The following is a 56,165-nucleotide window of genomic DNA, read 5'->3' as shown; positions in this document are numbered from 1 at the left end:
ACTGCGACCTCAAGGAATTCCAGAAGGTCGGTCTGACCGTCGGCTCCTGAGACCCCGCCGCCTGCTCGAGCGTCACGCCAGAGTGGCGCACAGCGCCGAGCGTCACGCCAGAGTGGCAACGGCGGAATGGTCGCTCGGTCATACTGATGTGGTGGAACCGGATTACGACGTTCTCATCATCGGTTCGGGGTTCGGCGGCAGCGTCACCGCGCTGCGGTTGACCGAAAAGGGCTACCGGGTCGGCGTGCTGGAGGCGGGTCGTCGCTTCGCCGACCAGGATTTCGCCAAGACCTCGTGGAACCTGCGCAAATTCCTGTGGGCGCCGAAGCTGGGCTGCTATGGCATACAGCGCATCCACTTGCTGAACAACGTGATGGTGCTGGCCGGCGCCGGCGTCGGGGGCGGATCGCTGAACTACGCCAACACGTTGTACGTGCCGCCGGAGCCGTTCTTCGCCGACCGGCAGTGGAGCCACATCACCGACTGGCGTTCTGAGCTGATGCCGCATTACGACCAGGCGCAGCGGATGCTCGGAGTGGTCAAGAACCCGACGTTCACCGATGCCGACCGCATCGTCAAAGAAGTCGCCGACGAGATGGGCGTGGGCGACACGTTCGTGCCCACTCCGGTCGGGGTGTTCTTCGGCCCGGACGGGCAAAAAGCCCCGGGCAAGACGGTGCCGGACCCGTATTTCGGCGGGGCGGGCCCGGCCCGCGCGGGTTGCCTGGAAGTCGGGGAATGCATGACCGGCTGCCGCCACAACGCCAAGAACACACTGGTCAAGAACTATCTGTATCTGGCGGAATCCGCTGGCGCGCAAGTACATCCGATGACAACCGTCACCGGCTTCGACCAGCGGGCCGACGGTCTGTGGCAGGTCCATACGGCCCGCACCGGCCGCTGGTTGCGCAGAGACAAGCGCACCTTCACTGCGGCGCATCTGGTGCTGGCGGCCGGCACGTTCAATACCCAGAAGCTGCTGTTCAAGATGCGTGACACCGGCAAGCTGCCGCGGCTGTCCGAGCGGTTGGGGGTGTTGACCCGCACCAACTCCGAGTCGATCGTCGGCGCCGGCCGCCTGGAAGTCAGCTCCGACCTGGATCTGACCCATGGGGTTGCGATCACGTCGTCGATTCATCCGACGTCGGACACTCATGTCGAACCGGTCCGCTACGGCAAGGGCTCCAACGCGATGGGCTTGCTGCAGACCTTGATGACCGATGGCCCCGGCCCGGACGGCACCGACACCCCGCGGTGGCGACAGCTGCTGGATCAAGCCCGCGAAGACCCGCGTGGCATTATGCGGCTGCTCAATCCGCGGCGGTGGAGCGAGCGCACGGTGATCGCCCTGGTCATGCAGCACCTGGACAACTCGATCACCACGTTCACCAAGCGCGGGCGGTTCGGCATCCGGCGCTACTCCAGCAAGCAGGGGCACGGCGAACCCAATCCGAGTTGGATTCCGGTGGGCAACGAGGTCACTCGGCGCATCGCCGCCAAGATCGACGGCGTGGCCGGCGGAACCTGGGGAGAACTGTTCAACATCCCGCTGACCGCGCACTTCCTGGGCGGCGCGGTGATCGGCGACAACCCCGAACACGGCGTCATCGACCCGTATCACCGGGTGTACGGCTACCCGACGCTGTTAGTGACCGACGGCGCCGCCATCTCGGCCAACCTGGGCGTCAACCCGTCGCTGTCCATCACCGCGCAAGCCGAGCGCGCCGCGTCGCTGTGGCCGAACAAGGGCGAGAACGATCTGCGTCCGCGCCAGGGCGAGCCGTACCGCCGACTGGACCCGATCGCCCCGCAGCACCCCGTTGTGCCTGCCGGCGCGCCGGGTGCGCTGCGGCAGCTGCCGATCGAGCCGATCAGCTCTGCGGGCTGAGCTAACCCGCGACGGCCTCCAGCGGGGCGCCGCTGATCACCCGGCTCCGTTGCCCCATCACGTCGACCGGTATATCGCCCATCAAGGTGACTCGGTGCATCAGCCGGCGCTGACCGTCGTAATCGTCGACGGCCCGGTGCTGGGTGGCCCGGTTGTCCCACATGGCGACGTCGCCAGGCTCCCAGTTCCACCGGATTGTGTTTTCCGGCACCGTGATCCGTCGCTGCAGCAAGTCGAACAGCACTCGTGACTCGTGCTCGTCGAGCCCGACGAACCCACGGACGAAATCTCCGGCCACCAGCGTGCGTTCGCCGGTTTCCGGGTGTACCCGCACCACCGGGTGCTCGGTGCGGAAGTCCGGCTTCTCGAACGCCTCTCGCAGCGCCCGCTGCTCGTCGGTCAAGGTGGCGGCCGCGGCATAGTCGTATCGGTTGCTGTGCAGCGCCCACAGGCTGTCGGCGAGGTGTCGCAGCGGTTCGGGTAGCGACGTGTAGCCAGCCGCGGTCGAGGCCCACAGTGTCGATCCGCCATAACTTGGCAGGGTGACTGCCCGCAGGATCGATGCGGCCGGGTAATTCGGGACGAACGTGACGTCGGTGTGCCAGCGGTTGGCCTTGCCGTAGTCGGAGTCGATGGGCGTGATGGTCGGTGCGTCGTCGTACTTGATCGCCGGGTGGCCGACCGGAGTGCCCAGCAGCTTGGCGAAGGCCAGCTGTTGGGCGTCGTCGAGGTGGTGTTGGCCGCGGAAAAAGATCACTTTGTGGGTCACGAGCGCCCGGTGAATCTCCTCGATCGTCGCCGCGTCGAGGTCGCCGCCGAGTTGTACCCCGTCGATGCGCGCGCCGATGCGGCTGCCGAGCTTGGTCACGGCCACAGCCGAGGGAATGGTCATCTCGATTGTCCTCGAATCGCAGTAAGAAAGTCGCTGTAGTCAGCTGACTACACAAGTTAGTGTAGTCATATGACTACGCGAGTGGCAAGACCCCGGCGCAATCAGATGCCGGTAGGGCGGGAGGAGGTGGTGGCGGCGATCCTGGCCGCCGCGGCCGACCTGTTCGCCGACGGCGGTCCGGCCGCGACGTCCATCCGTGACATCGCCGCCCGGTCGAAGGTCAATCACGGGCTGGTGCATCGCCACTTCGGCAGCAAGGAGAATTTGGTCGGCGCGGTTCTCGACCACCTGGGCGCAACCACCACGGCGCTACTGCAGACCGGCGCACCGGCGCCGGAGGTGGAGCGAGCCTTCGATCGGCACATCCGGGTGCTTGCCCGGGCATTGCTCGACGGCTATCAGGTGGGGCAGTTGCAGACTCGGTTTCCAGGCGTGTCGCAGCTGCTGGACGGGGTCCGGTCGCGACACGACAGCGAACTCGACGCACGGGTGGCCGTCGCCAATGCTGTTGCCTTGCAGCTTGGTTGGCGGTTGTTTGAGCCTTTCCTGCGCTCGGCGGCCGGCATCGTCGAGATGACCGACGCGGACTTGCAGCAGGCCATCAGCGCCCAGGTGGCGCGACTCGTTGAACCGCATTGACCAGTCGTGACGTTTGAAGCCGGCACATCCGGGGCAACGCTGAGTGAACAGTCCTCGCCAATGAAGGAGGGACAGTGCTCTGGCTGGCCGTGGTGTGCGTCATCATCGGCGCCGTGATGTTTGTCGTCGGGCTCGTGCTTTTCACCAACGGCGCGGGGGTGGCACCACACCGTCGTACCGCCGACGATCCCACCGGCGCCAAGCGGGCGGCATCGCGCGTGCAATGGGGCGAAGTGTTTCGCCGGATACCTCGAAGCGTCGGCGTCATGACGGGGCGAGACGCCGAACGCAGCGACAAGTTGATGGCGGTTGGTTCGCTGTGTGTGCTGGCCGCCCTCGTCGCCTGGTTTGCCGCCGTGCTGGCCTTCATCACCGCGTTCCTCTGAGCGCTTGTCAAGTCGTGGGACTGACGGTGCGTCCCGCAGACCTGATCATGCGCCGATGCGTGGGCTCCCGGTTCGGCGGCTGGTGCGGCGTGGGCAACAGCGGCTCCCGGCGCCGGATGCCAATCGTCGACGGCTCGTTGGTAGACAACTCGAGATCTTCACCGGCGTGCCGGATCGTCAGCTCACCGTCGGGCCCGTCGCGCAGGGTGTAGATGACCTCGTCGTGCGATACGCAGACGGTGAGCCGAAAACCTTTCCACCGCAACCGGAATCGCAGACACGAGATGCCGTCGGGCAGCGCGGGGTCCAGCGAGAGAATACCCTCGTCGTCGCGCAGCCCGCCGAATCCCGCGACCAGCGCAGTCCACGCCCCGGCCAGCGACGCCATGTGCAGACCGTCGCGGCTGTTGTGGTGCAGATCCCGCAGGTCGATGAGCCCTGCCTCGAAGGCGTAGTCGTGGGCCAAGTCCAGATGCCCCACCTCGGCACACATCACCGCCTGGATGCACGCCGACAGTGACGAATCGCGCACGGTGCGCCGTTCGTAGTAGTCGACATTGCGGGCCTTCTCCTCCGGGGTGAATGCATGGCTTTGCCACTGCATTGCCAACACCAGATCGGCCTGCTTGATGACCTGCGATGGATACAGCCGCACATAGGGTTCGTGCAGCAACAACGGGTACGTGTTGTTTGCTTCGAAGTCCCACTCGGCGAAGGTGGTGAAGCCTTCGCACTGCTGGTGCACGCCCAGGTCGTCGTCGTAGGGGATGTGCGCGGCGTCGGCGGCATCGCGCCAGGCGGCCATCTCTTCGGTACTGACACCTTGCGCCTGCGCCGCCTCGACATGGCGGGCACACGCATCGGCCGCAGTGCGCAGGTTGTGCGACGCCATCAAATTCGTGAACACGTTGTCGCGGACGATCGCCGTGTACTCGTCGGGGCCGGTGACCCCGTCGAGATGCCACACGCCATGCCGGTCGTGGTGTCCCAGCGAGCGCCACAGCCGGGCGGTTTCGATCAGCACCGCCAACCCGCAGTCCTCTTCCAGCGACTGGTCGCCGGTGACGACGCGATACCGCTCGAACGCCATCGCGATGGCGGCGTTGATGTGAAAAGCCGCAGTGCCGGCCGGCCAGTAGCCCGAGCATTCCTGGCCGCGGATCGTCCGCCAGGGAAAGGCCGCGCCGTCGAGGCCGAGCTCGTCTGCCCGCTCCTTGGCGAGGTCCAGCGTCGACGCTCGCCATCGCAGCGCATCGGCTGCGGCGTGAGGTGCGGTGTAGGTCAAAACTGGCAGAACGAATCCCTCGGTGTCCCAAAAGGCGTGGCCGTCGTAGCCGGTGCCGGTCAGTCCCTTGCTGGGGATCGCACGCTGTTCGGCGCGGGCACTGGCCTGCAGGATGTGGAACAGCCCGAACCGCACCGCCTGTTGGCTGTCGGCGTCGCCTTCGACCTCCACGTCGGCGCTGTCCCAGAAGTCGTCGAGATATTTACGCTGGGCATCTAGCAGCCCCTGCCAGCCGACATAGCGGGCGCCGGTGATCGCGCCCGCCGCTTGGTCACGCAAGGCCGGCCGCGAGCGCAGACTCGACCAGCCGTAGGCCAGATATTTGACGATGCGCAGTTTCTGGCCCGCGCGCAGCCCACAGATGATCGTCGTCCTGGCCAGGTCGGGACGCGCTTCAGTGCTGACCTCGACGCGGCCCGGGACCTCGATCTCGTGGTCCATCACCGCGGCCATCATCAGTCCACTGCCCCTGGTGCGGTGCATCAGCATTGCCCGGTGGTCGGTGGTGCTTTCGTGGTCGACGGCCTCAAGCGGTTCGTCCAGCACGGCGGACACCCGCGGATCGGCTGATGTTTGCGGCTGGTCCTCGTTGGCGACGAGTTCGGATTGCACTGTCACGCGGACAAATTCGTCGAGTGCCTCGACGACATATTCGATCGCCGCCACGCTGCGCTGGTCCAGTGACACCAGTCGGGTGGACACCACCTTCACCTGCTTGCCCGCCGGCGAGCGCCAATGCGCGTGGCGGGTCAGCGTTCCGGCCCTCAGGTCGAGAATCCGCTCGTGGGCGAGCAGTTCGCCGTAACGGACGTCGAACAACTCGTCGTCGACCATCAGGCGCAGGATCTTGCCGTTGGTGACGTCGACGACCGTCTGGCCGGCCTCCGGATACCCGAAGCCGGCCTCCGCGTACGGCAGCGGCCGTATTTCGTAGAACGAGTTCAAGTAGGTGCCCGGCAGGCCATGGGGTTCGCCTTCGTCGAGATTGCCGCGTAACCCGATGTGGCCGTTGGACAGCGCGAACAAGGATTCCGATTGGGCCAGCACGTTCAGGTCGAGCCGGGTTTCGCGCACCTGCCAGGGCTCGACGGGGAAGTCCTCGTCGGTGATCATGACAGCAACTCGGCAAGGTCGGTGACGACGACGTCGGCGCCGTCACGGCGCAACTCCTCGGCCTGTCCCACTCGGTCGACGCCGACTACGAAGCCGAAGTTCCCGGCGCGACCGGCCGCCACACCGGACAGCGCGTCCTCGAACACCGCGGCCGCGTCGGCGTCCACCTGCAGCAGCTCGGCCGCCCGCAGAAACGAGTCCGGGGCCGGCTTGCCCGCGATGTGCTCTTCGCGCAGAGTCACCCCGTCGACACGCTGCTGGACGAACCGCTCCAGGCCGGTGACTTCGAGCACCTCGCGGGTATTGGCACTGGACGACACCACCGCCACCGCCAGGCCCGCGGAGGCGACCGCTTCCAGGTAGCGGCGCGACCCGTCGAACACCTCGACACCGTCATCGTGCAGGGTCTGCTGGAACGCCTCGTTTTTGCGGTTGCCCAGGCCGTGCACGGTCTCGGCGTCGCCGGGGTCGTCGGGCCCGCCCTCAGGCAATTCGATGCCGCGACTGTCCAGAAAGGACCGGACACCGTCCTCGCGTTTCTTGCCGTCCACGTACTGCCGATAGTCGGTGGCCGGGTCGAATGGGACGAATTCCTCACCGGTGCGCTCGGACCGCCGGCGAAGGTAGTCGTCGAACATGGTCTTCCAGGCTTTGGTGTGCACACTGGCGGTATCGGTGAGTACACCGTCGAGATCGAACAGACACGCATGCACCTTTTCCGGCAGACCCAGCACAGCAGATCTCTCCTTTCAGTTGGGGCACTACCACTTCACCATGCCGGTGATCGACAGGCAGCGTTTCCGGGCGGGCCGCTCATTAGACTGGGCCGGTGCAGTCAGCATCGCCTCGTCCTGTGTTGGTCGTCGACTTCGGCGCGCAGTATGCCCAGTTGATCGCCCGCCGGGTGCGCGAGGCCCGGGTGTTCTCCGAAGTCGTTCCGCATACCGCCTCGGTCGAGGAGATCAAGGCCCGCGACCCGCAGGCGCTGGTGCTCTCCGGCGGGCCGGCCAGCGTCTACGCCGAACAGGCGCCGCAACTCGATCCGGCGCTGTTCGAGCTGGGGCTGCCGGTATTCGGGATCTGCTACGGGTTCCAGGCCATGGCCCAGGCGCTCGGCGGCACCGTTGCGCCCACCGGGACCAGTGAATACGGCCGGACCCAACTGAAAGTCCTTGGCGGCGAATTGCATTCGGACCTGCCGGATAACCAGCCGGTTTGGATGAGTCATCGTGACGCCGTCACCGCCGCACCGGATGGATTCGAGGTGGTGGCCACCAGCGCCAGTTCGCCGGTCGCCGGCTTCGAGGACCGGGCCCGGCGGCTGGCCGGCGTGCAGTACCACCCCGAAGTGATGCACACCCCGCACGGGCAGCAGGTGCTCAGCCGCTTCCTGCACGACTTCGCCGGCATCGGTGCGGACTGGACGCCGGCCAACATCGCCAGTGCGCTGGTCGAGCAGGTGGCCGAGCAGATCGGCGACGGCCATGCGATCTGCGGGCTGTCCGGCGGGGTCGATTCGGCGGTAGCCGCGGCCTTGGTGCAGCGCGCCATCGGTGACCGGCTGACCTGTGTCTTCGTCGACCACGGGCTGCTGCGTGCCGGCGAGCGCGCGCAAGTACAGCGCGACTTCGTGGCCGCCACCGGCGCCAACCTGGTCACCGTCGACGCGGCGCAGACCTTCCTCGAGGCGCTGGCGGGAGTGACCAATCCCGAAGGCAAGCGCAAGATCATCGGCCGCCAGTTCATCCGGGCCTTCGAAGGTGCGGTGCGGGATGTCATGGGGGACACCGAGATTGACTTCCTGGTGCAAGGCACGCTGTATCCGGACGTGGTGGAGTCCGGTGGCGGCACCGGCGCCGCGAACATCAAAAGCCACCACAATGTCGGCGGGTTGCCCGACGATTTGAAGTTCAAACTCGTCGAGCCGTTGCGGCTGCTGTTCAAAGACGAGGTGCGCGCGGTCGGACGGGAGTTGGGACTGCCGGAGGAAATCGTTGCGCGCCAACCCTTTCCGGGGCCGGGGCTGGGGATTCGGATCGTCGGCGAGGTCACTGCGGCGCGGCTGGAGACGCTGCGGCGCGCTGATGCGATCGCGCGCGAGGAGTTGACTGCGGCTGGCCTGGATCAGCAGATCTGGCAGTGCCCGGTGGTGCTGCTGGCCGACGTCCGCTCGGTGGGCGTGCAGGGCGATGGCCGCACCTACGGGCACCCGATCGTGCTGCGACCGGTGTCCAGCGAGGACGCCATGACCGCCGACTGGACGCGGGTGCCCTACGAGGTGCTGGAGCGCATCTCCACCCGGATCACCAACGAGGTCGTCGAGGTCAACCGGGTAGTGCTCGATGTCACCAGTAAGCCGCCCGGCACCATCGAGTGGGAGTAGCCGGCTTCGGCGGCCCGAGTCGCGAGAGTGCAACTACCGACGCCTCTTCTCGGGCGATGCGTCGGCAGTCGCACTTTCGCGGGATATCGAAAGCACCATTTGCCCCACCTGTATCCACCGCATAAAGCAGCCCCTTGCGTTGCTTGACGGTTGTCGGTGGGCAGGTGTTGACTCATCGGTATCGAACATACATTCGAGAACGTGAGGGATTTATGCCGACCGCTGCAGTTGATGACCGCGCTGAGCAGCTGAAACTGCTGCGCCGGCAGATGGCGGCGGTGTCGGGGAAGGTCGGCTCCGGGCGGCCGGCGGAGTCGGAGGCCCGGCTGCCGGTCCCGCCGTTGCTGGCCGATGTGCTGCCCGACGCGTTGCCCCGGGGAACGGTGGCGGTGCTGTCGGGGGCGCGGTCGCTGCCGCTGAGCATGGTGGCTGCGGTGACGGCCGACGGCGGCAACGCGGCGATCGTCGGCCAGCCGGATATCGGACTGCTGGCCGCCGTGGAGATGGGGGCGGACCTGAGCCGGCTCGCGGTGATACCGGATGCCGGAACCGATCCGGTCGAGGTGGCCGCGGTGCTGATGGACGGGATGGATCTGGTGGTCCTCGGACTGGGTGGACGCACGGTGCCGTTGACCCGGGCGCGGGCGGTGGTGGCCCGCGCGCATCAGAAGGGCTGCACGCTACTGGTCACCGACGGCGATTGGCAGGGAGCGTCGATGCGGCTGGCGGCTCGAGTCTGCGGTTATGAGACCGGCGTACCAGGTTTTGGCCGGATCGGGCAGGTGCGGCTCCAGGTCAGCCGGGTAGGCGGGCGGGGGCGAATGGTTGGGCGGATACGGGCGGGATAGTTCGATGGCCTCCCGGGTGCTGGCGATCTGGTGTATGGATTGGCCGGCGGTGGCCGCGGCGGCCGCCGTCGGCCTGCCCGCGACGGCGCCGGTCGCGGTCACCCTGGCCAACCGGGTGATCGCCTGTTCGTCGGCCGCCCGCGGGGCGGGGGTGCGACGCGCGCTGCGGCGACGGGAAGCGGCTGCGCGCTGCCCGCAACTGCACGTGGTGGCCGCCGATGCCGATCGCGACGCCCGCTTCTTCGAAGGCATCGTCGCCGCGATCGACGATTTGGTGCCGCGCGCCGAGGTGCTGCGGCCCGGGCTGGTGGTGGTGCCGGTGCGCGGGGCGGCCCGCTTCTTCGGGTCCGAACAGGCTGCAGCCGAGCGGCTGATCGACGCGGTGGCCGCCGCCGGCGCCGAATGTCAGGCCGGAATCGCCGACCAGTTGTCCACCGCGGTCTTTGCTGCCCGTGCGGGTCGAGTCGTGCAACCCGGACACGACGCGCGGTTCCTGTCGGTGTTGTCGATCCGCCAGCTCGCCACCGAGCCCAGCCTGTCCGGTCCCGGCCGCGACGACCTGGCGGACCTGTTGTGGCGGATGGGGATTCGCACGATTGGGCAGTTCGCCGCCTTGTCCCGTACCGACGTGGCGTCGAGGTTCGGTACCGACGCGGTGATCGCGCACCGGTTCGCCCGCGGCGAGCCGGAGCGTGGACCATCCGGGCGGGAGTTACCGCAGGAATTCGATGCCGTACTGCACTGCGACCCGCCGATCGATCGGGTCGACGCCGCGGCCTTCGCCGGCCGTTCGTTGGCCGGCACGCTGCATCAGACGTTGATGGGCGCCGGGGTGGGATGCACCAAGCTGGCCATTCACGCCGTCACCGCCAACGGCGAAGAGCTGCAACGGGTATGGCGTTGCGCCGAGCCGTTGACCGAGGACGCCACCGCCGACCGGGTGCGTTGGCAGCTGGACGGGTGGTTGAACAAGCGGACCGCCGACGAGCGCCCCACCGCGCCGGTGGCGCTGCTGCAGCTGCAGGCGGTGGAGGTGATCTCGGCTGGGGCGCTGCAGTTGCCGTTATGGGGTGGACTCGGCGACGACGACCGGTTGCGGGCCCGCCGGGCGCTGGTCCGGGTACAGGGACTGCTCGGGCCGGAGGCGGTGCAGGTGCCGGTGCTGTCCGGCGGACGCGGGCCGGCCGAACGCATCACCTTCACGCCGCTGGGCGACGAGCCGGTGCCGCAAGCCGACCCGCGTCAGCCATGGCCGGGTCAGCTGCCGGAGCCCTCGCCGACGGTGTTGCTCGACGACCCAGTGGAATTGCTTGACACGCACGGTAATCCGGTACGGGTGACCAGCCGCGGGCTGTTCTCCGCCGACCCGGCACGACTGACCGCCCGCGGCCGCGACAACCGGCTGTGCTGGTGGTCCGGTCCCTGGCCGGTCGACGAACGCTGGTGGGATCCGCAGCGGGCCAAGGGCCGCACCGCCCGGGCGCAGGTCCTGCTCGACGGCGACCCCGGTAGGGCGCTGCTGCTGTGCTACCGCCGGCGACGCTGGTATCTGGAGGGAATCTACGAGTAGCCGCCCTTTGCGCCGAGCGTGAAGCTGCTGCGAAAAAATCGCAGAAATCTCGCAACAGTTTCACGCTCGGCGTGTCAAAGAGCGCACGAGTAGTGCCCTTTGCGCCGAGGCTGCGGTGAGGGCGGGTTTTCTGCGAGGCGAAATCTTCGCCCTCGTCCCAGTTTCGACGCCAACGTTTCAGTCTCGATGGTAGGCGGGCCCCGCTGCCGATGGGCGAGCCGGTCTCACCGTCAACCTGACCGCTCGCTTGCCGAAGCGAACCGGCTTATCAGCAAGTCGACCCGGGCCACGTGTTGCTCCGGGCGTAACCGGCCGCCGCGGAAGAGCGTGACCAGTCCGTGCAGCGCCGCCCACAGCACCTCGGTGAGGGTGTCGACATCCTGGGCGCCCGCGATTCCTGTGACTGCTTGGCGGAGCTCGGCGAAGCCTTTTACCAACTCGGGCGGGGTATCTGCATCAGCGAATCGCAATGTGGTGGCGCGGGTGAACATTGCGTCGTAGAGCGCTGGGTTCTTTTCGGCGAACTCGATATAGGCATGCGCGATTCGTTTCAGCGTCGCCTCGGGGCCTCGTCGCCCACGGCGGGCACGGGACAGCACCTCGGCAAGTTCGTCGAACCCGTCGATTGCCACAGCCTCGGCGATACTGTCCATCCCCGAAAAGTGCTTGTATAACACCGGCTGGCTGTATTCGATCTCCTCGGAGAGCCGACGCGTGGTAACAGCCTCCCAGCCCTCGGCTTCAGCCAATCCGCGGGCCGCACTGATGATGAGGCGACGACGTGCGGCTTGCTCGCGCGCTCGTCGCTCGTTGATGGCCATACCTGATCATAGCATTGCTAGAAAATCTAGCGGCGCTATTGACGTAAGCCTTCGCCAGCGCTAGCATTGCTAACCTTACGACTGAGAGTGAGGCGCGACATGATCGAACTCGCCGAGGTGCTGGCGATGATCGCGGTGTTGGGTACTGCGGTTGTGTACGGCACCGACGTATTCTGCGCGGTTGTTCAGCGACCGGCATTGGCCGCCGTTGACGATGGTGCCCTGGTGGCCGTGATGGGCAGCGTGCATCACTACGGTGACCGGCGCATGCCCGTGCCCGGTGTTCTCGGCGGCGTGGCCGCCATCGCCAGTGCTGCGCTGTTCGCGGTCGCCGGTCAATGGGCCCAGAGCATTACGGCATTCTGCGCGGTAGTGCTGCTGCTGCTCTGGATCCTGCTTTATGCGCGGGTCAGCGCGCCGATCAACCGCCAGCTCACCCAGGCCGCTAGCAGCCGCCAGGTCCCGCCGAACGCGCGTGTGCTGCAGTCCGGTTGGGACCGCATCATCAACGTTCGTGCCGCTTTGCAGGGACTGGCGCTCGCAGCGCTGTGCCTCACGATGATCGTCTGACCCGCAATGTCCACACCGGAAAGGAGGTCGTAATCGTGCGACCGCAAACACTTGGCCGACTCGTGATGCGCGCGGCACCGCTTTTCAACGCGCCGGTGGCCGCGGTGGCCAACTCGCCACGCTTCGGCGGGCTGGTGAACCGCAACATCGCCATGCTCAGCTATACCGGACGGCGGTCCGGACGTAGGTTCAGTATCCCGGTGGGATACCGCCGCAGCGGTGACGAGGTCATCATCGGTGTCAACATGCCCGAGGCGAAGACGTGGTGGCGCAACTTTCTCGGCGACGGAGGCCCACTGACGTTGCGGCTCGACGGCAGCGAACGCGCCGGGCATGCGGTCGCCACGCGTGACCAGAAGGGGCGCGTCACCATCACCGTGCGACTGGCCAACTGAGCACCGTTGCGTGACCCGGGGCGCGGGCGTCAAAGTTAGCCCAGCCGCTGCGCGAAGGGCCCGACCCGCTCGGTGAACCGGTCGAAGAACGCTACCGGGTCGACGTCAACCCCGATGAGCGCGTTGGGTTCTCGACCCCAGCGCCCCGACCAGTCGGTCACCGTCATGCCGCGGGTCAGGCTGCCCGCCAGTTCGACGTCCACCGTCGCCGGTCGGGTCGCCACCAACTGCGGGTCCAACGCGACCGCGGCGGCCAGCGGATCGTGCAGGTGTGCCAGATACCCGTAGCCGGCGTTGTCGTGGGCCTCGAAGTAGAACCGCATCGCGTCTTCGATGAACCGGATCAACAGGTTCGGTGTCGTCGTCCTCAACCGCGACAAGTGCTCCGGTGTCATCGCGATGTGCTGGGTCAGGTCCAGCCCGCACAGAATCGGAAGACATTCGTCGCCAACCCAGCTTCCGAAGACTTCCGCCGCCGCCTCGGGGTCCACGCTGATGTTCCATTCGGCCACCGGATTGGTGTTGCCGCGGTAGTCGTAGGCGCCGCCCATGATCACCAGCCGATTCAGCAGGGTGGGCAATGTGGGCTCGGCGCGCAACGCCAACGCCAGGTTGGTCAGCGGCCCGGTGGCCACGCCGATCAACTCTCCGGGATATGCGCGCGCAGCCCGGACCCACGCGCTCGCCGCGTCGTAGTCGGTGAGCGAGCGATCAGACGGCGGCAGCTCGGCATACCCTAAACCGTTGGGCCCATGGGCTTTTCCGGGAGGACACATCGGACAGCTCAGTGGCTGCGCGGCGCCCCTGGATACCGGGATCTCGCCCGCCTGGCACAGGTCGAGCAACCCCAGGTTGTTCATGCAAACCTGGTCCACTCCAACGTTCCCCCCGGTCGAGGCGATGCCGACCAGTTCGACCTGCGGGCTGGCCAGTAGATACACCAGCGCCAGCGCATCGTCGACACCGGTATCGACGTCGGCGAAAATCGGTGATGTGTTCACGCAAACGTGATTACCAGAACGTCGCGCATTGCAGGCGCCGACTCGTCAACTGGCCGGATCGGCGAGACGCAATGCACGGTACGGCGATCGTCGCCCAGCAACAGCGTCCCGGGCTCGGCAAGGGTGGCAGCCAGCAGTGGCCGACCGGTCGTATCGAAGACGGTGCTCTGGCCACCGACAGCATTGCTGCGATTGATCAGCAGCGAGGTGACCAGCGTGACGCCATCGCGGTGCAACCCCTCCGGGGTGGGTTGACCCCCGCCGTCCGCGGACGCCACCACCCGAAACGGATGCACCTTGACGGTCCACTCCGCTACGTCGTCGAGGGCGCCGGCGAGTTGATCCAACAATGTCAGGATCCGTTGCAGCAGCGGATCGCCGGCGAACGTGTCGGTCAATGGCTCGAAGTGGCGATCCCGCTCGAGGTAAAGGGGGTTGGAGTCCTGCGGTTGTACGAACGCGCCGGTGGGCATCGGCGTAGCGACGCCGTCTGCAAACGTGTAATGGCCGTAGCGGCGCAGCCGTTGAATACCGAGCTCGGCTGCGTAGGGATCCGGCGCCAGCTCCTCCCAGTGCGCAGCGAACCGGGTCCACACGGTCTCGTCGACGCCGAGACTGCGCGCCACCTCGACGGGGGGCATCAGGCACACGCCCGTCGCGGCGAGGGCGTCGGCGTTCACGTCGGCGGAATACCTACCAGCCGAGCCGGCTAAACGCGCGGAATCACCAGTGCACGCCGGGCACCAACCGCACCGCGCGTTTGACCGGACCGGGCACCCGCACCCGAGTGACCGACCGAACCGGGCGCTTCGGCTTACGCCGCGACGACGGCTGGGCGGCAACGGGTTCAACCGGTTCGATTCCCAGCGCTGCCGCGGAGTCGGGGTACCCGAGATAGATCTGATGCAGGATCCGTCGCGACAGCTTCGGGGTGAAGTAATTGCCGACGTCGGCGAGGGTCCCCAACGGGGTGTCGATCCGCGCCGGCTTCTCGACCAGGCCGCGCACCACCATCGCCGCCGCGTGCTCGGGGCTGATCGCGCGCATCGGGTTGAGCCGCCGCGACGGCGCAATCATCGGGGTGGCCACCAACGGCATATGGATGTTGGTGAAGGTGATGTGATCCGACAGCGTCTCCGACGACACCACCTCGGCGAACGCGTCCAACGCCGCCTTACTGGGCAGATACGAGCTGTACTTGGGGCTGCGGGCCTGCACCCCGGCACTGGACACGTTGACGACGTGACCGAACCGTCGCTCACGCCAGTGCGGTAGCAGCGCAAGCATCATTCGCACCGCGCCGAAATAATTGACCGCCATCACCCGCTCGTAATCGTGCAGTCGCTCAGTGGAATTGACGACCGAGCGGCGAATCGAGCGGCCTGCGTTGTTGACCAGGTAGTCGACGTGGTCGAACCGGCCCAGGATGTCCTTGATGGTGTGCTCGACCGAGGCCGAGTCGGTGACGTCACAGGTGAACGCGTAGGCCCGGCCACCGGCCGCACGGATTTCGGCGACCAGGTCGTCGAGCGCCTCGCCGTTGCGGGCCAGCGCGAACACCGTCGCACCCCGCTCGGCGACCGCAATGGCCGCCGCGCGGCCGATGCCGCTGGACGCACCGGTGATGATGACGTGCCGACCGACCAACGGGCCGGCCGGGTCGTTGCGACGGGCGCGGTCGGGGTCCAGATGCTGCGCCCAGTACCGCCACAGCGCCGGTGCATAGTCGGCGAACTCGGGCACGCTGATCCCGGTGCCGCGCAACGCCTGCTGCGTCTGGTCGGAGGTGAAAGTGGGCGCCAAATCGACGACGTCGAGAACCTCGGCGGGAATACCGAGTTGGGTGGCCGCCATATTGCGCCATACCTTGGCCCGGCCCCGCACCTTGAGCACCGGTGCGGCCACCGAGCGGGGCAGTGAGCCGCGCAGCGCCGGCAGACCGGCTTCGGCGGCGATGCCGCGGTAAATACCGCGCAGGCCAATGGTTTTCGTCGCAGTCAGGTGGAACGCCTGTCCATCTCGGCCGTCGGCGTGCATCAGCGACACCAGCGCATTGACGACGTAGTCGACCGGGACGATGTTGGTGCGCCCGGTGTCGGGCAACATGATCGGGGTGAAGCGGGGAAGCACAGCCAACTTCGTCAATAGTGGAAAGAAGTAATACAGCCCGTCGACCTTGTCCATCTCGCCGGTGCGCGAATCACCCACTACTACCGCCGGCCGGTAGATGCGGTAGCGCAGCCCGGGCATCGAGCGCACCAATGACTCGGCTTCGAACTTGGTCTGGTGGTAGGGCGTCGGCAGCTGCTGCCCGACGTCGAAATCGGCCTCGGTGTACTCCCCGCGGAAGTCGCCGGCCACCGCGATCGACGACACGTGATGCAGCGTCGCATCGAGCCGACGTGCCAGCTCGATCACGGCGCGGGTGCCGTCCACATTGGCGGCGCGTTGCTCGGCATCCGAAGCGGTGATGTCATAAATCGCCGCACAGTGCACCACATGGTCGATGTCACCCAGATCGGCGATGGCCTCGCCGGTCAACCCGAGATCGACCGCCGTCAGGTCACCGACCAGCGGTTTTACCCGATCGCCCCAGTCACGGGCCAGCCGTTCGAACCGGCCCAGCGTCGGCCGGCGGACCAATACCACCACCTCGGCGCCGGGCTGGGTCGCCAGTAGACGGGAAACCACTCGTCGCCCGATGAACCCGGTACCGCCGGTAACGACATACCGCATGCAAGCCATCGTGACGGCTGACATCGCGCGCGTCAACGCACTGTGACGGGATCGTCGCTAGAACAACTGCGCGGGCCTAGTAGCTGAAGTCGCGGATGCCGTCCCAATCCACCAGCGTCCACCCCATCGCAGGGCTGCCTTTGATGACGACGCGCCCAGTGTTGGGCAGCGGATGGCTTTTCGCCAGGCTGTCCTTGGGGTTCTTCACGTTCATCAATGTCCAGTACATGATTGAGGTGCTGTGCGAAAACGCGATCGGTTTGCTGTTGCCGCTGTCGTAAATCTTTTGGACGGCGGCGCCGAATTGGTCGTTGAACTTACTTCCGCTGATGGACCCGGGGATGGCGTCCTGGTGATCGCCGTTCAGCCAATCCGCGGGCGCGAGCAGATAGGTCAAGCTGGCCCGGTCTGATCGCGTGTTGTCATACCAGCCGGCGTCGACTTCGCGCAGACCGGGCAGGATCTGAACCTGCTCGTTGAGTTCCTTGGCCAGCGGAGCGGCGGTCTGCTGCGTGCGGACCATGGTCGAGGCGTACACGCCGTCGTAGTCGTTGCGGGCAAGCTGGTGAGCGATCTGCTCGGCCTGCCCCTCACCTTCCTCGGTGAGGCCCGGACCGGGCACCTCGGTGTTGATCATGCCCGCGGCGTTGCTCTCGGACTCGGCATGCCGCACGAAGGTCAGCGTGATGGTGCGCACGTGCGGCGATCCCGAGCAGGCGCCGACAATGACGGCCGCGGCAAGCGCGGCCGCCGCCTTCCAGATAATGGTGCGGTTGAGCATGCCGATAGCCTGCCTTGTCAAGGGCGTCGGTGTGAAGCATTTGCCCGGGTTGGGACGAAGAAGTGTCGCGGCAGCACACGCTGCCGAGTGAATCTGATCGAGAGGAGACCCGCATGGCGATCGACCCGAAGGCCGTCGGTGCGACGACGGAGCCGATGCTGTTCGAGTGGACCGACCGCGACACCATGCTGTATGCGCTCGGTGTCGGCGCCGGGACCGACGAGCTGTCGTTCACCACTGAGAACAGCCACGACATCAGCCAGCAGGTATTGCCCACCTATGCCGTCATCTGCTGCATAGGGTTCGCGGCCGCGGCCAAGGTCGGCCAGTTCGACTTCAGCCGGCTGCTGCACGGGTCGCAGGAGATTCGGTTGTTCGCCCCGCTGCCGCCGGCCGGCCGCCTCAGCGTGGTCTCCGAGGTGGCCGACATCCAGGACAAAGGCGAGGGCAAAAACGCGATCGTCATGTTGCGCGCCCGCGGCACCGACCCGGCCACGCAGGAGGTCGTCGCCGAAACCCTGACCACGGCCGTCATCCGCGGCGCCGGCGGATTCGGCGGAGAGCCCGGTCAGCGGCCGGCTGCACCGGAGATCCCGGACCGCGAACCCGACTCCCAAATCACCTACGCCACCCGCGAGGACCAGGCCCTGCTCTATCGGCTTTCCGGTGACCGCAACCCGCTGCACAGCGATCCGTGGTTTGCCCAGACCCTGGCGGGCTTTCCCAAGCCGATCCTGCACGGGTTGTGCACCTACGGGTTCGCCGGGCGCGCGCTCGTCGCCGAGCTCGGCAGCGGGGATGCCACCAAGATCACCAGCATCGCCGCGCGTTTCACCTCGCCGGTGTTTCCCGGCGAAACGCTGACCACCTCGATTTGGCGCACTGAGTCCGGCCGGGCGGTGTTCCGTACCGAGGCGTCCGCGCCCGACGGCGGCGACGCGCGCTTGGTGCTCGAGGACGGCGCAGTCGAATATGCGGCCGAGTAATTTGCCTTACTCGGTTTACCAGGGGCGTTCTTGTGGCACTTTGCGACTATGGCGTTCAAACTCACCTACAGCGACGGGCAAGAGACCGACTACGACGACGACACCAAATGGGAAGTCGAAAACGGCGTCCTGAAAATGGGACGGGAGTCGGGTAAGTGGACGGTGTTCATTTCCCCGAGTCATTGGGCCACCCTTGAGATAACCCAGGCCAAGGATGGCGGCAAAGACAAAGACGGCGAGAAAGACAAAGACAAGGACGGCGAAGACCGCGACGACGACGAAGACGACGACGGTAAAGAGAAGGACAGCTGAGCTATCGTCCCGGCGGTGGCGCGTCGTTGGGTGCGAGTTCGGCGCCGATCTTGCGGAACAGCGTCTCGGCCTCGTTGCGGTAGTTGCCCTGGGCGTCGAATGCCTCGGGTTGGTAGGTGACCGCGACCGCGATCGCCGTCTTCTGGGACGGGAGGTAGGCCTCGACGGCGGCCTCACCGGCGAACATCGGATTCTGCAGCAACCAGTTCCCGGCGATCACGATCCCGAGCCCGTAGGTGTAGTCGTCGTTGTGCGTTCGACAGGTGTCGCAGCCCGGCAACGCGGTGGTGTGGCCGCGTAGCTCGGTAGACACCATCGCCCGATACGACTCGGGCGAGAGCAGCTTGCCCGAGCCAATACCGACCGCGGTGGCCTCCATGTCGTAGATGTTGGTGGTCTGAATCGCACCGTGGGTGATCGTCCAGGACGGGTTCCAAAAAGTCGAGTCCTCATAAAACGGCGTGCCGGCCGGGATCTTGAGCGCTGCGCGGCGTTCCGAGGTGAAAGCATGCAGGGTCGGCACCGGGATTTGTGGCGTGAACGAGTTGGCGGTGTTGAACAACGCCAGCGGCTGGAGCACCTTGTCCTGCAACAGTTTCGGCATCGCCACGCTGGTGGCCTTCTCCAGTGCCAGGCCGAGTAGCAGGTAGTTGGTGTGGGCGTAGTTCCAGTTGGTGCCGGGCTCGTAGAGCAGCGGTTTGTGCACCGCGTAGTTGAGCAACTCCTGCGGTGTCCACTGCCGGAACGGATCGGCGACCTGGGCAGCATCGAAGTCGGCGTTGCCCAGCACGTAGTCGGGATAGCCCGATGTCATCTGGGCGAGCTGCCGCAGGGTGACCCGGTCGGAGCTGGGAACATCGGGAAGCCACGTCGACAGCTTGTCGTCGAGCCCCACCTTCTTCTCGTCAACGAGCTTGAGTAGCAACGTCGCCACATAGGAGATCGCCACCGCGCCGTTGCGAAAGAACATGCTGGGAGTGGCGGGCACACCGGTCATCGAATCGCCGACGGCCTGCGTGACGATTTCCTTGCCGTCGACGGTGACGCGGACGATCGCCGCCTTGAGGTGAGCCTGCGACATCGTGTCGCCGACGATCTTCATCACCGCTTGAGCCTTGGCCGGGTCGGCGGACGAGAACAAGGGCGGACGTTGATAGGTCGAGGTGCACCCCGCCGAAAGTAGGGCAACGACACACACCAAAGGCCCCAGTCGCCGGAAGATCGCCATAGTTGATCTTTGCAGTTGCGCCCGAGCGCTGAGCAACCAGACGTCGTCGCACCCAAACGGTTGAACGCCGGTGAATGCGGGCACCCCGAGGAAGTGCCAAATCAGTCGTCGTTCGACCTGATTGCTCGCAGTGTCGTCCCCGAATCCTCGGAAACACCACTGCTGCTGCTGGACCCGGCGCTGCGGATCCGGGGGGTGAACAGCGCGTATGAGCGCGCGACCCTGCGTCAGCGCAGCGAGCTGATCGGTGAGATGTTGTTCGACGCGTTCCCGGACAACCCCGACGACCCTGAGGCGTGCGGCACCCACAACTTGGGCGTGTCGCTGGAGACCGTGCTGCGCACCGGCCGTAACCACGATATGTGGGTTCAGCGCTACGACGTCGCTGATCCGGCGCATCCGGGACAATTCCTGCCGAAGGTGTGGGGTCCGTGCAATTCGCCGGTGTACGACCATGGCGAGTTGGTCGGCATCGTGCATCAGGTCGAAGAACTGACCGATCTAGAAAGCACGCTGTCGGCGATGGCACACGCGCTCGAAGTCGATGACACGTTAGCTCCGGTCGAGCAGCTGCACGTGCTGGCGGTTTTTGCGGCCGAGCTGCCGGGTCAGCAGAAACGGCTACGCGCGTTGGCGGCAGAAAACGAGCAGTTGCGCCAAGCGGTGGAGACCCGCGACATCATCGGCCAGGCCAAGGGCATGCTGATGGAGCGCTACGGCCTCGACGCCGCCGGCGCTTTTCGGTTGCTGGTCAGACTGTCACAACAAAGCAACACCCGCGTCGTCGAGATCGCGCGCAGGCTGGTGGAAATCGACCAACCGCGCGACACGACCCGCTAAGAAGCGGCGCCGCCGATCTGGCGTGCCAGCCGTTGGATGAATTCAACGACGCGGTCCGGACTATCCAATGCGTACCGCGCGGCGGTGGCGCGATCGCCGTCGTCGCTGTGGCGCACCACGATTCCGGCGCCGTCGTCGCGGATCGCGTCAAAGGCGTCCTCGTCGGTGATGTCGTCACCGAGATAGATCGGCAGCAGCCGGGCGGAGTCGGCATCCTGGATGTAGTCGAGCACCCAGTGCAGCGTCTTTCCCTTGTCCCAGTCGACGTTTGGCCGCAACTCGATGACCTCACGTCCGGTGGTCACCCGCAGCTCACTGCGCCGGCCCGCGGCACGCACTGCAGCCGAGACTTCCCCAACCCGATCACGTTCGGCATTCCGGTAATGCACGGCGACGCCAAATCGCTTGTGCTCCACGACAACACCGTTGACCGCAGCGAGCTGGTCGCGCAACTCGGCAGCCGCGTTTTCGAGCACCGGGACGCTGGCGGCAGCCTCCTCATTTTGGTGGTGTCCACCGTCGGCACCGGTCAGCTCGAAACCATGGCTGCCCGCATACCAGATGCCGGGTAGCCCGATCCGCTGCCGCACGTCGGCCAGATCGCGGCCGGATAGCACCGCGACCGGGCACCGCGTGGTCAACAGCGTCAACGCCTCGGCAGCGCCGTCGGCCAGCCGCGCGGTGTCGGGATCGTCGACGATCTCGGACAGTGTGCCGTCGAAGTCGAAGAACACCGCCGGGCGCCGGGTGGCCAGCTTTTCGGCGGCTTGCAGACCGTCGGCCAGCTCCGACATCCGCCGATCGCCGGTCCGCACGGCGACCTCACCGAGGCCGGCGACCACCGCGTCGGCGCCTCGGTCGTCCAGTCCCTCGGCGGATCCCGTCGCAACAGCGATGACCAATGCGAATCCAGCGTCCCGCGCGGCCGCCGCCCCCTGCGGTGTTGCGGTGACGACAGCACACCGGCCGGGCCGGGCCGACAGCCGGTTTGCCGCCGCGACGAAGTCAGCTGCGTCGGCCGTCGCGGTGGAGACACCGGCGTCGCGCAATCGCTCGATCAATGGGGGGTCGGCCGGCAGGTCGAACAGCACCGCGTCGTGTCGGCGCGGGTCGATGATGACCGACATACCCATGACAGTAGGTGCGCCGCCGATTTAGCGTGGTAGCAGGTAAGGAGGAGCATCATGTCGGCCCCGGTATCGCACAGCGGAATTCTGGTCGGTGTGGATGGATCACCGTCGTCGAAAGTGGCGGTGAAGTGGGCGGCACACGATGCGCTCATGCGTGGCGTTCCGCTGACATTGATCCATGTGCTCGCGCCGCCCGTGGTGATGACGTTTCCCGAGACCCCGATGCCGCCCGGTTACATGGAATGGCAAGAGGAGCAGGGGCAGCGCCATCTCCACGAAGCGTTGACGCTCACCGAGCAGGCCGGCCTGGCGCACGTCGACACGGAATCCATCGTCGGTTCGACGGTTCCCACCCTGGTGGATCTGACGAAAGAAGCGGCGATGGTCGTGGTGGGATGCCGCGGGCACGGATGGTTGCGGCGCAGCCTGCTGGGCTCGGTCAGTTCCAACCTCGTCCGGCATGCGCACTGCCCGGTGGCCGTCATCCACGACGAAGAACCATCGGCCCATCCTGTCGGAGCGCCGGTGGTTGTCGGTGTCGACGGTTCCCAGGTCTCGGAGGCGGCGACGGCGATGGCTTTCGAGGAGGCGTCGTTGCGGGGCGTCGAACTTGTCGCTGTGTATGCCTGGCACGACGCCAACGTCTTCGAGTTCGCCGGTATCGACCTCGCCACCATGCAGGCAGAAGGCGAGCGGGTACTTGCCGAGGCGCTGGCGGGCTGGCAAGAGCGCTATCCCGACGTCACGGTGCGCCGCGTTGTGGTGAGCGATCGGCCCGCCGATCAGTTGATCGAGCAATCGCACTCTGCCCAACTGGTCGTTGTCGGCAGTCATGGTCGGGGCGGTTTCGCGGGGATGTTGTTGGGTTCGGTCAGCGTGGCCGTCGTGCAGGCGGCACGCACGCCGGTGATCGTGGTCCGCGGGACCTAGCCAGCTCTATCGAACATACATTCGATATACTGGCGGGGTGGGCTGGGGCAATGGTCCGCCGACCTGGGCGGAGATGGAGCGGGTGCTCGACGGCAAGCCCCGCGGCGATCGCAAGCCACTTGCGGCTGAGCCGCCCGACGAGGGTCCCCGATCACGCAAGCGCGGAAGTTATCAGCCGCCGGAGGGCAACCGGGCAATTCGTTCGTCGGTCGCCTATGCCGAGTTGCACGCGCATTCGGCGTTCAGCTTCCTCGACGGGGCCGGCACGCCGGAGGAGTTGGTCGAGGAGGCCGTCCGACTGGATCTACGCGCCGTCGCGCTGACTGATCACAACGGCCTGTACGGCGCGGTGCGCTTCGCCGAAGCCGCCGCGGAACTGGACATGGCGACCGTCTTCGGCGCCGAACTGTCTTTGGCGTCCGGTGCCCGCACCGACGAGTCGGACCCGCCCGGGCCGCACCTGCTGGTGTTGGCCCGCGGTGCGGAAGGCTATCGACGGCTGTCCCGGCAGCTGGCCGCCGCGCATCTGGCCGGCGGTGAAAAAGGCAAGCCGCGCTTTGATTTCGATGCGCTGACCGAGGCGGCCGGCGGGCATTGGCACATCCTGACCGGCTGCCGCAAAGGCCATGTCCGACAAGCACTTTGCAGCGGAGGTCCGGCGGCGGCCGCGGTGGCGTTGGCCGATCTGGTGGACCGGTTCGGCGCCGAGCGAGTCAGTGTCGAACTCACCCATCACGGCCAACCATGCGACGACCAACGCAACGCCGAATTAGCCGAGCTGGCAACCCGATTCGGACTCGGTGTCGTCGTCACCACTGGCGCCCACTTCGCTGCGCCCTCACGAAGGCGGCTGGCAATGGCGATGGGCGCGATACGGGCCCGCCAGTCCCTGGACGAGGCCGCCGGCTGGCTGGCCCCGCTGGGCGGCTCACACCTGCGCTCTGGTGAGGAGATGGCGCGGCTGTTTGCTTGGCGTCCCGAGGCGGTGACCGCCGCGGCCGAGCTCGGCGAGCAGTGCGCCTTCGGGCTGGCGTTGATCGCCCCCCAGCTGCCGCCGTTCGACGTGCCGGCCGGGCATACCGAAGACAGCTGGTTGCGCGAGCTGACGATGACCGGTGCGGCTAACCGCTACGGCCCGCCCGGGCAGGCGCCGAAGGCCTACGCGCAGATCGACCATGAACTGAACGTCATTGAGCAGCTGAAGTTTCCGGGCTATTTCCTGGTGGTTCATGACATCACCCGGTTCTGCCGGGAGAACAACATCCTGTGCCAGGGCAGGGGATCGGCAGCCAACTCCGCGGTCTGTTATGCGCTCGGCGTTACCGCGGTCGATCCGGTGGCCAACGAGCTGCTGTTCGAACGCTTCTTGTCGCCGGTTCGCGACGGGCCGCCCGACATCGACATCGACATCGAGTCGGATCAGCGGGAAAAGGTCATCCAGTACGTCTATGACAAATATGGCCGCGACTATGCCGCCCAAGTCGCCAACGTCATCACCTACCGCGGCCGGATTGCGGTGCGGGACATGGCCCGTGCGCTGGGTTTCTCGCAGGGGCAGCAGGACGCGTGGAGTAAACAGATCAGCAGCTGGAACGGGCTGGCCAACAGTCCCGATGTCGAGGGCATCCCCGAGCAGGTGATCGACCTGGCGACGCAAATCCAGAACTTGCCACGGCATATGGGCATCCACTCCGGCGGCATGGTGATCTGTGACCGCCCGATCGCCGACGTGTGCCCGGTGGAATGGGCGCGGATGGAAAACCGCAGTGTTCTGCAGTGGGACAAAGATGACTGCGCAGCAATCGGTTTGGTCAAATTCGATCTGCTCGGGCTAGGCATGCTCTCGGCCCTGCACTATGCCGTCGACTTGGTGGCCGAGCACAAGGGCATCGAGGTAGACCTGGCCAAGCTGGACCTCTCCGAACCGGCGGTCTATGAGATGCTGGCCCGCGCCGATTCGGTCGGGGTGTTTCAGGTGGAGTCGCGCGCACAGATGGCCACTCTGCCCAGGCTGCGGCCACGCGAATTCTATGACCTGGTGGTTGAGGTCGCGCTGATCCGTCCCGGCCCCATCCAGGGCGGCTCGGTGCATCCTTACATCCGGCGACGCAATGGCGTCGATCCAGCTGTCTACGACCACCCATCGATGGAATCCGCGCTGCGGAAAACCCTTGGGGTGCCGTTGTTTCAGGAGCAGTTGATGCAGCTCGCGGTCGACTGCGCCGGGTTTTCCGCGGCCGAGGCCGACCAGTTGCGGCGAGCCATGGGGTCCAAGCGCTCAGCCGAGCGGATGCGACGGCTGCGTGGCCGGTTCTACGACGGCATGCGCCAGTTGCACGGCGCTCCCGACGAAGTGATCGAGAGGGTGTACGAAAAGCTGGAAGCGTTCGCCAATTTCGGGTTCCCGGAAAGCCACGCGCTGAGTTTCGCGTCGCTGGTGTTCTACTCGTCGTGGTTCAAGCTGCACCATCCGGCGGCGTTTTGTGCAGCGCTGCTGCGTGCCCAGCCGATGGGCTTCTACTCGCCGCAGTCGCTGGTGGCCGACGCCCGCCGGCACGGGGTGATCGTGCACGGCACCGACGTCAACGCCAGCCTCGCGTACGCCACCCTGGAGAACGCCGGGATGCAGGTGCGGTTGGGGCTGGGCAGTGTGCGTCATATCGGCGATGATCTGGCCGAGAAACTGGTGGAGGAGCGAAAAGCCAACGGCCCGTTCGTTTCTCTGCTGGATTTGACGATGCGGGTGCAGTTGGGCGTGCCGCAGACCGAAGCGCTGGCCACTGCCGGAGCGCTGAGTTGCTTCACGATGTCCCGGCGGGAGGCGCTGTGGGCGGCGGGGGCGGCCGCCACCCAACGGTCCGACCGGCTACCCGGAGTGGGCTCGTCGTCGCACATCCCGGCGTTACCGGGGATGAGCGAGCTGGAGCTGGCCGCCGCCGACGTGTGGGCCACCGGCATCTCCCCGGACAGCTATCCGACCCAGTTCCTGCGCTCGGATCTGGATGCGATGGGGGTATTGCCCGCCGAGACATTGTTGTCGGTGCCCGACGGCGATCGGGTGTTGATCGCCGGCGCGGTGACTCATCGGCAACGGCCGGGGTCCGCCCAGGGGGTGACGTTTCTCAACCTCGAGGATGAGACCGGGATGGTCAACGTGCTCTGCACGCCGGGCGTGTGGGCGCGACACCGCAAGCTGGCGCAGACCGCGTCGGCGCTGCTGGTCCGCGGCCAGATCCAAAACGCCAGCGGCGCAGTCACTGTCGTCGCCGAGCGGTTGGCCAAGCTGACCTTGAGAATGGGGTCGAAGTCCCGCGACTTCCGCTGATGCTTGGCGCGACTCCTGCGCGAGCGTGCGTGTCCCCGGTCCTCAGCCCGGCGTGTCGGACGGGAACACGCACGCTCGCGCCGCAATGTCCGTTCATCGCCTGAGGACCCATCGGATCAGCTCGATGCCGCCTGCCACGGCCAGCGCCACGCCGATGGACAGCGCGAAGGCGGCGATCGGGTGGTCGGCGAACGCGCGGCCACCCAGGTGGCCGATCATCGTGTTGATCGTCGCCCACAGCACGGCGCCGACCACGTCGAACGCCAGGAACTGGCGATAGGGAAAGTGCAGCACCCCACAGGCGATGGTTGTCGCCGTGCGACCGCCCGGGAGGAACCGTGCCACGATCACGACCGGTCCGCCATGCCGGTCCAAGTTTCGATGCGCCCATTCCATGCTGCGCTTGCCCTTTTCGCTGCGAGTGATCCAGCGGCGGGCCCGGACCTCGGCCGAGCGGCCGATCCAGTAAGCGAGGTTGTCACCGAGGAACGCACCGATAGCCGCCATGGCGATCACCCACCCGAGCAGCATTGCGTCGTGGGCTGCGAGGATTCCTCCCGTGATCAACGCCGTCTCGCTTGGCAATAGGGGGATGATGGCGTCCAGCGTGCACGTAATCAGAATCAGTGGATACGCCCACCAGGCGTGGCCAAGCGCGTTCAGCAGAGAGTCGAACACCTGAGAGCGGTGCCCGGCCCGGCCCAGACCGAAACCCGGCGCTACGCCCTCGCGTTCAGGAGGTCAGCCCCTTGCGGGTGAAGTCCTGGGCCTGACCGCGGTCGACGGCTTGGTCATGTTTGGCGGCGGCGCGGTCGAGCAATTCCATCAGGGCCGGCTCGTCGCGGACCATCTGGCGGTACTTCGGGCCGAGGGCAAGGATCTGATCCCGCTCACTGAGCAGCATCCCGAAGATGCGTTCGCGTTCGGCGGCGTTGTGGGTGTATTCCGAGTCGAGGTAGGCCATGGCGTGGCGCCGGGCATTGGCGATCGCGGTCTGTGCCTTGCCTCTGCGGCTGAGCAATGAGGCGGCCACGGTGACAATCAGCGCGCCGATGATCACCAACAGGGACAGGCCTGTGCTGATTTCGACGACGGCAACCGGCTCGCCTTCATTGATCAGCGGGACGTTGTTTTCGTGCAACGCATGCAGGATCAGCTTCACGCCGATAAACCCGAGGATTGCGGCCAAGCCGTAGGAGAGGTAGATGAGTCGGTCTAGCAAGCCGTCGATGAGGAAGTAGAGCTGCCGCAGACCCACCAGGGAGAACACCGTCGCTGTGACGACGATGTAGACGTTTTGGGTGAGTCCGAAGATCGCCGGGATCGAGTCGAGTGCGAAAAGAATGTCGGTGCCGCCAATTGCGGCCATGACCAACAGCATCGGCGTCATCGCCCGCTTGCCGTCGACCATCGTGAACAGCTTGTCGCCGTCATAGTGCTCGGTGGTGTGAATGACGCGCTTCGCTATTCGGATGATGAAGTTGTCGGCTTTGTGGGAATCCTCGCCGCCCGCCGGCTTGAGCATGTTGCCCGCGGTGAGCAACAGAATCAATCCGAAAAAGTAAAAGACCCAGGCGAAGCTGTTGATCAGCGCGGCGCCGAGAAAGATAAAGCCGGTGCGAGCGATCAGGGCCAAGACGATCCCGAACAGCAGTGCCTTCTGTTGATCCTCGCGGGGAACCCGAAAGCTTGCCATGATAATCAGGAAAACGAACAGGTTGTCGACCGACAACGCCTTCTCGGTGACATAGCCGGCGAAGTACTCTGAGCCAGCCTCAGAGCCGCCGAGTACAAACACGCCGACGCCGAACAGCACTGCGGTGCCGACATAGACGGTCGACCAGAGTGCGGCCTCCCGCAGCGTCGGGACGTGCGCCTTGCGGACGTGGAAGATGAAGTCGAAGGCCAGTAGCCCGACAATGCCAACAATCGTTAGGCCCCACACCGATCCGGGGACATCCATGCGCTACCTGCCGCTGATCGTTTTCACTTTCGGCGCTTCAGCGCCTGTCTAGCACCGACAGTAGCGGCGCAGTTTTCAGTCAGTTGATCGGTGTAGGTGTTTACGGATTGTCCATTGCCTGCTCGAAATCTCTTGCGCCAGTGCGACGGCCGAACGGTCAAATCCTGCGCGAGCGTGCGCGTCCCCGGTCCTCAGCCCGGCGTGTCGTCCGGGGACGCGCACGCTCGCGCAAGGGCCAGGGGGATAGTCTGCGCAGATGACCTTGAATCTGTCGTTCGACGAAGTCCTCACCACCACTCGCTCGGTGCGCAAACGCCTCGACCTCGACAAGCCGGTGTCCCGCGACGTGCTCAACGAATGTCTCGAGTTGGCGCTGCAGGCGCCCACCGGTTCCAACGCGCAGGGCTGGCAGTGGGTGTTCGTTGAGGACGCCGACAAGAAGAAGGCTCTGGCCGATATCTATCGCGCCAACGCCACCCCGTACCTCGACCAGCCGAAGCCGGAGTACGGCGACAGCCGAGACGAACGCAGACCGCATGTCTACAGCTCGGCCAAATACCTCAACGAGCACTTCCACGAGGTGCCGGTAATGCTGATCCCGTGCCTGGAGGGCCGCCCGGACGGGGCGCCGGCCGGGATGAGCGCGTCCTTTTGGGGATCGCTGCTGCCCGCGGTATGGAGCCTGATGCTCGCGTTGCGCTCGCGTGGCCTGGGCTCGGCGTGGACGACGCTGCACCTGCTCGGCGACGGCGAGAAGCAGGCCGCCGAACTGCTCGGCATCCCCTACGAGAAATACAGCCAGGGCGGGCTGTTCCCGATCGCCTACACCAAGGGCACCGACTTCAAACCCGCCAAGCGGTTGCCCGCCGAGACCGTCACCCACTGGAACAGCTGGTAATCCCTTCGCCGAATGGCCAGTTATGTCACGGTTCCAGGCGATTCGCGTGCATTAAGTGGCCACTCGGCGGTCAAATCCCGCTGAATCCCTGTTGACGCCATGCCTCATACACCGCCACTGCCGCAGCGTTGGACAGGTTCAGCGACCGTCGCCCGGTCAGCATCGGAATGCGGACCGCTTCGGTGATGTGCGCGTCGGCCAGGGTGGCCGCGTCCAGCCCGGTGGGCTCCGGCCCGAACATCAACACGTCGCCGGGCTGATATCCGACCTCGGTGAACAGCGTGCTCGCATGCGCGGTGAACGCGAAGACTCGCTCCGCCGACAGCGTCTGCCAGGCCGCATCAAGCGACGGGTGCACGGTGACTGACGCCAGGTCGTGGTAGTCCAGCCCGGCCCGGCGCAGCTTGGGTTCAGACAGGTCGAAACCCAACGGCTCGACCAAATGCAGCTCACAGCCAGTGGCGGCCGCAGTGCGGATCGCGTTCCCGGTATTGGGCGCAATCCGGGGCGAGTAGAACAGCATCTTGAACACAACACGCCATCCTCCCTGTCGGTGGATGCTTGCCGGCTACGGACGCCCGTCCTGCTCTGGGGATAATTGCTCGTATGGTCGAGCAGAGCATCTGGATGCAGAAGGTCGCGGCCGATCCTGGCCATTCGCACTGGTACATCGAGCGTTTCCGGGCCATGGCGCGCGCCGGTGAGGATCTGGCCGGCGAGGCTCGCTTGGTGGACGCGATGGCGCCCCGCGGCGCCCGCATCCTCGATGCCGGCTGCGGTCCCGGCCGGCTGGGCGGGTATCTGGCCGCGGCCGGTCACCACGTGGTCGGCGTCGACGTCGACCCGACGCTCATCGAGGCAGCCGAGCAGGACCATCCCGGATTGCGCTGGCTCGTCGATGACCTCGCCGAGCTGGACTTGCCCGCGCGCGGCATCACCGAACCGTTCGACCTCATCGTGTCGGCGGGCAATGTCATGACCTTCCTTGCCCCAAGCACCCGAGTCCAGGTGCTGGGCCGGCTGCGCGCCCACTTGGCGGGCGACGGTCGAGCGGTGATCGGCTTCGGCGCCGGCCGCGACTACGACTTCGCGGAGTTTCTCGATGACGTCGCAGATGCCGGGTTCGCGCCGGATCTGTTGCTGTCCACCTGGGATCTGCGACCGTTCACCGATGACTCCGATTTCCTGGTCGCGATCCTTCGACTGGCGTAGGCCTTTCCGGTTTGCTCAGCTATCGTTTCGGCAGTCTGAGGCGCGGCGGCGAACTCTGTCTGTTCAGTAAGAATTATGGTCACCGTGGCCGCAGGCTGTCATACTCGTCGGATTGCCAGGCGTATATATCGCTCGCCCGTCTGCCTGGGGCGGGTGCAATTGAGCAGGAAGTCCTATGAACGACGCGCGAACACACAGCCGTGGTTCGGGCCCCATGTTCGCCCGTCCGGCCGAAGTGGTCGAGCCGGCTGATCCAGAGACCCCCGGCACGGAACTCGCAGCGTCGCAACGACCGCCGACATGGTCGCTGCGCAATTGGCCGGTCCGCTGGAAAGTCGTCGCAATCGTCGTGGTGCCGTTGGCGCTGGCGATGGTGTTCGGTGGATTGCGGATCGCCGGTGCCGTGAGCGATGCCAACGATCTGCGCCGCGCCGCCGACCGCGCCGAAGTCGTTCCGGCCATCACCAAATACATGTCGGCACTCGACGTGGCGTTGCTGGCGACGTCCAACGGGGGCGACGTCGAGGGCGCCAAGAAGAACTACGAGGCGCGCAAACACGAACTGCAGGCGCGGCTGGACGACACCGACGCCGTCCCCGACGTCCGGGCCGGTGTCAACACCATGCTGAACGGCGGCCAGGCCTTACTGGACCGGGTGGCGTCGAACAGCATCGGTTTGCGGGAGCGGGTCACCACGTACGCGCCGATCCTGCTGACCGCCGAGAACGCCGTCGACGGGTCGGTACGGGTCGACAACGAGAAGATCCGGGCCGCGGCGCAAGGCCTGAGCCGCGCGATCGGGGCCCGCGGCCAGATGATGATGCAGCAACTGCTGGTCACCCGCGGCGGGGATCTGCCCGAGCCGGAGTTGCGCACCTCGATGATCACGTTGGCCGGCACCGAGCCGTCGACGCTGTTCGGGATGGCCGAGGTGCTCGGCGTCGGATCACCGGACGCCAAGAAGCTGCAACAGCAGATGGTGACCCGGATGGCGATCATGTCCGACCCGTCCAGCGTGCTGGTCGACAACCCGGCGCTGCTGCGCTCGATCCAGACCACCGACTCGGTTGCGGCGGAGCTGATCAGGGACACCACTGCCGCGGTGACGAAGTCGGTGGAGGATCGGGCCAACGATCGCCGCGACGCCGCGATCCGGGACACCGTGCTGGTGCTGGCCGCCATCGTGGCCGCATTGGTGATCGTGTTGCTGGTGGCGCGCTCGCTGATCCAGCCGCTGCGGGTATTGCGCGACGGCGCGCTGAAGGTCGCCCACGAGGACCTCGAGCGTGAGATCGCCCGGGTACGGTCCGGCGACGAGCGCGCCCCCGAGCCGCTGCCGGTCTACACCACCGAGGAGATCGGGCAGGTCGCCCACGCCGTCGACGAACTGCATACCCAGGCGTTGCTGCTGGCCGGTGACGAGGCGCGGTTACGGCTGCTGGTCAACGACATGTTCGAGACCATGTCCCGGCGCAACCGGTCCCTGGTCGACCAGCAGCTCTCACTGATCGACCGGCTGGAGCGCAACGAGGAGAATCCCGATCGCCTCGAGAGTCTGTTCCGCCTGGACCACCTTGCCGCCCGGATGCGCCGCAACGGCGCCAATCTGCTGGTGCTGGCCGGTGCGCAAGGTTCGCGGGGAGACCAGCGCGAATCGGTGCCGCTGGCGGCGGTGATCAACGCGGCCACCTCCGAGGTCGAGGACTATCGCCGGGTGGAGACCCCGGCGGTGCCCGATTGCGCCATCGCGGGCGCCGCCGCCGGCGACGTCATCCATCTGCTCGCCGAGTTGATCGACAACGCGCTGCGCTACTCACCGCCGACCGCACCGGTCCGGGTTGCGGCCGCGCGGCGCGACGACGGCGGAGTCCACCTCGAGGTCGTCGACGCCGGTCTGGGCATGACCGATGCCGACCGGCGCATCGCCAACATGCGGCTGCGCGCCGGTGGTGAGGTCACCCCCGACAATGCCCGCCACATGGGTCTGTTCGTCGTGGGCCGGCTGGCCGGCCGGCACGGCATCCGAGTGCGGCTGCGCGGTCCTTCGCGCGACGACCGCCGTTCGGGCACCACCGCCGAGCTGTATCTGCCGGTATCGGTGCTGGCCGGCGCCGAGCAGAACGGCACGCCGGCCGTGACGCCGACGCGCGCAGTCGACGACGCCGTCTCGGCGGCGGACTACGCCGAGTCCGCCGAGTTCGCCGCTGAGACTGAACTGGCGGAGCGCAACGGATCGCATTCGCCTGACTCGCCGTTCAGCCTGCTGCCGCGGCGCACCCCCGGGTCCAGCGGCATCACCGGGGCGCCGCCCGGCCCGCCCGTTGAACCCCCTGCACCGCAACCGTTTTCGAATACCTCCTCGTTCTTCTCCTCGCGAGCACGGGCCAGGCCGGAGCCCGACGTGCCGGAGTCGTATGACGACTGGCCCTCGGATGTCGCGGCGCCGCCGAGCCACGCCAACCGGGCGGCCGAGGCGCCCGAGGATCTGATCTACCAGCGGATGCTCTCCGAGTGGCTGGTCGATCCGCACGAGTTGGCGCGCAGCGCCGACCTGGATTGGAAGTCGGTGTGGGACCGCGGCTGGTCGGTGGCCGCCGAGGCCGAGAACGTGCCCGTCCAGGACCACACCGAGCAGGGCCTGCCGGTGCGTGAACCCGGCGCGCGCTTGGTGCCCGGCGCGGCCGCCGAGGCGCCCCCCGACCGCGAGGACCGGGTCAACGGCGTCGCGCAGCATCGGGCCGACGAAGACGACGCGGTAGCATTGAACGGCGGATTTGGTTCCGGCCGGCATCAAGCTCCGGCGCGAAACCCCGAAGCGATCCGCTCTTCCATCAGCAGCCACTTCGGTGGCGTGCGCGCCGGACGGTCGCACGCCCGCGAAACACCTCAAGGACCTGATCACGAATGACCAACCAGGCGTACGGCAACTCGCTGGATTGGCTGGTGTCGAACTTCGCCCGCGAGGTGCCCGGGGTGTCGCATGCGATTCTGGTATCCATCGACGGACTGCTGATGGCTGCCAGTGAGCATCTGCCGACCGATCGGGCGGATCAGCTGGCCGCGGTGTCGTCGGGGCTGGCCAGCCTGGCTACCGGGGCCGCGCAGCTGTTCGACGGCGGTGCGGTGCTGCAGTCGGTGGTGGAGATGCAGAACGGCTACCTGTTGCTGATGCGAGTCGGTGACGGTTCGCATCTGGCCACCCTGGCGTCGACGTCGTGTGACATCGGCCAGATCGGATACGAGATGGCCGTGCTCGTGGAGCGGGTGGGCGGCGTCGTCCAGTCGTCGAGACGCGCCCAGTCCATCCAGCACTCGTGAGCCGCAATGGACAGACGCGAGCCGCCGCCACCGCGACCTGAGGCGAGCCTGGTCCGCCCTTACACGTTGACGGCCGGACGGACCGATACCACCGTCGACCTTCCGCTGGAAGCGCCGGTGCAGACGTTGGAGTCGGCGCTCTTCCACAGATGGCCGACTGACGACATGAGAGGAAGAATCGTCCAACTGTGCACCAAAAGCCCCTCGGTTGCCGAAATCTCGGCTCGGCTGAATTTGCCGCTGGGCGTCGCGCGCGTCCTGGTCGGGGACCTGGTGACCGCGGGCTACCTTCGAGTGAGCCCGACCTTGACCGAGCGTTCGACCCGCGATGAACGCCGCGAACTCATAGGAAGGACGCTGCGTGGCCTCCGAGCACTCTGAGCGGCGGGACCCGCGACGGGAAACCGTCTCGACGAAGATCGTTGTGGCGGGCGGGTTCGGTGCCGGCAAGACGACGTTCGTCGGTGCGGTGTCGGAGATCATGCCGCTGCGCACCGAGGCGATGGTCACCGACGCGTCCGCCGGCGTTGACATGCTGGAGGCCACCCCCGACAAGCGGACCACCACGGTGGCCATGGACTTCGGCCGGATCACCCTGGACGAGGATCTGGTGCTCTACCTGTTCGGCACACCCGGCCAGCGCCGGTTCTGGTTCATGTGGGACGACCTGGTGCGCGGTGCCATCGGAGCGATCGTTTTGGTCGACTGCCGTCGCCTGCAGGACAGTTTCGCTGCCGTCGACTTCTTCGAACACCGCAATCTGCCGTTCCTCATTGCGGTCAACGAATTCGACGGTGCGCCAAGGTATCCGGTCGCCGAAGTGCGCAAAGCACTGGCCCTGGCCCCGCACATTCCGATCATCAGCATCGATGCCCGTGATCGCAGGTCAGCCACCGATGCGCTGATCGCGATCAGCGAATATGCCTTGGCGAGCCTGTCGCCGACCGGCAGCTGAGATCGGTGACCCTCAGCGTTTGAGCCGGATGTGCCACCTGATGAAGGCGCCGTAGGCGACCGACAGGGCGGCCAGCATGAACATGTCGATCACGAAGATGTGCTTCGAGTGCTGCCACCACCGGTCTTCGGTGGGAATTTGCGGGACTTTCACCAGGTGCGGAAAGTCGACCGACGACGCCCCGGCAGCGAATCCCCAGCGGGCCGGCGTCACAAAGGACAGCTGGTTCAGACCGAGCCGGCCGGTCACCGGGATCCCCATCCCGCCGCAGAGCACCAGTTGGGACATGATCGACACCACCAGCAGCGGCATGATCTGCTCGTTCGATTGCGCAACCGCCGACAGCAGCAGGCCGAGCATCGCCGAGGCGACACAAGTGGCGGCAACTGTGAAGAACAGCGACAACGTGGAGCTGCCGAAGAACGGCGGGTCCGCGGTGGGCGCGCCCTTGCCGAGCCGGACGATGGTCACCGCGATCCCCGCCTGGAGGGTCGCGAAAACGGAGAAAACGACGACCTTCGCCAGCAGGTAGGCCGTGGTGGACAGGCCGACCGCCTGTTCTCGGCGGAAGATCGGGCGTTCGCCGATCAGGTCGCGGATCGTCAACGCGGTGCCCATGAATACCGCCCCGATACAGAGCAGCACCAGAATGTACTGCGGCTGAGTAGGCGCCTGGCCTTGCGGGTCAGCAACACCGAGTCCCGGTTTGTGCCCCTTCACGGTCAGCGTCAGCGCTCCCATCAGGAACGGCAACACCGCCAGGAACACCGTGTAGCCACGGTCGGAGATGACGAGCCGTACCTGACGTCGGGCAATCGTAGACAGCTGCCGCCACAGGTCGGTGTGGACCGGCTCGCCCAAGTCGCCTGGCGCCTCCTGACGCCCGCCCGCTTGGGACGGCAGCTTGTCACCTTTCCTCTCGATGAAGCGCCGATTTGCTTCGTCGGGGTCGGCGCCCACCTTGGCGAAGATGTCGGCCCAGTTCGTGGTTCCCAACGCGGACTCGACTTGGCTGGGCGGGCCGCAGAACGCCGTCTTGCCGCCCGGCGCCACCAGCAGGATCTGGTCGCAGACGTCAAGGTAGGACACCGAGTGGGTGACCACCAGCACCGTGCGGCCGGCCTCAGCCAGCGACTGCAGCATGAGCATGACCTGACGGTCCAGCGCCGGGTCCAGCCCGGAGGTCGGCTCGTCGAGGATCAGCAGTGAGGGCTGGGTGAGCAGTTCCAGCGCCACCGAGGCGCGTTTGCGTTGGCCACCGGACAGCTTGTCCACCCGGGTGTCGCCGTGCTTGGACAGGTCGAGTTCCTCGAGCACCCCGGCGACGACCTGGGCGCGCTCCTCTTTGCTGGTGTCCGGGGGGAGTCGCAGCTCGGCGGCATAGCCCAGTGCCTGGTTGACGGTGAGTTGGCGGTGCACGACGTCGTCCTGCGGAACCATCCCGATCCGGCTACGCATCGTCGCGTACTCGCGGTGGATGTCGTGTCCTTCGAAGGTGATCGTCCCCTGGCTGGGGTTGGTATATCCGGCAACGAGCCGCGACAGGGTGGTCTTGCCCGCGCCGGATCCACCGATGATCGCGGTCAGCGTGCCGGGCCGAGCGGTGAACGAGACGTTGTCGATCAGTTCCTTGCCGTCGATCTTGAAGTGAACCCCGTTCACTTCCAGGCCGCCGGTGCGGGTCGCGGCCTCGGTGCGGCGGACCAGGTTGCCGTCGGTGAATACCAGGTCGATGTTGCCGATCGTGACGACATCGCCCTCACTCAGCACCGCCGAGCCCACCCGCACGCCGTTGACGAACGTGCCGTTGATGCTGCGCGCGTCGCGGATCTCGGTGCCCAGCGGCGACGGCACCAAGAACGCATGGTGGCGCGACGCCAGGACGTCCTGGATGACGATGTCGTTGTCGTTGGCGCGTCCGATGGTGGCCGAACCGGCCGGCTTCTCCGGCGTCGCGGCTCCCGGCCGGAAAGCCTGGAACATCTTGGTCGCCAGGTTCGCCACCTCAGGAGGCTTGCTGGCGGCCGGCGCCATCTGGGTGCGTGGTTGTGGTGGCGGCAGGGGTGGCTGCTGCCGCGGCGGCGGCCCGCTCGGATAACCCGCCCGCTGACCGGCGCTGTTCTGGTACATCGGCTGCGGCGGGGGACCGGGGTGAGGCGGGCCGGGCGGATGCGGCCGCATGCCGGGAGACTGCGCAGGGTGGGGGGCGCTGCCCCCTCGCGCCGGCTGCGGCTGGGACGGCCGGGGCGGCGGCTGAACGACTCGCATCGACGCGGTCTGTGGCGGCCGGCCGGCCATCCCGGCGTGTCGTCCGACTTCAAAGATCAGCCGCGGCCCGTCCGGATTGCCGATATTGACCGTCTGGCCGTCGTGAATGTCGACCACCGGGACTCGGCGTCCGTTGACGAATGTTCCGTTCAGTGAACCGTTGTCGATCGCCAGCCAGCGGCCCTGGTCGAACCGCAGCAACAGATGCGCGCGCGAAATCAGCGGATGCGTGATGCGCATGTCGGCGCGAAGGTCGCGACCGACGACCACGTCATGGCCCGCCGCGAAGGTACGTTCGGATCCGTCGTATCGAACCGTCAGCGCGGGCGGTGCTGATTGATTCATCGAGACAACTGTAGCCGGTTGATTCACCGAACCGACTGTATGCGTTGTGGCGCCGGGCGGTGCAAGACGTGGTCCCGCGGCCCTACCCGACCGGCAATCGGTCCGGCGCGCCGGTCACCACGCAACGGGTGCGGCTGTAGATCGTCGGCATGCATTGATTGCAGTGCGTGCAGGCCGAATGCACAGCGTGCTCGTCGCGGATCCGGTTGACCAAGTCCGGTTCGGCCAGCAGCGCGCGGGCCATCGCGACGAAGTCGAATCCTTCGGCCATCGCCAACTCCATCGTTTCCCGATTGGTGATGCCGCCGAGCAAAATCAGCGGCATGGACAGCTCGGCGCGAAACAGCCGGGCGTCCCGCAGCAGATATGCGTCGCGATAGGGATATTGGCGGAGGAACTTGTGACCGGTCATCCGCATCCCCCAGCGCAGCGGCGGCTTGAAGGCGCCGGCGAATTCCTTGATCGGGGCATCGCCCCGGAATAGATACATCGGGTTGACCAGTGAGCTGCCGGCAGTGAGCTCGAGCGCATCCAGCCCGCCGTCGTCCTGCAACCACTTGGCCGTGGTCAGCGCCTCTTCGAGCGAGATGCCGCCACGTACACCGTCGGCCATGTTGAGTTTGGCGGTCACCGCGATCTGCTGATCGACGGCGCGGCGAACGGCCAACACCAACCCGCGTGCGACCTTGGCCCGGTTCTCCAGCGATCCGCCGAACTCGTCGGCGCGGCGGTTGATCAGCGGGCTCAGAAAAGAACTGGCCAAATAGTTGTGGCCCAAATGGATTTCGACGGCGTCGAACCCGGCGTCGACGGCGAGCCGGGCAGCGTTGGCGTGCGCAGCAATGACGCCGTCGATGTCGTCGCGGGTGGCCTTCTTGGCGAAGCGCATCCCGATCGGGTTGAAGAAGCGCACCGGCGCCAGCGCTCGGGCCTTGTTGGAGCGGGCGTCGGCCACCGGGCCGGCGTGCCCGATCTGCGCGCTCACCGCGGCACCCTCGGCGTGCACGGTCTCGGTGAGCCGGCGCAACCCGGCGACGGCTTCCGGACGCATCCAGATCTGATTGCCACCGGTGCGACCACCGGGGGAGACCGCGCAGTAGGCCACCGTCGTCATGCCGACCCCGCCGGCCGCCGGCAGCCGGTGGTATTCGATCAGATCGTCGGTCACCAGCGCGTCGGGTGTGCGGGCCTCGAACGTCGCCGCTTTGATGACGCGGTTACGCAGGGTCAGCGGACCGAGTCTGGCGGGGGCGAACGCGTCGGGGGCGGGCATACCGGCAGCTTAACGGGCACCGCATGAAACACTGTCAGGCGTGGCTGCGAACACACTGGACGGCAAAGCAACACGCGACGAAATCTTCGTCGACCTCAAGCAGCGGGTGGCCGCACTGACGGCCGCGGGACGCACCCCCGGCTTGGGCACCATCCTGGTCGGCGACGATCCCGGCTCGCAGGCCTATGTGCGGGGCAAGCACGCCGACTGTGCCAAGGTCGGTATCACCTCGATCCGCCGTGACCTGCCCGCCGATGTCAGCCAGGCCAAACTCGACGAGACGATTGACGAACTCAACGCCAACCCCGAATGCACCGGCTACATCGTGCAGCTGCCGCTGCCCAAGCACCTGGACGAGAACGCCGCATTGGAGCGTGTCGACCCCGATAAGGACGCCGACGGGCTGCACCCCACCAACCTGGGCCGGCTCGTGCTCAACACGCCAGGGCCGCTGCCATGTACGCCACGCGGCATCGTGCATCTGCTCCGGCGCTACGACGTGCCGATCGCCGGCGCGCACGTGGTCGTCATCGGTCGCGGCGTGACCGTCGGCCGGCCATTAGGGCTGCTGCTGACCCGCCGCTCGGAAAACGCCACGGTGACGTTGTGCCACACCGCAACTCGTGACCTCGCCGGGCTGACCCGACAGGCCGACATCATCGTGGCCGGCGTCGGCGTGCCGCATCTGCTGACCGCCGACATGGTGCGACCGGGCGCTGCCGTCATCGACGTCGGGGTCAGTCGCACCGACGACGGGCTGGTCGGCGACGTGGCACCGGAGGTGTGGGAGGTCGCCGGTCACGTGTCGCCAAATCCCGGCGGTGTCGGCCCGCTGACCAGGGCTTTCCTCCTGACCAACGTCGTCGAACTGGCTGAGGCCGCGCCGTGAGCGTGTCCGACCGGACCCGCATGATCTTCGCCGCCCAGTGGCCGATCGTGCTGGTCGTGCTGATCTTCGTCGTCGCCTTCGCGCTGGCCGCCGCCAACTTCTGGCGTCGCGGCGCACTGCTGATCGGGATCGGTGTGGGAGCGGCGGCGGTGCTGCGACTAGTGCTGTCCGAGGACCGCGCCGGGCTTTTAGTGGTGCGCAGCAAGGGAACTGACTTTGCCACCACGGCGGTGGTAGCGACCGCGATGGTCTACATCGCGTCGACGATCGACCCGCTGGGGACGGGTTAGATCCCCGGCAACCCCGGCATACCCGGCAGCTGCGGCAGGTTCGGCATGTTGCCGTCAGCCAGCGACGCCATCATCGACGGGCAGTACATCGATATCGCGATGCTGGTGAACAACTGCGCCATGCCGGGCGTCATGCCGTTGTTGCCCACCACGTTCGAAGCCGCGGAGGCGAACGTCCCGCCCGGCTGAGCCAGCATGGGGCAGATGGACTGACCGAGCTCAGCTGTGCTGCCGGGATCCCCGTAATTGACGCCGGCGCCGTTGAGCGCGGAAAGGAAGCTGTCATCGATCGAGTCGGCCTGTGCCGGCGCCGCCAACGCCGCAGCGGCAAGCAGCCCGGTGGATATCGTTAGCGCAATTCTGTTGCGACAGCTGGTCAATGCCGGCATGTTCCGCTCCTCACTCAAGTCACTCCCAGGAACAGTGGGCTACGACAGTCACATTCACGACGCGATGAGGTCAAGGTTTGAACACTATGCGTCTGTTAAGCGCTCGAGTTCGAGCGCGGCCGCGACGATCGGCTTCGCCCAGTCGGGCGTCGACGACAGGTCGTCGGGACCGACGATACGTCCCTGCTTCACATGCAGCACAAGCCGCGGCTGCGGTGCCTGCCCGGCGGCCGGGTCGGCTTGGGTCGCGTTGTCGTAGACGCGCAGCTCGGTGAGCGTGGGCAGCAGACGCACCAGGTTGAGTCGGCTGTGCCGGTAGCGGCGCCGGATGTCCGCGTCGGGAATATCGTGGCCACCGCCACGAACTCGCTGCCGGACCCGCTCGATGTGCGCGTCGGCGCTGGCCAGCCCGACGTAGAAGACACGCACCTCGATCCCCTGCGACGCGGCGTCGGCGATCAGCCGGGCCATCGTGCTGCCGCCCAGTGTGGTCTCGATCGCGAAATCGAGGTGTTCGCGAATCGCCCTCTCCAGCAGGCGTTTTCCCTGCTGCCACGCAAGCGAGTTGGCGCTGGCCTGGTCCAGGCTCGGATTCGCCGCCCGCACCGCGCGCGCCGCCTCGTCGGGATTGAAGTAGTCCGCCCCGGCGGCGCGTATTGCGGCACCGCCGATGCTGCTCTTACCGGCGCCGTTGACACCGGCGAGCACGTACAACCGGGCCGGCGGCGCACCGTCGTTGCTGGCCACCGGTGGTTATCGGTGCGGCTTTTCGCGGGCGGCCTGCACCGCGGCGCGGCCCAGCTGCGCGGGCGTGGCGTCGAATGCGGCCGCGATCGCGGCCTTGCTCTGCGGCCGCTGCATACGGTCGAGCAGGTCGTCGAAACGGTCGCTCAGCTCATCGAGGGCGGGCTCGCGCGAGCGGGTCAACGCTTCGAATTCGGCCACCGACAACAGCACCGCCTTGGGCGTGTTGTGCTTGGTGATCGCGACAGCGCCGGAGAGCGCGGCTTCCTCGAAGACTGCTCCGAACTGATTCTTGAAGCGGGTGGCCGCGACGGTCGGCAGGTCGACCAGTTTGCCGTCACGATTGCGGAAGGTCAGGGTGGTCATGGCGCCTCCCTTTCGTTCGTAGGCCCGAGTCTGGCCAATACAGCCATTATAGCCAATTTGGCTAGTTAGTCCGACACGTCGCCCGGGTCGACGGATATCGCCGTTTCGTCGCCGACAATTCGGAGATGACACCTCGGAGGCCGTGCCGTGCCGCGTGAGATCTCGCGGCAGACGTTTCTGCGGGGTGCGGTCGGAGCGGTGGCCGCCGGCGCAGTTTTCGGATCGGGTCGAGTCGGCTCGGTCCGGGCCGGTGCAGAGCCGGCCGCTTCCGGCTGGGAGGGCCTTGCCAGCGCCCTCGGCGGGCATGTGCTCACACCCGGCGACGGAGGCCAATTCGCAACGGCCAAACAAGTTTTCAACACCAACTACAACGGCTCGACGCCAGCGGCTATCGTCGCCCCGACGTCGGCGGCCGATGTGCAGAAGGCGATGGCGTTCGCCACCGCCCATAACCTCAAGGTCGCTCCGCGCAGTGGCGGGCACTCCTATGTCGGCGCCTCCACGGCTAACGGCACCATGGTGCTCGACCTGCGTCAGCTGTCGGGCGGAATCAATTACGACGCCGCCACCGGCCAGGTCACCGTCACGCCGGCGACCAGCCTGTACGCGCTGCATGAGGCGCTGGCCGCAGCCGGTCGGGGGATCGCGACGGGTACCTGCCCGTCGGTCGGCACCGCCGGGCATGCCCTGGGCGGCGGGCTGGGGGCTCAATCCCGCCACGCGGGACTGATGTGTGACGCGTTGACGTCGGCGTCGGTGGTGCTGCCCAGCGGGGAGGCGGTCACCGCGTCTGCGGCCAATCACCCCGATCTGTTCTGGGCGTTGCGCGGCGGCGGTGGCGGCAACTTCGGGGTGACAACTTCGCTGACCTTCGCCACGTTCCCCACCGGCGACGTCGACGCCGTGAACCTCAATTTTCCGCCGCAAGCCTTCGCGCAGGTTCTGCTCGGTTGGCAGAAATGGCTGAGTACGGCCGATCGCAGCAGCTGGGCACTGGCCGACAGCACCACCGACGCGATGGGTACGCACTGCCGCATCCTGGCGACCTGCCCGGCCGGGTCGGGCAGCAGTGTGGCCGCCGCGATCACGTCAGCTGTCGGAGTGCAACCGACCGGTACCGAGCACCACACGTTCAACTATCTGGACCTGGTGCGCTATCTGGCCGTCGGGAACCTCAACCCGTCGCCGCTCGGCTATGTCGGCGGATCCGACGTCTTTCCCACCATCAACGCGGGGGCCGCTCAGGGGATCGCCGCGGCGGTCGACGCCTTTCCGCGCGGCGCCGGCCGCATGTTGGCGATCATGCACGCGCTCGACGGTGCACTCGCCAGTGTGGCACCGGGAGCCACCGCTTTTCCGTGGCGTCGGCAGTCCGCGCTGGTGCAGTGGTACGTCGAAACCGGTGACCCAGCAGCGGCGACCAGGTGGCTGGGCACGGCACATCAAGCGGTGCAACCGTATTCGGTCGGCGGCTACGTGAACTACATCGAAGTGAACCAGCCGCCGTCGCGCTATTTCGGCCCGAACCAGTCCCAGCTGAGCGCCGTACGGCAGAAATACGACCCCCGACGGATCATGTTCTCCGGGTTGAACTTCTAGGCGCCGAGTGGCCACCTAATGCACGCAGATCGCGAAAATCGGTGTAATAACTGGCCACTCGGCCAGGTTCAGGACAGCGTGGCGCGTACGCAGACCGTCACGTACGGCAGCGCCAGGCCCCCTGCGCTCGCCAGCGCGGGATGAGTGGCCAGCAATTCGCGTACCTCATCGAGCGTCTTGCTACGCACTTCGGTCGGCGAGGTGATGCAGTAGCTGCGAGACGCCACCAGGTCGATAAGAGCTTGCGGCGTCAAGTAACTCGTCCACTCGACCTGATGGCGCTGCAAGTCCGTGAAGGGCCCGGGCAGCGTCACTTTGTCACGGACCGGGTCACCGTCGCGCCCGATGATGCGACCCAGCTCGCGCACCCAGCCGAGCCGCTCGTCGCGAGTGTTCCACACCAGGGCCAGCCGGCCGCCGGGCCGCAGCACCCGGGCCACTTCCGGAATTGCGCGTGCCGGGTCGAACCAATGCCACGCCTGGGCGACCAGCACCGCGTCAACACTGTTGTCCGCCAGCGGAATCTCTTCGGCGGTACCCAGTAATGCCGGGGTGTCCGGCAACGAGCTGCGCAGCACCTCCAACATCTCAGCGATCGGATCCACCGCCACCACGGCCAGGCCGCGTTCAACCAGCCGAGTGGTCAGCTTGCCGGTCCCCGCGCCAAGGTCGAGCACATCGCGGGCCTCAGCCGGCAGCAGCCAGTCGATGGCCTCCGGCGGGTAGGACGGACGGCCCCGCTCGTAGGCGGCCGCTTCGGCGCCGAACGACAGCGAGCGGGCTTGCCGGGAGCGGGTCACCGCCGGCGCACACCTTCGCGGGCGGCTATATCCAGCGTCCGTCGCACCAATTCGCCGACGGCTTCGGATTCCACCAAGAAGCCGTCGTGTCCGTAGATCGAGTCGATGATCTGTAGCTCGGTGCATCCCGGCATCAGGTCAGCCAGTTCCTCCTGCAGCCGCAGCGGAAAGAGCCGGTCGGAAGTAATGCCCCCGATCACCACCGGCACCGGACAGCCGCGCAGTGCCTCGGCGACCCCGCCGCGGTCGCGACCGACGTCGTGTCCAATCATCGCGTGGGTCAAGGCCACATAGCTTCCGGCATCGAACCGGGCGACCAACTTGCTGCTCTGATACTCCAGATAACCTTGCACGGAGTAACGACCGCCCGTCGCCGGATCTTCGCCGCTCTGAGGATCATTGGCGAAGCGGGTGTCCAACTCGAGCTCGCCCCGGAAAGCCAGGTGCGCGAATTGACGGGCGATCGCCAGTCCGACGTCGGGTGTGCGGCCGGTGCCGTGGTAGTCACCGCCCTGCCAGTTCGGGTCGGCCTCGATCGCTCTGAGCTGGCTGACCTGGGTGCCGATCTCGTCGGCAGTGCTACGCGCACCCACCGCCAATAGCAACGCGGACGCAACCTCGTCGGGGTGGCCGATAATCCATTCCAGCGCCCGTGCGCCGCCCATCGATCCGCCGACGACGGCGGCAACTTTGGTGATGCCCAGTGCGGCCAACGCCGCGATGTCTGCCTCCACCTGATCGCGAATCGTGACAAGCGGAAACCGTGAGCCCCAGGGTTTTCCGTCGGGAGCCAGTGAGCTGGGCCCGGTTGAGCCGCGGCAGCCGCCCAGCACGTTGGTGGACAGTGCGCACCAACGGTTGGTGTCGATCGGCGCACCCGGCCCGGCGATGCCGTCCCACCAGCCCGGCGTAGGCTGCCCGGGCCCGGCGGGGCCGGTGATGTGCGAATCGCCGGTGAGCGCGTGCAACACCACGACGACGTTGTCGCGTGACGGCGACAACTCTCCCCACCGCTGTACGGCGATCTGGACGTCGTCGAGCACCACGCCGCTTTCCAGCGTCAGCGAACCGACGTCAACGACGCCGAGCTCCCCTTCGGCGGGAAGCGCTTGAGTTGGCACGTCGAAGATTGTCACCCAAGCCTCCTCAGAATGCCGCCACGGCGTGCGGGTCGCCCGCGGTGGCGGCACCGAATTTGCGAGCCGCAGCAAAGCCGAGTTGCAAGTCGGCCAGGATGTCATCGATACCCTCGATGCCGACGGCCAACCGCACCAGCCCCGGGCTGACGCCGCTTGACAGCTGCTCCTCAGGACTGAGTTGGGAGTGGGTCGTCGATGCCGGATGGATCACCAGCGACCGCACATCCCCGATGTTGGCGACGTGGCTGTGCAGTTGCAGCGCATTGACAAACGCCTTCCCGGCCTCCACGCCGCCGGCCAACTCGAAGGCCAGCACTGCGCCGGTTCCTCTGGGCGCCAGCTTCTTTCCCAGCTCGTACCACGGCGAGCTCGGCAGCCCGGCGTAGTTGACCGACACCACGTCGTCATGATCGGCCAAAAACTCGGCGACCCGCTTGGCGTTGCCGACGTGACGCTCCATGCGCAGACTCAAGGTTTCCAGCCCCTGCGCGACCAAGAACGCGTTGAACGGCGAGGCCGCAGAACCATAGTCGCGCAGCAGTTGCACCCGAGCTTTGAGCGCGAACGCGGGCGGCCCCAATTCCGCGTAGACCACGCCGTGGTAACTGGGGTCGGGCGTGGTGAAGTCGGGAAAACGGCCGCCCGTCCAGTCGAACGTGCCACCGTCGACGATGACACCGGCGATCGCGGCGCCATGGCCACCCAGGTATTTGGTGGCCGAATGGACCACAATGTCAGCGCCCTGGGCGATCGGCTGGATCAGGTAGGGGGTGGCGACGGTGTTGTCGACGATCAGCGGCAGCCCGTTCTGATGGGCAATAGCGGCCACGCCCGGGGTATCCAGCACGTCGATCTGCGGATTGGAGATCGTCTCGGCGAAGAACGCCTTGGTGTTGGGCCGGATCGCCGAGCGCCAGGACTCCAGGTTGTCGGGATCGTCGATGAAGGTGACCTCGACGCCGATCTTGGCCAGCGAATAGTGGAACAGGTTGTAGGTGCCGCCGTAGAGCCGCGGACTGGAGACGATGTGGTCACCGGCGCCGGCCAGGTTCAGCAGCGCGAACGTCGACGCCGCTTGGCCGGAGGCCAGGAACAGTGCGGCCACCCCGCCCTCGAGCGCGGCGATGCGCTGCTCGACGACGTCGGCGGTCGGATTCATGATCCGGGTGTAGATGTTTCCCGGGACCTCCAGCCCGAACAGCGCCGCCGCGTGTGCGGTGTCATCGAAGGTGAAGGAGGTGGTCTGGTAGATCGGCAGGGCGCGTGCGTGGGTGGTCGGGTCCGGCCGCTGCCCGACATGGATTTGTTTGGTTTCGAATGACCAATGCGCGGTCGGATCGTTGTCGTCGTTCTCGTCAGCGCTCATCTGCATGCTTTCTGTCAATGGCTTGTGCGGGGGCGGTTGCTCGTAGGCGCCCGGGACGCCATCCGGAGAAGACGTCAACCGGCGGCCATTCGGTCAGCAACTGTGAGACACGATGGGCCGGCCCAAATAGGCGTGCATCAGGTTTCCCTGTCTACTCGGGGGGCCCGTCACGGCGGACCCGCGCTTGCCGCGTAGCCGGTTGTGGCTACTCAACCTGGTCATCACCCGGGGCACCCCACCGCGGTTGGAGGGTTGCCGGCCAGCAAGCCGGGGCTTGAACGCTGGCACTCATGACCGACCTGAAGCTTATCGCACGTCGGTGAGACGCCGCCACCTGACTCGCCGACGATGCAGACCCCGAGCAGGATAAACGCCGCAGATAACGCGTGACCCCTTTACGGCTGTCGATTACCGCGTACGCGATACTGGCAGCCACCGTGACATCGCGAGCCGCTGACAATCTTGAGACGCCGGGAGACAGACCGTGTGCGCCGAACAGCCGACCATCATCTACACGCTGACCGACGAGGCGCCGTTGTTGGCGACGTATGCCTTTTTGCCGATCGTGCGCGCGTTTGCCGAACCGGCGGGCATCAACATCGAAGCCAGCGACATCTCGGTGGCGGCACGCATCTTGGCCGAGTTCCCCGATTACCTCACCGAAGAGCAGCGCGTGCCCGACAACCTCGCCGAACTCGGCCGGCTGACGCAACTGCCCGACACCACGATCATCAAGCTGCCGAACATCAGCGCGTCGGTGCCGCAACTGGTGGCCGCGATCAAAGAGCTGCAGGGTAAGGGATTCAAGGTTCCGGATTACCCGGAGAATCCGAAAACCGACCGGGAAAGGGAGCTGAAAAAGCGTTACGCCAATGTCTTGGGCAGTGCGGTGAACCCGGTGCTGCGGGAAGGCAACTCGGATCGGCGTGCGCCCAAGGCGGTCAAGGAATTCGCGCGTAAGCACCCGCACAGCATGGGCGAGTGGTCGATGGCATCGCGCACTCATGTGGCGACCATGCGGCACGGCGACTTCTATCACGGCGAGAAGTCGATGACGCTGGACCGCGCGCGCGACGTGAAGATGGAACTGGTCACCAAAACCGGCGAGACGATCGTGCTCAAGCCGGAAGTGTCACTGGCCGAGGGCGACATCATCGACAGCATGTTCATGAGCGTGCGTGCTCTGCGCGAGTTCTACGAGGAACAGATGGAGGATGCGCGCAAGACCGGCGTGATGTTCTCTTTGCACGTCAAGGCGACGATGATGAAGGTCAGCCACCCCATCGTGTTCGGCCACGCGGTCAAAGTCTTCTACAAGGACGCGTTCGCCAAGCATCAGAAGCTGTTCGACGAGCTGGGTGTCAACGTCAACAACGGCCTGGTTGACCTCTACAACAAGATCGAGTCGCTGCCCGCGTCGCAACACGACGAGATCATTCGCGACCTGCACGCCTGCCACGAGCACCGGCCGGAGTTGGCGATGGTCGATTCGGCCAAAGGAATCTCGAACTTCCACTCGCCCAGTGACGTGATCGTGGACGCCTCGATGCCGGCGATGATTCGCGCCGGCGGCAAGATGTACGGCGCCGACGGACGGCAAAAGGACACCAAGGCGGTCAACCCCGAGTCCACGTTCGCCCGCATCTACCAGGAAATCATCAACTTCTGCAAGACCAACGGCGCTTTCGATCCAGCGACGATGGGCACCGTTCCCAACGTCGGTCTGATGGCGCAGCAGGCCGAGGAATACGGGTCGCACGACAAGACATTCGAGCTGTCCCAAGACGGCGTCGCTAACATCGTGGACCTCGCCACCGGTGAAGTGCTGCTGTCGCAGGAGGTGGAAGCCGGCGACATCTGGCGGATGCCGATCGTGCGGGACGCGCCGATCCGCGACTGGGTGAAGCTGGCCGTCACCCGCGCCCGGAACTCCGGTATGCCGGTGCTGTTTTGGCTGGACCCCTACCGGCCGCACGAAAACGAACTGATCAAGAAGGTCAGGACGTATCTGAAGGAGCACGACACCGAGGGCCTCGACATTCAGATCATGTCGCAGGTTCGTTCCATGCGATACACCTTGGAACGGCTGATCCGCGGGCTGGACACCATCGCCGCGACCGGCAACATCCTGCGCGATTACCTGACTGACCTGTTTCCGATCCTGGAGTTGGGCACCAGCGCCAAGATGCTGTCCATCGTGCCGCTGATGGCCGGCGGCGGAATGTACGAAACCGGCGCAGGCGGTTCGGCGCCCAAGCACGTCAAGCAACTGGTGGAGGAGAATCACCTGCGCTGGGACTCGCTGGGCGAGTTCCTGGCACTGGGCGCCAGCCTGGAGGATATGGGCGCCAAGATCGGCAACGAGCGCGCCGAGATTCTGGGCACGACGCTGGATGCCGCGATCGGCAAGCTGCTGGACAACAACAAGAGCCCGTCGCGCAAGACCGGTGAGCTCGACAACCGCGGCAGCCAGTTCTATCTGGCCATGTACTGGGCGCAAGAGCTGGCGGCCCAGAACGATGACGAGGATCTGCGGAAGCACTTCACCGCACTGGCCGATGCCCTGAAGGAAAACGAAGACGTCATCGTTGCCGAACTGGCCGAGGCGCAGGGCGAGGCGGTCGACATCGGCGGCTACTACGCGCCGGATCGCGACAAGACGACCGCGGTGATGCGCCCGAGTAAAACACTCAACGCCGCACTCGACGCGCAGGTCACGACCGCCTGAATCCTGATTGTTCAGAACCGTCCGCTGTGGGGCACCCCTTGTAGTGTTGGGTCGAGAGAGATTGCTCACCCGCAGGCTCACCAGGTTGCCCACAAGGCGGCGTTAATCGTCGGGTAGGAGGATCGGACTCAGATGTCTGACGGCGGAAAGATCAAAGTCAAAGGCACGGTAGTAGAGCTCGACGGCGACGAGATGACACGTGTCATCTGGCAGTGGATCAAGGATTTGCTGATCTTTCCGCACCTCGACATCGACCTGGATTACTACGACCTGGGCATCGAGCACCGCGACGACACGGACGACCAGGTGACGATCGACTGCGCCTATGCCATCAAGAAGCACGGCGTCGGCGTCAAGTGCGCCACCATCACCCCCGACGAGGCCCGCGTCAAGGAGTTCGACCTCAAGACCATGTGGTCGTCGCCGAACGGAACGATCCGGAACATTCTGGGCGGCACAATATTTCGCGAGCCGATCATGATTTCGAACGTCCCGCGGTTGGTTCCCGGCTGGAAGAAGCCGATTATCATCGGCCGTCACGCTTTTGGCGACCAGTATCGTGCGACGAACTTCAAAGTGGACCGCCCCGGGACCGTCACGCTGACCTTCACACCCAACGACGACAGCGAGCCGGTTGTGCATGAAATGGTGAGCATTCCCGAAGACGGCGGTGTCGTGATGGGGATGTACAACTTCAAGGAATCGATCCAGGACTTCGCCCGCACGTCGTTTGCCTATGGCCTGCAAGAGAACTACCCGGTGTATCTGTCGACCAAGAACACCATCCTCAAGTCGTATGACGGCATGTTCAAAGACGAGTTCCAGCGCATCTACGACGAGGAGTTCAAGGACAAGTTCGAAAAAGCCGGACTGACCTACGAGCACCGGTTGATCGACGACATGGTGGCGGCCTGCCTGAAGTGGGAGGGCGGCTATGTCTGGGCCTGCAAGAACTACGACGGCGACGTGCAATCCGACGCGGTGGCGCAGGGCTACGGTTCACTCGGGTTGATGACGTCGGTGCTGATGACCGCCGACGGTAAGACGGTCGAGGCCGAAGCCGCGCATGGCACCGTCACGCGGCATTTCCGTCAGTATCAGGAAGGCAAGCCCACGTCCACCAACCCGATCGCCTCGATTTTCGCGTGGACCCGGGGGCTGCAGCACCGCGGCAAGCTGGACAACACCCCCGAGGTCAGCGAGTTCGCTCAGAAGCTGGAAGACGTCGTCGTCACCACCGTCGAGGGCGGCCAGATGACCAAGGACCTCGCACTGCTGATCGGCGAGGATCAAGACTGGCAGACCAGCGAGGAGTTCCTCAACACGATCGCCGAGAACCTGGACAAGGCCCTCAGCTCGACCTGATCTCGCGGATCGGCGGGCTGTATTGGTCGAGGAAATCGGTGATGACTTCGGTGATGCGGCCCGGCGCTTCGAACATCGGGATGTGACCGACACCGTCGAGCTCCGTCACCTGCGTGCCCTTGGGAAGTTGGCCCCTGAAGTAGCGGTGGGATCTCGGCCCCGGAAAGACCCGGTCCTTTTCGCAGATCACCAGATGGGCGGGAACGGCGGTCTGCGCCAAGTCCGCCAGTCCGGGCATCAACAGCGCTTTGATCAGCAGCTGGAAGTAGGCCGGGCAGTGCGCAACGTCGTCGATGATCGCCCGGAGCTCGGCTTCGCTGACGCCCTCCGGTGATCCACTGATCGGCAGGGTGGCCAGCTGGCGGCTGAACGGTAGCTGCAACGCGCGCGGCCCGAGCCAGCGGGCCAGCGCCCATACCGGCATACCCAGCACGAACTTGGCGATCACCTCGAACTTGGTGGGGCTCCACCGCGTCCATCCGCCCGCCGGGGCGATTCCGGTGATGGTGCGGGCCCGGCCCCGGCTCTCCAGTTCGAATGCCACCCAGCCGCCCAGCGAGTTGCCGACGATGTGGGCGGTGTTCCAGCCCAGCTCATCGAGCTGCCGCTCCACGTGATCGGCCAGTACCTCCGAGCTCAGAAACCAGGTACCCGAGTAGGGCCCGCCGTTGTGGCCGGCCATCGTCGGGGCGAACACCTCATAGCGGCCGGTGTCGGCCAATTGCTGCGCGACGGTCTCCCATACCAGCTGCGAGATCAGAAAGGGATGTAGCAGCAGGACCGGTTCGCCGGTACCCAGATGAATTGGCGCGCGCATATGCCGACACTATGGCGATACCGCCGGTACTCGCAATTGCGCCAGTGGAATTGCATATCGCCGGCGTCTTGCGACTGATTCGCGAATGACGGGATTGGCATGCCATAATCCGCCGGTAAGGCGACGACGTTGCAGGAAGCCGGTGCAAGTCCGGCGCGGTCCCGCCACTGTCATCGGGGAGCGACCCTCATCCGCCACGGCTGCGAGCTGGAAGGCGAGGCGAGCAACGATCCGAGAGCCAGGACACTCGCGTCGTCGCATCCTGCTACCCGGGGCGGTGTACCCCGAGAGAGCTGACGAATCGCCATGCCATGCATGTCAGGGTCGGCCGTCGCGGCTGCCCATTTCGATAAACTTGTTGCGATTTCAGGTAGTGGGCGGTGACCGCGCCGATTTGGATGGCCGCGCCGCCGGAAGTGCATTCGACGCTGCTATCCAGTGGTCCCGGCCCCGGCTCGCTGCTGGCCGCTGCGACGGCGTGGAATTCGCTGGGCACCGAATACCTCGAGGCGGCTGAGGAACTCACCGCGCTGTTGGGGGCGGTGCAGGCCGGGACGTGGGACGGTCCGACGGCCGAGAGCTACGTGGCCGCGCACGCGCCGTATCTGGCGTGGCTGATGCAAGCCTCCACCGATAGCGCCGTCCGAGCGGCCCGGCATGAAACCGCCGCCACGGCCTACATCAGTGCGCTGGCGGCCATGCCGACGTTGGCCGAGCTGGCCGCCAACCATGCCGCCCACGCGGCGTTGGTGGCAACGAATTTCTTCGGCGTCAACGCGATTCCGATCGCGCTGAACGAGGCCGACTACGTGCGGATGTGGATTCAGGCCGCCACCGTGATGGGCACCTATCAAACTGTCGCCACCGCTGCGGTCGCGGCGTCACCGCAAACCACGCCTGCGCCGCAGATCATGAAAGCCGACACCTCGGCGGCCACTTCCGATCAGCCGTCACCGCTGCCCCCGGACCGTCAGGACGACGTCCTTGACTGGCTGAACAACAGCGGGTTCACCGACTTTTACGACAGGGTCTTCCAACCGCTGATCGACGGTCTGATGAGCGACCCGTTCTTCCAGGACATGTTCGCCGGGTTTGATCCCTGGCTACCGATACTCGGAAATCCGCTTACCTACCTCAACCCGGCCAACATCGCGTTCGCTCTTGGCTACCCGATGGACATCGGAACGTACGTCGCGCTGCTGTCGCAAACCTTCGGATTCATCGGGGCGGATCTCGCCGCCGCATTCGCGACGGGTAACCCCGCGACGATCGCTTTCACGATTCTGTTCACCACAGTCGAAGCGATCGGCACGATCATCACCGATACCATCGCGCTGCTCAAGACGCTGCTGGAGACGACCCTGCTCCCGGTTTTCCTACCGTTGCTGACCCTCCCGCTGATTCCGTTGGTGGCTGCCCCCATGTTGCTGGGCGGCGCCGTGGGCTTGGCGGGTTTGCATCTGCACGGCATCCCGGTAATGCCCGTCATCCCAGCCCCTCCGCCCCTGGCGTTGGCACTGGCGCCGACCCCGCCTCCCGTCCCGGCTCCGGCACCTGCACCGTCGCCCGTCCCCGCGCCGGCAACGGCCCCTGCGCCGCCGGCACCCGTGGCGCCACCGCCGGCGCCGTCGGCGCCACCGGTTGGTCTGACCATGGACGGGTTGGCCTACATGCTTGGTGGACTGACCGCCGATGCGCGGCGGGCGGCCAGCACCGGCGCCCGCCGGAAGAAGGCGCGACATGCCCAGGGTGCTCAGCCCTTAGTGGCTGCAGCGGCTATGGAAGACCAGGCCCCGGGTGGGCGGCACCGGCGGGCGGAGGTCACGCAACTGGGCCGCGGGTACGAATACATGGACCTGGAGCCAGAGCCGCCGGTCGTGGCCTCGGATCAGGGCGCGGGACCCATCGGATTCGCCGGGACCGAACGCACGGTGGCCGGGGCGCAGCCGGCGGGATTGACCACCGTGACCGGTGGCTCCTACTGCGGCGGGTCCACGGCGCCGATGATGCCCAGCACCTGGGATCACGTGCCCGACTGAGTGACCGTGGGCTGCCGGCCGGGGCCCGCGTGAAAAGATCGAGCCATCATGAACACCGCTACCGCAACCCGCCGGGTCTTCTCCGGTGTGCAGCCCACCTCTGACTCGCTTCACCTCGGCAACGCTCTGGGTGCGGTGACTCATTGGGCCGAGTTGCAGGACGACCATGACACGTTCTTCTGCGTGGTCGACCTGCACGCCATCACCATCCCGCAGGAGCCCGACGTGTTGCGGCGGCGCACGCTAGTCACCGCGGCGCAGTATCTCGCGCTGGGCATCGACCCGGCCCGCAGCACAATCTTCGTGCAAAGTCACGTGCCGGCCCACACTCAGCTGGCTTGGGTGCTGGGCTGTTTCACCGGTTTCGGCCAGGCCTCACGGATGACGCAGTTCAAAGACAAGTCGACGCGCCAGGGCGCCGAGTCGACGACGGTGGGGCTGTTCACCTACCCGGTACTGCAGGCTGCCGACGTGCTGGCCTATGACGCCGAACTGGTGCCGGTCGGCGAGGACCAGCGCCAGCATCTCGAATTGGCCCGCGACGTCGCGCAGCGCTTCAACAGCCGGTTCCCGGATACTTTCGTCGTTCCCGACCTGCTCATCCCCAAGGTCACCGCGAAGATCTACGATTTGCAAGACCCGTCAGCCAAGATGAGCAAATCGGCTGCGACCGACGCCGGCCTGATCAACCTGCTCGACGATCCGCGGTTGTCGGCCAAGAAGATTCGCTCGGCGGTAACCGACAGCGAACGCGACATCCGCTATGACCCGGTGGCCAAACCCGGGGTGTCGAATCTGCTCGGGATCCAGTCCGCGGTCAGCGGTGTCGACCTCGACACCTTGGTAGGGCATTACGCCGGGCGGGGTTATGGCGACCTGAAGAAAGACACCGCCGACGCCGTCGTCGAATTCGTGACACCGATCAAGACCCGGGTCGACGAGTTGCTCGCAGATCCGGCCGAATTGGAGTCCGTGCTGGCTAATGGGGCGGCACGAGCGCAGGATGTGGCGGCAAAAACGGTCGATCGGGTCTATGACCGGCTAGGGTTTCTTCCACGACGTTTCTAGTCCGCGACGATGCGGAGGTCATGAGCGAATCGGCCCAACCCGGACTTCTGGATCGGCTGCGTGCGCGGTACGGGTGGTTCGACCGCGTGATGCAGGCCAACGAGCGTTTCAATGACGCCAGGGGCAACTATTTCGCGGCCGGCCTCACCTACTACACGATCTTCGCGCTGTTTCCCTTGCTGATGGTCGGTTTCGCCGCTGGCGGCTTCGTTTTGTCGCGCCGGCCCGCGCTACTGGCCCAGATCGACCACAAGGTGCGGGGCAGTGTGCCCGGTAACTTGGGTCAACAGGTCGTCGATTTGATGAATACCGCGATCGACTCGCGCGCCTCAGTCGGCCTGATCGGTTTGGCCACCGCGGCGTGGGCGGGCCTGAGCTGGATGGCCCATCTCCGCGAAGCGCTCAGCGAGATGTGGATGCAGCGCGGCGAACGACCCGGATTCGTTCGGACCAAGCTGTCGGATCTGTTTGCGATGGTGTCCACGTTCGTCGCGATCGTCGCGACCTTGGCGCTGAGCGCGCTGGCCAGTGCCGCACCGATGGCCAAAGTGCTTGGCTGGCTGGGCATTCACAACGTGCCGATGCTGGACGTGATCTTTCGCGGCGTGTCGGTGCTGATGTCGGTGGTGGTGTCATGGCTGGTGTTCACCTGGATGATCGCCCGGCTGCCCCGGGAGTCGATCAGCTTCGCCAGCTCGATACGAGCCGGACTGCTCGCCGCGATTGGGTTCGAGGTGTTCAAGTTGGTCGGGTCGATCTATCTGCGGTCGGTGCTGCATACCCCGGCCGGCGCGACGTTCGGCCCGGTGCTGGGGTTGATGGTGTTCGTCTACATCACCGCCCGTCTGCTGTTGTTCGCCACCGCCTGGGCGGCGACCTCACCGGAGAATCTGCTCGCCGCGCCCGTAGAGCCGCCCGACCCGGCGATGATCACCCCCCGGGCGCAGCCCGACGACGGTTTGAGCGCTCGGCAGGCGCTGGTCGCGGCAGCGGTCGGAGCCGTTGGCGCACTGGGGCTTTCCCGGCTGCTTCGTCGGCGTTAACTCACCACCTTGAGGCCGACGATGCAGCCGACGACGCCGGCGATGAGCAGCACCTTGATCAGTGACGCGGCTTCGTCTCCGGTCAACATGGCGTAAGCGACGGTGAGCACCGCGCCAATGCCCACCCACACCGCATAGCTGGTTCCGGTCGGCAGGCTGCGCATCGCGAACGCCAGCCCCGCCATCGACAACGTCAGCGCTATCACGAAAACCAGTGAGGCACCCAGTCGGGAGAAGCCGTCGGAACGGTTCAGGGCCGTCGCCCATACCGCTTCCAGCATTCCGGATATCACCAACACCACCCAGGCCATCGTGCACCTCCGCAGCGCCGTCTTGTCTGGCCCGGTACGGTGCACCTCGTCGGGTTGTCAGTTGCTGACCGGCTCGAGGATAGCAAAGCCTAAGGGAGCCCGGCTCTTCCGAGCTCTGCGGTCACCTGCTGCGCGAAGACGGTGGCGGCTTTGAGTGGACGGACCATCACGGTCAATTCGTCGATCAAGCCGTCGTCGCGACTGTGCAGGAAGTCGCAGCCCTGGATCTGCAAACCGTCCACGGTGGCGTTGAACAGTAACGCGTGATCGGCGGCGCCTGCGTCGATTTCCCTTTCGAAGCGAAACTCGTGCAATACGGTCGCGACCGCCGAGATGATCGCTGCCACGGTGTTCCGGCCGGTGTATGGCCGGTGCGCGACCGGGCTGTGCAGAACCACGTCGTCGGTGAACAGTGTGCCGATTGTGTCGATATTGCCGGCCTCGACGGCGGCGCGAAATGCGTGCATGCTCACATCACCGGCGCCCGGCCAACGGCTACGGTGACCGCCGCGATCAGAATCAGGATGTTGACCGCGACGCTGCGCGGCTCGCGAAGATACGCGTGCGAGCTCATCGCGCCTACCATGACGACCACGAAACCGAGCGCGGCGAGCGGAGTCAGGTACGGCGCGACTCCGGTGATCGTGGGCATCAGGATTCCCACGGCGCCAAGCAATTCGCAGAACGCGGTCACGCGGACCACCGGCATCGGAAACGGTGCAACACCGGTTTGGCCGGTTGCGATGAGCCGGTCCCTGGACCAGCTGATTTTCGCCAGCCCGGAAACGGCGAAGATGGCGGCAAGCAACACTTGCAGGGTCCACAGCAGTGCATTCATCGTGTCCTCCAGATCGAATGGGTTCACGGTTAAGACGTGGCACCGTCGCCGGATGTGACAGCAGCTGTCAGGTCACCGGTGGG

Annotated in this window: 53 protein-coding genes and 3 riboswitches (1 of these 56 running past the window's edge); of the genes, 28 read left to right on the top strand and 25 right to left on the bottom strand. The window is 66.2% G+C overall.

The genetic code is table 11. The features are described from left to right. Both AC5Y49_RS14570 and AC5Y49_RS14565 read left to right on the top strand, forming a co-directional pair. On the top strand, positions 1–50 hold the end of the coding sequence (locus AC5Y49_RS14570; protein ID WP_499888799.1) for a GuaB3 family IMP dehydrogenase-related protein. The gene continues 1,078 nt to the left of window position 1, outside the view; the window shows 50 of its 1,128 coding nt (coding positions 1,079–1,128); the start codon falls outside the window, past its left edge; its stop codon occupies positions 48–50. Positions 51–151: 101 nt separating this feature from the next. Continuing rightward, complete coding sequence (locus AC5Y49_RS14565) at positions 152–1,888, top strand: GMC oxidoreductase (protein ID WP_499888134.1); 1,737 nt, start codon at positions 152–154, stop codon at positions 1,886–1,888. Position 1,889: 1 nt separating this feature from the next. On the opposite strand, the gene AC5Y49_RS14560 is transcribed toward AC5Y49_RS14565, so the two are convergent. Beyond that, positions 1,890–2,780: a TauD/TfdA dioxygenase family protein gene (locus AC5Y49_RS14560; RefSeq protein ID WP_499888132.1), complete on the bottom strand. Its 891-nt coding sequence runs from the start codon at positions 2,778–2,780 to the stop codon at positions 1,890–1,892. 69 nt (positions 2,781–2,849) lie between these two features. Between AC5Y49_RS14560 and AC5Y49_RS14555 the strand changes: the two genes are divergently transcribed. Both AC5Y49_RS14555 and AC5Y49_RS14550 read left to right on the top strand, forming a co-directional pair. Further along, complete coding sequence (locus tag AC5Y49_RS14555; protein ID WP_499888130.1) at positions 2,850–3,419, top strand: TetR/AcrR family transcriptional regulator; 570 nt, start codon at positions 2,850–2,852, stop codon at positions 3,417–3,419. Between the two features lie 74 nt (positions 3,420–3,493). Continuing rightward, positions 3,494–3,805: a hypothetical protein gene (locus AC5Y49_RS14550; RefSeq protein WP_499888129.1), complete on the top strand. Its 312-nt coding sequence runs from the start codon at positions 3,494–3,496 to the stop codon at positions 3,803–3,805. Between the two features lie 7 nt (positions 3,806–3,812). Here the strand turns inward: AC5Y49_RS14550 and AC5Y49_RS14545 are convergent, their stop codons facing one another. Then, complete coding sequence (locus AC5Y49_RS14545; RefSeq protein WP_499888127.1) at positions 3,813–6,203, bottom strand: glycoside hydrolase family 65 protein; 2,391 nt, start codon at positions 6,201–6,203, stop codon at positions 3,813–3,815. Further along, a complete protein-coding gene (locus AC5Y49_RS14540; RefSeq protein ID WP_499888126.1) occupies positions 6,200–6,937 on the bottom strand; it encodes a beta-phosphoglucomutase family hydrolase in 738 nt (245 codons plus the stop codon). Before AC5Y49_RS14540 ends, AC5Y49_RS14545 begins: the two co-directional genes overlap by 4 nt. Positions 6,938–7,032: 95 nt before the next feature. Here AC5Y49_RS14540 and guaA point away from each other — a divergent pair, with 95 nt between their 5' ends. The 3 genes from guaA (at position 7,033) to AC5Y49_RS14525 (ending at position 11,004) form a co-directional block, all read left to right on the top strand. Then, positions 7,033–8,586, top strand: a complete 1,554-nt coding sequence (guaA, locus tag AC5Y49_RS14535) for a glutamine-hydrolyzing GMP synthase (RefSeq protein WP_499888125.1) — start codon at positions 7,033–7,035, stop codon at positions 8,584–8,586. 212 nt (positions 8,587–8,798) lie between these two features. Next, a complete protein-coding gene (gene imuA', locus AC5Y49_RS14530; RefSeq protein ID WP_499888124.1) occupies positions 8,799–9,434 on the top strand; it encodes a DnaE2-dependent mutagenesis accessory factor ImuA' in 636 nt (211 codons plus the stop codon). A gap of 4 nt (positions 9,435–9,438) precedes the next feature. Further along, complete coding sequence (locus AC5Y49_RS14525; protein WP_499888123.1) at positions 9,439–11,004, top strand: DNA polymerase Y family protein; 1,566 nt, start codon at positions 9,439–9,441, stop codon at positions 11,002–11,004. Between the two features lie 230 nt (positions 11,005–11,234). On the opposite strand, the gene AC5Y49_RS14520 is transcribed toward AC5Y49_RS14525, so the two are convergent. After that, the gene (locus tag AC5Y49_RS14520) at positions 11,235–11,825 is read right to left on the bottom strand and encodes a TetR/AcrR family transcriptional regulator (RefSeq protein WP_499888122.1); all 591 of its coding nucleotides are present in this window, start codon (positions 11,823–11,825) and stop codon (positions 11,235–11,237) included. A 99-nt stretch (positions 11,826–11,924) separates the two neighbouring features. Between AC5Y49_RS14520 and AC5Y49_RS14515 the strand changes: the two genes are divergently transcribed. After that, positions 11,925–12,395: a DUF1772 domain-containing protein gene (locus tag AC5Y49_RS14515; RefSeq protein ID WP_499888121.1), complete on the top strand. Its 471-nt coding sequence runs from the start codon at positions 11,925–11,927 to the stop codon at positions 12,393–12,395. Positions 12,396–12,460: 65 nt separating this feature from the next. Further along, entirely contained in the window at positions 12,461–12,790 is a 330-nt protein-coding gene (locus AC5Y49_RS14510) for a nitroreductase/quinone reductase family protein (protein WP_499888798.1), read from the top strand. A 35-nt stretch (positions 12,791–12,825) separates the two neighbouring features. Here AC5Y49_RS14510 and AC5Y49_RS14505 read toward each other — a convergent pair whose 3' ends face one another. The 4 genes from AC5Y49_RS14505 to AC5Y49_RS14490 all read right to left on the bottom strand — a co-directional run bounded on the left by AC5Y49_RS14505 (position 12,826) and on the right by AC5Y49_RS14490 (position 17,308). Then, positions 12,826–13,791 (bottom strand): nucleoside hydrolase, encoded by a 966-nt coding sequence (locus AC5Y49_RS14505; protein ID WP_499888120.1) that lies wholly within the window; start codon positions 13,789–13,791, stop codon positions 12,826–12,828. Continuing rightward, positions 13,788–14,432, bottom strand: a complete 645-nt coding sequence (locus AC5Y49_RS14500; protein WP_499888795.1) for a 2OG-Fe dioxygenase family protein — start codon at positions 14,430–14,432, stop codon at positions 13,788–13,790. The genes AC5Y49_RS14505 and AC5Y49_RS14500 overlap by 4 nt, the downstream gene beginning before the upstream one ends. Before the next feature lie 82 nt (positions 14,433–14,514). Continuing rightward, entirely contained in the window at positions 14,515–16,527 is a 2,013-nt protein-coding gene (locus tag AC5Y49_RS14495; RefSeq protein WP_499888119.1) for an SDR family oxidoreductase, read from the bottom strand. 76 nt (positions 16,528–16,603) lie between these two features. After that, positions 16,604–17,308, bottom strand: coding sequence for a histidine phosphatase family protein (locus tag AC5Y49_RS14490; protein WP_499888118.1), 705 nt, complete (start codon positions 17,306–17,308; stop codon positions 16,604–16,606). Between the two features lie 113 nt (positions 17,309–17,421). On the opposite strand from AC5Y49_RS14490, the gene AC5Y49_RS14485 reads away from it, so the two are divergent. Both AC5Y49_RS14485 and AC5Y49_RS14480 read left to right on the top strand, forming a co-directional pair. Beyond that, complete coding sequence (locus tag AC5Y49_RS14485; RefSeq protein WP_499888117.1) at positions 17,422–18,294, top strand: MaoC/PaaZ C-terminal domain-containing protein; 873 nt, start codon at positions 17,422–17,424, stop codon at positions 18,292–18,294. 48 nt (positions 18,295–18,342) lie between these two features. Further along, complete coding sequence (locus AC5Y49_RS14480; RefSeq protein ID WP_499888115.1) at positions 18,343–18,606, top strand: hypothetical protein; 264 nt, start codon at positions 18,343–18,345, stop codon at positions 18,604–18,606. 1 nt (position 18,607) lies between these two features. Here AC5Y49_RS14480 and AC5Y49_RS14475 read toward each other — a convergent pair whose 3' ends face one another. Continuing rightward, positions 18,608–19,834, bottom strand: a complete 1,227-nt coding sequence (locus AC5Y49_RS14475) for a serine hydrolase domain-containing protein (protein WP_499888113.1) — start codon at positions 19,832–19,834, stop codon at positions 18,608–18,610. A gap of 9 nt (positions 19,835–19,843) precedes the next feature. On the opposite strand from AC5Y49_RS14475, the gene AC5Y49_RS14470 reads away from it, so the two are divergent. Further along, entirely contained in the window at positions 19,844–20,674 is an 831-nt protein-coding gene (locus AC5Y49_RS14470) for an ANTAR domain-containing response regulator (RefSeq protein ID WP_499888111.1), read from the top strand. Here the strand turns inward: AC5Y49_RS14470 and otsB are convergent. Further along, complete coding sequence (gene otsB / locus AC5Y49_RS14465; RefSeq protein ID WP_499888109.1) at positions 20,671–21,801, bottom strand: trehalose-phosphatase; 1,131 nt, start codon at positions 21,799–21,801, stop codon at positions 20,671–20,673. The genes AC5Y49_RS14470 and otsB overlap by 4 nt on opposite strands. A 57-nt stretch (positions 21,802–21,858) precedes the next feature. Between otsB and AC5Y49_RS14460 the strand changes: the two genes are divergently transcribed. Both AC5Y49_RS14460 and AC5Y49_RS14455 read left to right on the top strand, forming a co-directional pair. Next, a complete protein-coding gene (locus tag AC5Y49_RS14460; protein ID WP_499888107.1) occupies positions 21,859–22,734 on the top strand; it encodes a universal stress protein in 876 nt (291 codons plus the stop codon). Positions 22,735–22,771: 37 nt separating this feature from the next. Next, positions 22,772–26,059, top strand: coding sequence for an error-prone DNA polymerase (locus tag AC5Y49_RS14455; protein WP_499888105.1), 3,288 nt, complete (start codon positions 22,772–22,774; stop codon positions 26,057–26,059). Between the two features lie 93 nt (positions 26,060–26,152). On the opposite strand, the gene AC5Y49_RS14450 is transcribed toward AC5Y49_RS14455, so the two are convergent. After that, on the bottom strand, positions 26,153–26,737 hold the full coding sequence (locus tag AC5Y49_RS14450) for a DedA family protein (protein WP_499888103.1): 585 nt from the start codon (positions 26,735–26,737) through the stop codon (positions 26,153–26,155). Between the two features lie 55 nt (positions 26,738–26,792). Continuing rightward, complete coding sequence (locus AC5Y49_RS14445) at positions 26,793–28,022, bottom strand: TerC family protein (protein WP_499888101.1); 1,230 nt, start codon at positions 28,020–28,022, stop codon at positions 26,793–26,795. Positions 28,023–28,278: 256 nt separating this feature from the next. Here AC5Y49_RS14445 and AC5Y49_RS14440 point away from each other — a divergent pair, with 256 nt between their 5' ends. Further along, the gene (locus AC5Y49_RS14440) at positions 28,279–28,920 is read left to right on the top strand and encodes a nitroreductase family protein (RefSeq protein WP_499888099.1); all 642 of its coding nucleotides are present in this window, start codon (positions 28,279–28,281) and stop codon (positions 28,918–28,920) included. Positions 28,921–28,990: 70 nt separating this feature from the next. Here the strand turns inward: AC5Y49_RS14440 and AC5Y49_RS14435 are convergent, their stop codons facing one another. Beyond that, a complete protein-coding gene (locus AC5Y49_RS14435) occupies positions 28,991–29,452 on the bottom strand; it encodes a tRNA (cytidine(34)-2'-O)-methyltransferase (RefSeq protein WP_499888097.1) in 462 nt (153 codons plus the stop codon). Between the two features lie 74 nt (positions 29,453–29,526). On the opposite strand from AC5Y49_RS14435, the gene AC5Y49_RS14430 reads away from it, so the two are divergent. From AC5Y49_RS14430 to AC5Y49_RS14410, 5 genes are all read left to right on the top strand, one after another. Next, complete coding sequence (locus AC5Y49_RS14430) at positions 29,527–30,132, top strand: class I SAM-dependent methyltransferase (protein WP_499888095.1); 606 nt, start codon at positions 29,527–29,529, stop codon at positions 30,130–30,132. A gap of 214 nt (positions 30,133–30,346) precedes the next feature. Next, the gene (locus tag AC5Y49_RS14425) at positions 30,347–33,040 is read left to right on the top strand and encodes a sensor histidine kinase (RefSeq protein ID WP_499888093.1); all 2,694 of its coding nucleotides are present in this window, start codon (positions 30,347–30,349) and stop codon (positions 33,038–33,040) included. Then, entirely contained in the window at positions 33,037–33,450 is a 414-nt protein-coding gene (locus AC5Y49_RS14420) for a roadblock/LC7 domain-containing protein (RefSeq protein ID WP_499888092.1), read from the top strand. Before AC5Y49_RS14425 ends, AC5Y49_RS14420 begins: the two co-directional genes overlap by 4 nt. A gap of 6 nt (positions 33,451–33,456) precedes the next feature. Continuing rightward, positions 33,457–33,831 carry a DUF742 domain-containing protein gene (locus AC5Y49_RS14415; protein ID WP_499888090.1) on the top strand — a complete coding sequence of 125 codons (375 nt, stop codon included), beginning with the start codon at positions 33,457–33,459 and terminating at the stop codon, positions 33,829–33,831. After that, on the top strand, positions 33,812–34,405 hold the full coding sequence (locus AC5Y49_RS14410) for a GTP-binding protein (RefSeq protein WP_499888088.1): 594 nt from the start codon (positions 33,812–33,814) through the stop codon (positions 34,403–34,405). The genes AC5Y49_RS14415 and AC5Y49_RS14410 overlap by 20 nt, the downstream gene beginning before the upstream one ends. A 12-nt stretch (positions 34,406–34,417) precedes the next feature. Here AC5Y49_RS14410 and AC5Y49_RS14405 read toward each other — a convergent pair whose 3' ends face one another. Beyond that, on the bottom strand, positions 34,418–37,018 hold the full coding sequence (locus tag AC5Y49_RS14405) for an FHA domain-containing protein (RefSeq protein ID WP_499888086.1): 2,601 nt from the start codon (positions 37,016–37,018) through the stop codon (positions 34,418–34,420). Between the two features lie 82 nt (positions 37,019–37,100). Further along, entirely contained in the window at positions 37,101–38,291 is a 1,191-nt protein-coding gene (locus AC5Y49_RS14400) for an NADH:flavin oxidoreductase (protein WP_499888084.1), read from the bottom strand. A gap of 40 nt (positions 38,292–38,331) precedes the next feature. On the opposite strand from AC5Y49_RS14400, the gene AC5Y49_RS14395 reads away from it, so the two are divergent. Both AC5Y49_RS14395 and AC5Y49_RS14390 read left to right on the top strand, forming a co-directional pair. Further along, positions 38,332–39,180 (top strand): bifunctional methylenetetrahydrofolate dehydrogenase/methenyltetrahydrofolate cyclohydrolase, encoded by an 849-nt coding sequence (locus AC5Y49_RS14395; RefSeq protein ID WP_499888083.1) that lies wholly within the window; start codon positions 38,332–38,334, stop codon positions 39,178–39,180. Next, positions 39,177–39,470 carry a DUF3017 domain-containing protein gene (locus tag AC5Y49_RS14390; protein WP_499888081.1) on the top strand — a complete coding sequence of 98 codons (294 nt, stop codon included), beginning with the start codon at positions 39,177–39,179 and terminating at the stop codon, positions 39,468–39,470. Before AC5Y49_RS14395 ends, AC5Y49_RS14390 begins: the two co-directional genes overlap by 4 nt. Here AC5Y49_RS14390 and AC5Y49_RS14385 read toward each other — a convergent pair. From AC5Y49_RS14385 to AC5Y49_RS14375, 3 genes are all read right to left on the bottom strand, one after another. After that, positions 39,467–39,859 (bottom strand): DUF732 domain-containing protein, encoded by a 393-nt coding sequence (locus AC5Y49_RS14385; RefSeq protein ID WP_499888079.1) that lies wholly within the window; start codon positions 39,857–39,859, stop codon positions 39,467–39,469. The genes AC5Y49_RS14390 and AC5Y49_RS14385 overlap by 4 nt on opposite strands. 84 nt (positions 39,860–39,943) lie before the next feature. Next, on the bottom strand, positions 39,944–40,606 hold the full coding sequence (locus AC5Y49_RS14380) for an ATPase (RefSeq protein WP_499888077.1): 663 nt from the start codon (positions 40,604–40,606) through the stop codon (positions 39,944–39,946). A 6-nt stretch (positions 40,607–40,612) separates the two neighbouring features. Continuing rightward, complete coding sequence (locus AC5Y49_RS14375) at positions 40,613–40,969, bottom strand: type II toxin-antitoxin system prevent-host-death family antitoxin (RefSeq protein WP_499888075.1); 357 nt, start codon at positions 40,967–40,969, stop codon at positions 40,613–40,615. Positions 40,970–41,116: 147 nt separating this feature from the next. On the opposite strand from AC5Y49_RS14375, the gene AC5Y49_RS14370 reads away from it, so the two are divergent. Further along, the gene (locus tag AC5Y49_RS14370) at positions 41,117–42,568 is read left to right on the top strand and encodes an FAD-dependent oxidoreductase (RefSeq protein WP_499888073.1); all 1,452 of its coding nucleotides are present in this window, start codon (positions 41,117–41,119) and stop codon (positions 42,566–42,568) included. Positions 42,569–42,636: 68 nt separating this feature from the next. Here the strand turns inward: AC5Y49_RS14370 and AC5Y49_RS14365 are convergent, their stop codons facing one another. The 3 genes from AC5Y49_RS14365 to AC5Y49_RS14355 are packed head-to-tail and all read right to left on the bottom strand — an operon-like array spanning position 42,637 to position 45,873. Then, a complete protein-coding gene (locus tag AC5Y49_RS14365) occupies positions 42,637–43,368 on the bottom strand; it encodes a class I SAM-dependent methyltransferase (protein WP_499888071.1) in 732 nt (243 codons plus the stop codon). After that, the gene (metX, locus tag AC5Y49_RS14360; RefSeq protein WP_499888069.1) at positions 43,365–44,504 is read right to left on the bottom strand and encodes a homoserine O-acetyltransferase MetX; all 1,140 of its coding nucleotides are present in this window, start codon (positions 44,502–44,504) and stop codon (positions 43,365–43,367) included. The genes AC5Y49_RS14365 and metX overlap by 4 nt, the downstream gene beginning before the upstream one ends. Before the next feature lie 10 nt (positions 44,505–44,514). Then, positions 44,515–45,873 carry a bifunctional o-acetylhomoserine/o-acetylserine sulfhydrylase gene (locus tag AC5Y49_RS14355; RefSeq protein ID WP_499888067.1) on the bottom strand — a complete coding sequence of 453 codons (1,359 nt, stop codon included), beginning with the start codon at positions 45,871–45,873 and terminating at the stop codon, positions 44,515–44,517. A gap of 175 nt (positions 45,874–46,048) precedes the next feature. Then, a riboswitch (SAM riboswitch) is annotated at positions 46,049–46,169 on the bottom strand. A gap of 188 nt (positions 46,170–46,357) precedes the next feature. On the opposite strand from AC5Y49_RS14355, the gene AC5Y49_RS14350 reads away from it, so the two are divergent. Both AC5Y49_RS14350 and AC5Y49_RS14345 read left to right on the top strand, forming a co-directional pair. After that, positions 46,358–48,601 carry an NADP-dependent isocitrate dehydrogenase gene (locus AC5Y49_RS14350; RefSeq protein ID WP_499888066.1) on the top strand — a complete coding sequence of 748 codons (2,244 nt, stop codon included), beginning with the start codon at positions 46,358–46,360 and terminating at the stop codon, positions 48,599–48,601. A 132-nt stretch (positions 48,602–48,733) separates the two neighbouring features. Further along, a complete protein-coding gene (locus AC5Y49_RS14345) occupies positions 48,734–49,966 on the top strand; it encodes an NADP-dependent isocitrate dehydrogenase (protein ID WP_499888064.1) in 1,233 nt (410 codons plus the stop codon). On the opposite strand, the gene ephH is transcribed toward AC5Y49_RS14345, so the two are convergent. Further along, entirely contained in the window at positions 49,953–50,783 is an 831-nt protein-coding gene (gene ephH / locus AC5Y49_RS14340; protein WP_499888063.1) for an epoxide hydrolase EphH, read from the bottom strand. The two genes, AC5Y49_RS14345 and ephH, sit on opposite strands and share 14 nt — an antisense overlap. A 109-nt stretch (positions 50,784–50,892) precedes the next feature. Continuing rightward, positions 50,893–51,052, top strand: a riboswitch (cobalamin riboswitch). Between the two features lie 111 nt (positions 51,053–51,163). On the opposite strand from ephH, the gene AC5Y49_RS14335 reads away from it, so the two are divergent. The 3 genes from AC5Y49_RS14335 to yhjD are packed head-to-tail and all read left to right on the top strand — an operon-like array spanning position 51,164 to position 54,933. Further along, positions 51,164–52,822, top strand: a complete 1,659-nt coding sequence (locus tag AC5Y49_RS14335; RefSeq protein ID WP_499888061.1) for a PPE family protein — start codon at positions 51,164–51,166, stop codon at positions 52,820–52,822. 48 nt (positions 52,823–52,870) lie between these two features. Beyond that, complete coding sequence (gene trpS, locus AC5Y49_RS14330) at positions 52,871–53,890, top strand: tryptophan--tRNA ligase (RefSeq protein ID WP_499888059.1); 1,020 nt, start codon at positions 52,871–52,873, stop codon at positions 53,888–53,890. 20 nt (positions 53,891–53,910) lie between these two features. After that, positions 53,911–54,933 (top strand): inner membrane protein YhjD, encoded by a 1,023-nt coding sequence (yhjD, locus tag AC5Y49_RS14325; protein ID WP_499888058.1) that lies wholly within the window; start codon positions 53,911–53,913, stop codon positions 54,931–54,933. On the opposite strand, the gene AC5Y49_RS14320 is transcribed toward yhjD, so the two are convergent. The 3 genes from AC5Y49_RS14320 to AC5Y49_RS14310 form a co-directional block, all read right to left on the bottom strand. Next, positions 54,930–55,244: a DMT family transporter gene (locus AC5Y49_RS14320; protein WP_499888056.1), complete on the bottom strand. Its 315-nt coding sequence runs from the start codon at positions 55,242–55,244 to the stop codon at positions 54,930–54,932. The two genes, yhjD and AC5Y49_RS14320, sit on opposite strands and share 4 nt — an antisense overlap. Before the next feature lie 11 nt (positions 55,245–55,255). Beyond that, positions 55,256–55,318, bottom strand: a riboswitch (guanidine-III (ykkC-III) riboswitch). A 15-nt stretch (positions 55,319–55,333) separates the two neighbouring features. Further along, positions 55,334–55,711 (bottom strand): nuclear transport factor 2 family protein, encoded by a 378-nt coding sequence (locus tag AC5Y49_RS14315; RefSeq protein ID WP_499888054.1) that lies wholly within the window; start codon positions 55,709–55,711, stop codon positions 55,334–55,336. A gap of 2 nt (positions 55,712–55,713) precedes the next feature. Next, positions 55,714–56,109, bottom strand: a complete 396-nt coding sequence (locus AC5Y49_RS14310) for a DoxX family protein (protein WP_499888052.1) — start codon at positions 56,107–56,109, stop codon at positions 55,714–55,716. Positions 56,110–56,165 lie beyond the last annotated feature (56 nt).

This window comes from Mycobacterium sp. NGS62, assembly GCF_059812285.1.
This window is presented reverse-complemented; position numbering and strand designations above follow the sequence as displayed.

Excerpts from the sequence above, each read along its gene's own strand:
- AC5Y49_RS14475 (WP_499888113.1), bottom strand. The coding sequence starts at position 19,834 with ATGGCGATCTTCCGGCGACTGGGGCCTTTGGTGTGTGTCGTTGCCCTA.
- trpS (WP_499888059.1), top strand. The coding sequence starts at position 52,871 with ATGAACACCGCTACCGCAACCCGCCGGGTCTTCTCCGGTGTGCAGCCC.
- AC5Y49_RS14555 (WP_499888130.1), top strand. The coding sequence starts at position 2,850 with ATGACTACGCGAGTGGCAAGACCCCGGCGCAATCAGATGCCGGTAGGG.
- AC5Y49_RS14345 (WP_499888064.1), top strand. The coding sequence starts at position 48,734 with ATGTCTGACGGCGGAAAGATCAAAGTCAAAGGCACGGTAGTAGAGCTC.
- AC5Y49_RS14425 (WP_499888093.1), top strand. The coding sequence starts at position 30,347 with ATGTTCGCCCGTCCGGCCGAAGTGGTCGAGCCGGCTGATCCAGAGACC.
- AC5Y49_RS14545 (WP_499888127.1), bottom strand. The coding sequence starts at position 6,203 with ATGATCACCGACGAGGACTTCCCCGTCGAGCCCTGGCAGGTGCGCGAA.
- AC5Y49_RS14460 (WP_499888107.1), top strand. The coding sequence starts at position 21,859 with ATGTCGGCCCCGGTATCGCACAGCGGAATTCTGGTCGGTGTGGATGGA.
- AC5Y49_RS14355 (WP_499888067.1), bottom strand. The coding sequence starts at position 45,873 with ATGAGCGCTGACGAGAACGACGACAACGATCCGACCGCGCATTGGTCA.
- AC5Y49_RS14525 (WP_499888123.1), top strand. The coding sequence starts at position 9,439 with ATGGCCTCCCGGGTGCTGGCGATCTGGTGTATGGATTGGCCGGCGGTG.
- AC5Y49_RS14415 (WP_499888090.1), top strand. The coding sequence starts at position 33,457 with ATGGACAGACGCGAGCCGCCGCCACCGCGACCTGAGGCGAGCCTGGTC.
- yhjD (WP_499888058.1), top strand. The coding sequence starts at position 53,911 with ATGAGCGAATCGGCCCAACCCGGACTTCTGGATCGGCTGCGTGCGCGG.
- AC5Y49_RS14520 (WP_499888122.1), bottom strand. The coding sequence starts at position 11,825 with ATGGCCATCAACGAGCGACGAGCGCGCGAGCAAGCCGCACGTCGTCGC.
- AC5Y49_RS14500 (WP_499888795.1), bottom strand. The coding sequence starts at position 14,432 with ATGCCCCCCGTCGAGGTGGCGCGCAGTCTCGGCGTCGACGAGACCGTG.
- AC5Y49_RS14440 (WP_499888099.1), top strand. The coding sequence starts at position 28,279 with ATGACCTTGAATCTGTCGTTCGACGAAGTCCTCACCACCACTCGCTCG.
- AC5Y49_RS14385 (WP_499888079.1), bottom strand. The coding sequence starts at position 39,859 with ATGCCGGCATTGACCAGCTGTCGCAACAGAATTGCGCTAACGATATCC.
- AC5Y49_RS14375 (WP_499888075.1), bottom strand. The coding sequence starts at position 40,969 with ATGACCACCCTGACCTTCCGCAATCGTGACGGCAAACTGGTCGACCTG.
- otsB (WP_499888109.1), bottom strand. The coding sequence starts at position 21,801 with ATGTCGGTCATCATCGACCCGCGCCGACACGACGCGGTGCTGTTCGAC.
- AC5Y49_RS14320 (WP_499888056.1), bottom strand. The coding sequence starts at position 55,244 with ATGGCCTGGGTGGTGTTGGTGATATCCGGAATGCTGGAAGCGGTATGG.
- ephH (WP_499888063.1), bottom strand. The coding sequence starts at position 50,783 with ATGCGCGCGCCAATTCATCTGGGTACCGGCGAACCGGTCCTGCTGCTA.
- AC5Y49_RS14495 (WP_499888119.1), bottom strand. The coding sequence starts at position 16,527 with ATGCGGTATGTCGTTACCGGCGGTACCGGGTTCATCGGGCGACGAGTG.
- AC5Y49_RS14510 (WP_499888798.1), top strand. The coding sequence starts at position 12,461 with ATGCGCGCGGCACCGCTTTTCAACGCGCCGGTGGCCGCGGTGGCCAAC.
- AC5Y49_RS14315 (WP_499888054.1), bottom strand. The coding sequence starts at position 55,711 with ATGCACGCATTTCGCGCCGCCGTCGAGGCCGGCAATATCGACACAATC.
- AC5Y49_RS14490 (WP_499888118.1), bottom strand. The coding sequence starts at position 17,308 with ATGCTCAACCGCACCATTATCTGGAAGGCGGCGGCCGCGCTTGCCGCG.
- AC5Y49_RS14430 (WP_499888095.1), top strand. The coding sequence starts at position 29,527 with ATGGTCGAGCAGAGCATCTGGATGCAGAAGGTCGCGGCCGATCCTGGC.
- AC5Y49_RS14480 (WP_499888115.1), top strand. The coding sequence starts at position 18,343 with ATGGCGTTCAAACTCACCTACAGCGACGGGCAAGAGACCGACTACGAC.
- AC5Y49_RS14445 (WP_499888101.1), bottom strand. The coding sequence starts at position 28,022 with ATGGATGTCCCCGGATCGGTGTGGGGCCTAACGATTGTTGGCATTGTC.
- AC5Y49_RS14515 (WP_499888121.1), top strand. The coding sequence starts at position 11,925 with ATGATCGAACTCGCCGAGGTGCTGGCGATGATCGCGGTGTTGGGTACT.
- AC5Y49_RS14560 (WP_499888132.1), bottom strand. The coding sequence starts at position 2,780 with ATGACCATTCCCTCGGCTGTGGCCGTGACCAAGCTCGGCAGCCGCATC.
- imuA' (WP_499888124.1), top strand. The coding sequence starts at position 8,799 with ATGCCGACCGCTGCAGTTGATGACCGCGCTGAGCAGCTGAAACTGCTG.
- AC5Y49_RS14485 (WP_499888117.1), top strand. The coding sequence starts at position 17,422 with ATGGCGATCGACCCGAAGGCCGTCGGTGCGACGACGGAGCCGATGCTG.
- AC5Y49_RS14400 (WP_499888084.1), bottom strand. The coding sequence starts at position 38,291 with ATGCCCGCCCCCGACGCGTTCGCCCCCGCCAGACTCGGTCCGCTGACC.
- AC5Y49_RS14405 (WP_499888086.1), bottom strand. The coding sequence starts at position 37,018 with ATGAATCAATCAGCACCGCCCGCGCTGACGGTTCGATACGACGGATCC.
- AC5Y49_RS14420 (WP_499888092.1), top strand. The coding sequence starts at position 33,037 with ATGACCAACCAGGCGTACGGCAACTCGCTGGATTGGCTGGTGTCGAAC.